Source organism: Streptomyces sp. NPDC054783, assembly GCF_053611725.1.
This window is the reverse complement of record NZ_JBSHAY010000006.1, coordinates 285,250-341,823: the sequence shown is the minus strand read 5'-3', so window position 1 is coordinate 341,823 and position 56,574 is coordinate 285,250. Positions and strand designations below refer to the sequence as shown.

At 71.5% G+C, this 56,574-nt stretch carries 51 protein-coding genes (2 of these 51 cut by a window edge); 29 read left to right on the top strand and 22 right to left on the bottom strand.

Features of this window, described 5'->3' with window-relative positions; translation table 11 throughout:
* Window positions 1-2,641, bottom strand: partial view of a SpoIIE family protein phosphatase gene (locus ACWGJ5_RS14640; protein ID WP_453310084.1) — the 5' portion only. 119 nt of this gene lie to the left of the window's left edge; the window shows 2,641 of its 2,760 coding nt (coding positions 1-2,641); it begins with the start codon at window positions 2,639-2,641; its stop codon lies off the left edge, out of view.
* Window positions 2,642-3,052: 411 nt separating this feature from the next.
* Here ACWGJ5_RS14640 and ACWGJ5_RS14635 point away from each other — a divergent pair, with 411 nt between their 5' ends.
* From ACWGJ5_RS14635 to ACWGJ5_RS14590, 10 genes are all read left to right on the top strand, one after another.
* Window positions 3,053-8,512, top strand: coding sequence for a HAMP domain-containing protein (locus ACWGJ5_RS14635; protein ID WP_453310083.1), 5,460 nt, complete (start codon window positions 3,053-3,055; stop codon window positions 8,510-8,512).
* A 299-nt stretch (window positions 8,513-8,811) separates the two neighbouring features.
* Window positions 8,812-9,492, top strand: a complete 681-nt coding sequence (locus ACWGJ5_RS14630) for a response regulator (protein WP_069778400.1) — start codon at window positions 8,812-8,814, stop codon at window positions 9,490-9,492.
* Between the two features lie 124 nt (window positions 9,493-9,616).
* Entirely contained in the window at window positions 9,617-12,346 is a 2,730-nt protein-coding gene (locus ACWGJ5_RS14625; protein ID WP_453310082.1) for a DNA translocase FtsK, read from the top strand.
* Between the two features lie 277 nt (window positions 12,347-12,623).
* Entirely contained in the window at window positions 12,624-13,469 is an 846-nt protein-coding gene (locus tag ACWGJ5_RS14620; protein WP_453310081.1) for a RodZ domain-containing protein, read from the top strand.
* Between the two features lie 95 nt (window positions 13,470-13,564).
* Window positions 13,565-15,037: a 30S ribosomal protein S12 methylthiotransferase RimO gene (gene rimO, locus ACWGJ5_RS14615; RefSeq protein ID WP_453310080.1), complete on the top strand. Its 1,473-nt coding sequence runs from the start codon at window positions 13,565-13,567 to the stop codon at window positions 15,035-15,037.
* Complete coding sequence (gene pgsA / locus ACWGJ5_RS14610; RefSeq protein WP_453310079.1) at window positions 15,034-15,792, top strand: CDP-diacylglycerol--glycerol-3-phosphate 3-phosphatidyltransferase; 759 nt, start codon at window positions 15,034-15,036, stop codon at window positions 15,790-15,792. Before rimO ends, pgsA begins: the two co-directional genes overlap by 4 nt.
* Window positions 15,789-16,334 carry a CinA family protein gene (locus tag ACWGJ5_RS14605; protein WP_228616815.1) on the top strand — a complete coding sequence of 182 codons (546 nt, stop codon included), beginning with the start codon at window positions 15,789-15,791 and terminating at the stop codon, window positions 16,332-16,334. The genes pgsA and ACWGJ5_RS14605 overlap by 4 nt, the downstream gene beginning before the upstream one ends.
* 109 nt (window positions 16,335-16,443) lie before the next feature.
* Window positions 16,444-16,818 (top strand): helix-turn-helix domain-containing protein, encoded by a 375-nt coding sequence (locus tag ACWGJ5_RS14600; RefSeq protein WP_030178264.1) that lies wholly within the window; start codon window positions 16,444-16,446, stop codon window positions 16,816-16,818.
* Between the two features lie 193 nt (window positions 16,819-17,011).
* A complete protein-coding gene (locus ACWGJ5_RS14595; protein ID WP_453310091.1) occupies window positions 17,012-17,482 on the top strand; it encodes a Dps family protein in 471 nt (156 codons plus the stop codon).
* A 137-nt stretch (window positions 17,483-17,619) separates the two neighbouring features.
* Window positions 17,620-17,898: a hypothetical protein gene (locus ACWGJ5_RS14590; protein WP_453310078.1), complete on the top strand. Its 279-nt coding sequence runs from the start codon at window positions 17,620-17,622 to the stop codon at window positions 17,896-17,898.
* Here the strand turns inward: ACWGJ5_RS14590 and ACWGJ5_RS14585 are convergent.
* From ACWGJ5_RS14585 to ACWGJ5_RS14575, 3 genes are all read right to left on the bottom strand, one after another.
* Window positions 17,846-18,610 (bottom strand): SDR family NAD(P)-dependent oxidoreductase, encoded by a 765-nt coding sequence (locus ACWGJ5_RS14585; RefSeq protein ID WP_453310077.1) that lies wholly within the window; start codon window positions 18,608-18,610, stop codon window positions 17,846-17,848. The genes ACWGJ5_RS14590 and ACWGJ5_RS14585 overlap by 53 nt on opposite strands.
* A 375-nt stretch (window positions 18,611-18,985) precedes the next feature.
* Window positions 18,986-19,831 (bottom strand): Fpg/Nei family DNA glycosylase, encoded by an 846-nt coding sequence (locus tag ACWGJ5_RS14580; RefSeq protein ID WP_453310076.1) that lies wholly within the window; start codon window positions 19,829-19,831, stop codon window positions 18,986-18,988.
* Window positions 19,832-19,981: 150 nt separating this feature from the next.
* A complete protein-coding gene (locus ACWGJ5_RS14575) occupies window positions 19,982-24,973 on the bottom strand; it encodes an ATP-dependent helicase (protein ID WP_453310075.1) in 4,992 nt (1,663 codons plus the stop codon).
* A 406-nt stretch (window positions 24,974-25,379) separates the two neighbouring features.
* Here ACWGJ5_RS14575 and ACWGJ5_RS14570 point away from each other — a divergent pair, with 406 nt between their 5' ends.
* The 3 genes from ACWGJ5_RS14570 to ACWGJ5_RS14560 are packed head-to-tail and all read left to right on the top strand — an operon-like array spanning window position 25,380 to window position 27,348.
* Window positions 25,380-26,243 (top strand): AraC family transcriptional regulator, encoded by an 864-nt coding sequence (locus tag ACWGJ5_RS14570; protein ID WP_453310074.1) that lies wholly within the window; start codon window positions 25,380-25,382, stop codon window positions 26,241-26,243.
* Between the two features lie 23 nt (window positions 26,244-26,266).
* On the top strand, window positions 26,267-27,043 hold the full coding sequence (locus ACWGJ5_RS14565) for an AzlC family ABC transporter permease (protein ID WP_453310073.1): 777 nt from the start codon (window positions 26,267-26,269) through the stop codon (window positions 27,041-27,043).
* Window positions 27,040-27,348, top strand: coding sequence for an AzlD domain-containing protein (locus tag ACWGJ5_RS14560; protein WP_453310072.1), 309 nt, complete (start codon window positions 27,040-27,042; stop codon window positions 27,346-27,348). The genes ACWGJ5_RS14565 and ACWGJ5_RS14560 overlap by 4 nt, the downstream gene beginning before the upstream one ends.
* 119 nt (window positions 27,349-27,467) lie before the next feature.
* On the opposite strand, the gene ACWGJ5_RS14555 is transcribed toward ACWGJ5_RS14560, so the two are convergent.
* Entirely contained in the window at window positions 27,468-28,412 is a 945-nt protein-coding gene (locus ACWGJ5_RS14555; protein WP_453310071.1) for a hypothetical protein, read from the bottom strand.
* A gap of 80 nt (window positions 28,413-28,492) precedes the next feature.
* Here ACWGJ5_RS14555 and ACWGJ5_RS14550 point away from each other — a divergent pair, with 80 nt between their 5' ends.
* A complete protein-coding gene (locus tag ACWGJ5_RS14550) occupies window positions 28,493-28,687 on the top strand; it encodes a DUF3046 domain-containing protein (protein WP_453310070.1) in 195 nt (64 codons plus the stop codon).
* Between the two features lie 115 nt (window positions 28,688-28,802).
* Window positions 28,803-30,050, top strand: coding sequence for an AI-2E family transporter (locus ACWGJ5_RS14545; protein ID WP_453310069.1), 1,248 nt, complete (start codon window positions 28,803-28,805; stop codon window positions 30,048-30,050).
* A 106-nt stretch (window positions 30,051-30,156) separates the two neighbouring features.
* Here ACWGJ5_RS14545 and ACWGJ5_RS14540 read toward each other — a convergent pair whose 3' ends face one another.
* A complete protein-coding gene (locus ACWGJ5_RS14540; protein ID WP_453310068.1) occupies window positions 30,157-30,903 on the bottom strand; it encodes a hypothetical protein in 747 nt (248 codons plus the stop codon).
* 312 nt (window positions 30,904-31,215) lie between these two features.
* Here ACWGJ5_RS14540 and recA point away from each other — a divergent pair, with 312 nt between their 5' ends.
* Both recA and recX read left to right on the top strand, forming a co-directional pair.
* Entirely contained in the window at window positions 31,216-32,343 is a 1,128-nt protein-coding gene (gene recA, locus ACWGJ5_RS14535; RefSeq protein WP_453310067.1) for a recombinase RecA, read from the top strand.
* A 2-nt stretch (window positions 32,344-32,345) separates the two neighbouring features.
* Window positions 32,346-33,218, top strand: coding sequence for a recombination regulator RecX (recX, locus tag ACWGJ5_RS14530; protein WP_453310066.1), 873 nt, complete (start codon window positions 32,346-32,348; stop codon window positions 33,216-33,218).
* Between the two features lie 176 nt (window positions 33,219-33,394).
* Here the strand turns inward: recX and ACWGJ5_RS14525 are convergent, their stop codons facing one another.
* The 8 genes from ACWGJ5_RS14525 to ACWGJ5_RS14490 form a co-directional block, all read right to left on the bottom strand.
* The gene (locus ACWGJ5_RS14525) at window positions 33,395-33,808 is read right to left on the bottom strand and encodes a rhodanese-like domain-containing protein (RefSeq protein ID WP_453310065.1); all 414 of its coding nucleotides are present in this window, start codon (window positions 33,806-33,808) and stop codon (window positions 33,395-33,397) included.
* The gene (locus ACWGJ5_RS14520; protein ID WP_453310064.1) at window positions 33,805-34,338 is read right to left on the bottom strand and encodes a cysteine dioxygenase; all 534 of its coding nucleotides are present in this window, start codon (window positions 34,336-34,338) and stop codon (window positions 33,805-33,807) included. The genes ACWGJ5_RS14525 and ACWGJ5_RS14520 overlap by 4 nt, the downstream gene beginning before the upstream one ends.
* A gap of 79 nt (window positions 34,339-34,417) precedes the next feature.
* A complete protein-coding gene (locus ACWGJ5_RS14515) occupies window positions 34,418-34,504 on the bottom strand; it encodes a putative leader peptide (protein ID WP_313960178.1) in 87 nt (28 codons plus the stop codon).
* 76 nt (window positions 34,505-34,580) lie between these two features.
* The gene (locus tag ACWGJ5_RS14510) at window positions 34,581-36,188 is read right to left on the bottom strand and encodes an FAD-dependent monooxygenase (protein ID WP_453310063.1); all 1,608 of its coding nucleotides are present in this window, start codon (window positions 36,186-36,188) and stop codon (window positions 34,581-34,583) included.
* A gap of 177 nt (window positions 36,189-36,365) precedes the next feature.
* Complete coding sequence (locus tag ACWGJ5_RS14505; RefSeq protein WP_453310062.1) at window positions 36,366-37,256, bottom strand: amino acid ABC transporter permease; 891 nt, start codon at window positions 37,254-37,256, stop codon at window positions 36,366-36,368.
* A complete protein-coding gene (locus ACWGJ5_RS14500; protein WP_453310061.1) occupies window positions 37,253-37,918 on the bottom strand; it encodes an amino acid ABC transporter permease in 666 nt (221 codons plus the stop codon). The genes ACWGJ5_RS14505 and ACWGJ5_RS14500 overlap by 4 nt, the downstream gene beginning before the upstream one ends.
* A 78-nt stretch (window positions 37,919-37,996) precedes the next feature.
* Window positions 37,997-38,833, bottom strand: a complete 837-nt coding sequence (locus ACWGJ5_RS14495) for a glutamate ABC transporter substrate-binding protein (RefSeq protein WP_453310060.1) — start codon at window positions 38,831-38,833, stop codon at window positions 37,997-37,999.
* Window positions 38,834-38,911: 78 nt separating this feature from the next.
* The gene (locus ACWGJ5_RS14490; protein ID WP_453310059.1) at window positions 38,912-39,688 is read right to left on the bottom strand and encodes an amino acid ABC transporter ATP-binding protein; all 777 of its coding nucleotides are present in this window, start codon (window positions 39,686-39,688) and stop codon (window positions 38,912-38,914) included.
* A 288-nt stretch (window positions 39,689-39,976) separates the two neighbouring features.
* Here ACWGJ5_RS14490 and ACWGJ5_RS14485 point away from each other — a divergent pair, with 288 nt between their 5' ends.
* Together ACWGJ5_RS14485 and ACWGJ5_RS14480 are read left to right on the top strand one after the other, a co-directional pair.
* Complete coding sequence (locus tag ACWGJ5_RS14485) at window positions 39,977-40,663, top strand: response regulator transcription factor (RefSeq protein ID WP_453310058.1); 687 nt, start codon at window positions 39,977-39,979, stop codon at window positions 40,661-40,663.
* Window positions 40,664-40,672: 9 nt separating this feature from the next.
* Window positions 40,673-42,076 (top strand): ATP-binding protein, encoded by a 1,404-nt coding sequence (locus ACWGJ5_RS14480; RefSeq protein WP_453310057.1) that lies wholly within the window; start codon window positions 40,673-40,675, stop codon window positions 42,074-42,076.
* Window positions 42,077-42,270: 194 nt separating this feature from the next.
* On the opposite strand, the gene ACWGJ5_RS14475 is transcribed toward ACWGJ5_RS14480, so the two are convergent.
* On the bottom strand, window positions 42,271-43,269 hold the full coding sequence (locus ACWGJ5_RS14475; protein ID WP_453310056.1) for a TAXI family TRAP transporter solute-binding subunit: 999 nt from the start codon (window positions 43,267-43,269) through the stop codon (window positions 42,271-42,273).
* Window positions 43,270-43,376: 107 nt separating this feature from the next.
* Here ACWGJ5_RS14475 and ACWGJ5_RS14470 point away from each other — a divergent pair, with 107 nt between their 5' ends.
* On the top strand, window positions 43,377-43,805 hold the full coding sequence (locus ACWGJ5_RS14470; RefSeq protein WP_453310055.1) for a pyrophosphohydrolase domain-containing protein: 429 nt from the start codon (window positions 43,377-43,379) through the stop codon (window positions 43,803-43,805).
* On the opposite strand, the gene ACWGJ5_RS14465 is transcribed toward ACWGJ5_RS14470, so the two are convergent.
* The 3 genes from ACWGJ5_RS14465 to ACWGJ5_RS14455 form a co-directional block, all read right to left on the bottom strand.
* Complete coding sequence (locus ACWGJ5_RS14465; protein ID WP_453310054.1) at window positions 43,802-45,220, bottom strand: hypothetical protein; 1,419 nt, start codon at window positions 45,218-45,220, stop codon at window positions 43,802-43,804. The genes ACWGJ5_RS14470 and ACWGJ5_RS14465 overlap by 4 nt on opposite strands.
* Before the next feature lie 229 nt (window positions 45,221-45,449).
* Window positions 45,450-45,893: a MarR family winged helix-turn-helix transcriptional regulator gene (locus ACWGJ5_RS14460; RefSeq protein ID WP_453310053.1), complete on the bottom strand. Its 444-nt coding sequence runs from the start codon at window positions 45,891-45,893 to the stop codon at window positions 45,450-45,452.
* Between the two features lie 44 nt (window positions 45,894-45,937).
* Entirely contained in the window at window positions 45,938-46,297 is a 360-nt protein-coding gene (locus ACWGJ5_RS14455; protein ID WP_453310052.1) for a DUF6204 family protein, read from the bottom strand.
* Between the two features lie 156 nt (window positions 46,298-46,453).
* Between ACWGJ5_RS14455 and ACWGJ5_RS14450 the strand changes: the two genes are divergently transcribed.
* On the top strand, window positions 46,454-47,785 hold the full coding sequence (locus tag ACWGJ5_RS14450) for a cytochrome P450 (RefSeq protein WP_453310051.1): 1,332 nt from the start codon (window positions 46,454-46,456) through the stop codon (window positions 47,783-47,785).
* 162 nt (window positions 47,786-47,947) lie between these two features.
* Window positions 47,948-48,697: a PP2C family protein-serine/threonine phosphatase gene (locus ACWGJ5_RS14445; protein WP_453310050.1), complete on the top strand. Its 750-nt coding sequence runs from the start codon at window positions 47,948-47,950 to the stop codon at window positions 48,695-48,697.
* 20 nt (window positions 48,698-48,717) lie between these two features.
* On the opposite strand, the gene ACWGJ5_RS14440 is transcribed toward ACWGJ5_RS14445, so the two are convergent.
* Window positions 48,718-49,380: a protein-L-isoaspartate O-methyltransferase family protein gene (locus tag ACWGJ5_RS14440; RefSeq protein WP_453310049.1), complete on the bottom strand. Its 663-nt coding sequence runs from the start codon at window positions 49,378-49,380 to the stop codon at window positions 48,718-48,720.
* A gap of 46 nt (window positions 49,381-49,426) precedes the next feature.
* Here ACWGJ5_RS14440 and ACWGJ5_RS14435 point away from each other — a divergent pair, with 46 nt between their 5' ends.
* Window positions 49,427-49,717 (top strand): hypothetical protein, encoded by a 291-nt coding sequence (locus ACWGJ5_RS14435; protein WP_453310048.1) that lies wholly within the window; start codon window positions 49,427-49,429, stop codon window positions 49,715-49,717.
* 110 nt (window positions 49,718-49,827) lie between these two features.
* Here the strand turns inward: ACWGJ5_RS14435 and ACWGJ5_RS14430 are convergent, their stop codons facing one another.
* Window positions 49,828-50,253, bottom strand: a complete 426-nt coding sequence (locus ACWGJ5_RS14430; protein WP_453310047.1) for an SRPBCC family protein — start codon at window positions 50,251-50,253, stop codon at window positions 49,828-49,830.
* A gap of 112 nt (window positions 50,254-50,365) precedes the next feature.
* Between ACWGJ5_RS14430 and miaB the strand changes: the two genes are divergently transcribed.
* From miaB to ACWGJ5_RS14415, 3 genes are read left to right on the top strand one after another with little or no spacing between them, the layout of a single operon-like run.
* Window positions 50,366-51,895, top strand: a complete 1,530-nt coding sequence (gene miaB / locus ACWGJ5_RS14425; protein WP_453310046.1) for a tRNA (N6-isopentenyl adenosine(37)-C2)-methylthiotransferase MiaB — start codon at window positions 50,366-50,368, stop codon at window positions 51,893-51,895.
* Window positions 51,896-51,953: 58 nt separating this feature from the next.
* On the top strand, window positions 51,954-52,241 hold the full coding sequence (locus ACWGJ5_RS14420; protein ID WP_228616753.1) for a hypothetical protein: 288 nt from the start codon (window positions 51,954-51,956) through the stop codon (window positions 52,239-52,241).
* Window positions 52,242-52,267: 26 nt separating this feature from the next.
* A complete protein-coding gene (locus ACWGJ5_RS14415; protein WP_453310045.1) occupies window positions 52,268-52,981 on the top strand; it encodes a class III extradiol dioxygenase subunit B-like domain-containing protein in 714 nt (237 codons plus the stop codon).
* A 185-nt stretch (window positions 52,982-53,166) separates the two neighbouring features.
* Here the strand turns inward: ACWGJ5_RS14415 and ACWGJ5_RS14410 are convergent, their stop codons facing one another.
* The gene (locus ACWGJ5_RS14410; RefSeq protein WP_351612491.1) at window positions 53,167-53,451 is read right to left on the bottom strand and encodes an antitoxin; all 285 of its coding nucleotides are present in this window, start codon (window positions 53,449-53,451) and stop codon (window positions 53,167-53,169) included.
* A gap of 24 nt (window positions 53,452-53,475) precedes the next feature.
* Window positions 53,476-53,769 carry a hypothetical protein gene (locus tag ACWGJ5_RS14405; protein WP_453310044.1) on the bottom strand — a complete coding sequence of 98 codons (294 nt, stop codon included), beginning with the start codon at window positions 53,767-53,769 and terminating at the stop codon, window positions 53,476-53,478.
* A 182-nt stretch (window positions 53,770-53,951) separates the two neighbouring features.
* On the opposite strand from ACWGJ5_RS14405, the gene miaA reads away from it, so the two are divergent.
* The 3 genes from miaA to dapF all read left to right on the top strand — a co-directional run.
* Window positions 53,952-54,890, top strand: a complete 939-nt coding sequence (gene miaA / locus ACWGJ5_RS14400) for a tRNA (adenosine(37)-N6)-dimethylallyltransferase MiaA (protein ID WP_453310043.1) — start codon at window positions 53,952-53,954, stop codon at window positions 54,888-54,890.
* A gap of 107 nt (window positions 54,891-54,997) precedes the next feature.
* Complete coding sequence (locus tag ACWGJ5_RS14395; protein ID WP_453310090.1) at window positions 54,998-55,660, top strand: hypothetical protein; 663 nt, start codon at window positions 54,998-55,000, stop codon at window positions 55,658-55,660.
* A 127-nt stretch (window positions 55,661-55,787) separates the two neighbouring features.
* A protein-coding gene (dapF, locus tag ACWGJ5_RS14390) for a diaminopimelate epimerase (RefSeq protein ID WP_453310042.1) crosses the window boundary here: on the top strand, window positions 55,788-56,574 show its 5' portion. It continues 89 nt past the right edge of the window; 787 of the gene's 876 nt are visible here — the first part of the coding sequence; its start codon is at window positions 55,788-55,790; the stop codon falls past the right edge of the window.

Genomic DNA, 56,574 nt, shown 5'->3' with positions numbered 1-56,574 from the left:
TCAGACCCGTGCAGGTGGTGAGGACGTCGGCGAGGCCGTCGTCGCCCAGCATGCGCGAGCCCTCACGGCGTTCCGTGACGCCGTCCGTGACGCAGAGCAGCACGTCACCGGGATCGAGGGTGACGGTCTCCTCGTGCAGCTCCAGGTCCTCGATCACGCCCAGCAGCGGCTGCGGCTCGGCGGCCGGCGTCACCGTGCCGTCCTGGCGCAGGCGCAGCGGAAGCGGATGGCCGGCGCAGACCACCTTGAGCTCGGCGCTGCCGTCCTCCTGCGGGCGCATCTCGCCGTAGAGCAGGGTCAGGAAGCGGCTGCGGTCGCCCTCGTCGAGGATCGCGGAGTTCAGACGCTGCAGGACCGCCGGTCCGGACAGGCCCTCGCGGGCCAGCAGACGCAGGGCGTGCCGGGCCAGGCCGGTGACCGCCGCCGCGTTCGGGCCCGTACCGCAGACGTCGCCGATGGCGAAGCCGTAGGCGCCGTTGCCGATCGGGAAGAGGTCGTAGAAGTCGCCGCCGACCTCGTTTCCCTCGCCGGCGGCGCGGTAGATGACCTCGACCTCGACGCCGTCGATGTTCGGGGTGCCGGGCGGGAGCAGGCTGCGCTGGAGGGCCTGGCTGATGGCCGTGCGCTCCGAGTAGAGGCGGGCGTTGTCCAGGGCGAGCGCGGCTCGGCGGGACAGGTCCTCGGCCAGTTCGAGGATTTCCTGGCGGAAGTGTTCGTCGGTGGGCTTGCCCAGGACGAGCATGCCGATGACGCGGTTGCGGGCCACGAGGGGCAGGACGACCGTCTCGCCGCCGACCGCGGAGGCCGTGGCGAGGGTCGGGCCGATGCCCGAGGAGATCTGGCGCGTGGGCCCGCCGGACAGGCCGAGGCTGCGCATGGAGCTGCGCAGGGCTGCCTGGTGCGCCACCTCGCCCGGGGTCGTCCAGACCCGGGCGCCGGGGGTCGGTACCGGGTCCGGCGGCGGGACCTTCGACAGCAGTGCCTTGATGCCGTCGATGAGTTCCTCGTCCTCGTGCAGGACGTACGACAGATACGGCTCGGAGGCCTGGTCGGCGATCGTATAGACGGCGCACCAGGTGGCCAGCGTGGGGACCGTCATCTGGGCCATCAGGGCCAGCGTCTGGTCGCGGTCCAGGGTGCCCGCCAGCAGGTCGGAGGCCTCGACCAGGAAGCTCAGGGAGCCGCGGCGCAGCCGCTCCAGCTCGCCGAGGCGGGCCGACTCGACGGCCAGGGCGATCCGGTCGGCGGCGAACTGCAGGCGCAGCGCCTCCTCGTTGGAGTACCGGCCCGGCGCCTCGGCCGCGACGCCGAGGGAGCCGGTGAGGCGGCCCTCGACCTTCAGCGGGACGGTGACGACCGAGCGCATGCCGGTGCCGGACAGCAGGGGTACGGCGCCGGGGACGGCGGTGAGGTCGTCGTGGACGGCGGGCATGCGTGCGGAGCCGTAGCGGCCGGGGCCGGCCTCGACCGGCACGCGCGCGAAGCGCTGGCGGGCGGAGGGCAGGCCGGTGGAGGCGCGGACCTCCAGCTCGGTCTCGTCGTCGGTGGCCAGCAGCAGGAACGCGGAGTCGCCGTCGAGCATGTCGCGGGCGCGCTCCACCGTGCGCTGCAGGAGGCCGTCGAGGTCGTCCGGGGCGGGGGAGCCGATGAAGACCTCGAAGGGGTCGGCGCCCTGGCCGTCGGAGGACTGGCTCTGGTCGCCGGCCGGGACGCGCGGCGGGGTCTGGAGTACGGCGCGCTCGTGCTCGCGGACCAGGAGACAGACGGTGGAGGGTTCGCCGCCGGTGTCGCGGACCCTGAGATGCGAGGCGTAGACCGACGCGACCCGGCCGTCGGCGCCGCGGATGCCGTAGCTGCCCTCCCAGCGGGAGAGCTGCAGGGCCTCGGCCACGCCGGTGCTGGTGCCCGGGGTGTGCGGCCAGGCCGCCAGCTCGGTGAGGGGCCTGCCCATGGCCTCGGCGGCCGGATAGCCGAACAGTTCTTCGGCGTCCTCGTTCCAGGAGGTGATGGCGCCCTTGCGGTCGACCTGGATGACGGCGACGCGGACCCGGCCGTCGGCCAGCGGGAGCAGGTCGGCGGGGAGGGACGGGCCGGCGGTGCGGGTGCCGACCGGGCGTTCGGGGAGGTTGAGCTGGAACCAGACGTTCTTGTGGGTGGGCGTGTAGTCGACGCCCCAGCGGGTGGCCAGGGCCGCGCACAGCTGCAGGCCGCGGCCGCCCTCGCGGTCGGGGCTGCCCATGGTGGCCGCGGCGTTCTGGAGGGGGACCTCGCGCTCGGGGTAGCGGTCGGAGACCTCGATGCGCACGCCGTCCTCGGCGCGCAGGCACAGGACCTCCGCGTGCGTGCCCGCGTGGACGACCGCGTTGGTCACCAGCTCGCTGGTGAGGACCACGGCGTCGTCGACGATGTCGGCGAAGCCCCAGCCCTGGAGGGTGTCGCGGACGAAGGACCGGGCGGTCGCGACCGATCGCCCGACGGGCTCGAAGGTGGCGGCCGCGCGCGCGGTGATCACAGAACTCCTCGGCCTGTTGTCGACGGGCAGGGCTGCCTGGCCGGCCGGCTCGCTGCGCTGCTGAGGCAACAGCTCGCCTGCCGGCTGTGGCTCCGGGGGCTGTCCCCCGGGGATGACTCCGGTGGTCATGGTCTGCGGCCGCCCCTCCGATGCCCGCTCGTTCTCGTGCCACCGCCCAGGCCGGTCGCACCGGTGCGGCTGGACAGCCGCATGCAAGGTTACTTACCTTCGCCGTCCGAGCGGATGCCGGTCGCCGGTGTTTACCCCCCGAGGGGTGTGCGGACGATGTGCGAAGCTGCCGAACTGTTATGGCCTGGTTGGGCCGGGGTGAAACACTGGGCAAGCTTCTGATGAAGGTCGGGTCAGCCTGCGTGTGTTCCGTGTACGGCGGGCAGCAGCCTCTGGTGTGGCCGGATCTCGTCTGGCAGAAATACGCAGCAGTAACCGGTACGCGGAAGTATCCGGTATGCCGATGACGGGCATGCCGGGCCGAAGCGGTCGAGCACAGCAGTAACGGTCTACCCCTCCGGGAGGGACACAGTGGAGTCTGGCGCGGCGACGCGTGGCACGAAGACGCGCGCGAAAGGCGGACCGTCCCTGGGCAAGCGCGGCGACACCACCGCCGTGGACACGGCTGCCCTGAACCGGCTGCTGGCGGCTCTCGTCTCGATGCGCGACGGGAACTTCCGCAAGCGGCTCACGGTCTCCGGTGACGGCGTGATGTCGGAGATCGCGGCCGTCTTCAACGAGGTGGCCGACCGGAACCTGCATCTGACCGGTGAGCTGTCCCGGGTGCGGCGCATGGTCGGTCGTGAGGGAAAACTCACCGAGCGGCTGGAGACGGGGGCCTGTGAGGGCTCCTGGGCGTCCGCGATCGACGCCTCCAACGCGCTCGTCGACGACCTGGTGTGGCCGGTGTCGGAGGTCGGCCGGGTGCTCACGGCGGTCGCCGAGGGTGATCTGTCGCCCCGGATGGAGCTGCGCACGCAGGCCCTGGACGGCGGCACCGGGCATCCGCTGCGGGGCGAGTTCCTGAAGGTCGGCCGTACCGTCAACAACCTGGTCGACCAGCTGTCGACGTTCACGGACGAGGTCACGCGCGTGGCCAGCGAGGTCGGCACCGAGGGCAAGCTCGGAGGCCAGGCCCGGGTGCGCGGTATGTCGGGTTCATGGAAGGACCTGACCGAGTCCGTCAACACCATGGCGCGGCAGCTGACCGCCCAGGTGCGCGACATCGCGCTGGTGACGACGGCCGTGGCCCGGGGTGACCTGTCACGCAAGGTGACCGTGCAGGTCGCCGGCGAGATGCTGGAGCTGAAGAACACCGTCAACACGATGGTGGAGCAGCTGTCGTCCTTCTCCGTCGAGGTGACCCGGGTCGCCCGTGAGGTGGGCACCGAGGGCATCCTGGGCGGTCAGGCGCAGGTGCCGGGCGTGGCCGGCGTGTGGAAGGAGCTCACCGACTCCGTCAACACGATGGCGGGCAACCTGACCGCTCAGGTGCGCGGGATCTCACAGGTCACGACGGCGGTCGCCAGCGGTGACCTGTCGCAGAAGGTGACGGTTCCGGCGCGGGGCGAGGTGGCGCAGCTCGCCGAGACGATCAACCAGATGACCGAGACGCTGCGGATCTTCGCGGACGAGGTCACGCGCGTGGCGAACGAGGTCGGCGCGGAGGGCCGGCTGGGCGGCCAGGCGAACGTGCCGGGCGCCGCCGGTACGTGGAAGGACCTGACGGACTCCGTCAACACGGTCTTCCGGAATCTGACCATCCAGGTGCGGGACATCGCGACCGTGACGACCGCCGTGGCCAACGGTGACCTGTCGCAGAAGGTCACGGTCGACGTGGCCGGCGAGATGCTGGAGCTGAAGAACACCGTCAACGGCATGGTGGACCAGCTGTCGGCGTTCGGCGCCGAGGTGACGCGGGTCGCGCGGGAGATCGGTGTCGAGGGCGAGCTGGGCGGTCAGGCGCAGGTGCCCGGTGCGGCCGGTGCGTGGAAGGACTTGACCGACTCCGTCAACACCGCGTTCCGCAACCTGACCGGGCAGGTGCGCAACATCGCCCAGGTGACCACGGCGGTGGCCAACGGTGACCTGTCCCAGAAGGTCACGGTCGACGTCTCCGGCGAGATGCTGAAGCTGAAGAACACCGTGAACACGATGGTGGACCAGCTGTCGAGCTTCGCCGACCAGGTCACGCGGATGGCCCGGGACGTGGGTACGGAGGGCCGGCTGGGCGGTCAGGCCCGGGTGGACGGCGTGTCGGGCACCTGGAAGGAGCTGACGGACTCCGTCAACTTCATGGCCGGCAACCTGACGTCCCAGGTGCGGCAGATCGCCCAGGTGACGACGGCGGTGGCACGCGGCGACCTGTCGCAGAAGATCGACGTTGACGCGCGCGGCGAGATTCTTGAGCTGAAGAACACGATCAACACGATGGTTGATCAGCTGTCCGCCTTCGCCGACCAGGTGACCCGGGTGGCGCGTGACGTGGGTACGGAAGGGCGGCTCGGCGGCCAGGCGCAGGTGCCCGGTGTGGCCGGTGTGTGGCGGGACCTGACCGACTCCGTGAACGGCATGGCCGGCAACCTGACGGCCCAGGTGCGCAACATCGCGCAGGTCGCCACCGCAGTGGCCCGCGGTGACCTCTCCCAGAAGATCACCGTGGACGCGCGGGGCGAGATCCTGGAGCTGAAGAACACCCTGAACACGATGGTGGACCAGCTGTCGTCGTTCGCCCAGGAGGTCACGCGTGTGGCGCGTGAGGTGGGTACGGAGGGCATGCTCGGCGGTCAGGCCGAGGTGCAGGGTGTCTCCGGCACCTGGAAGGACCTCACGCAGTCGGTGAACTTCATGGCGAACAACCTGACGATCCAGGTGCGCAACATCGCCGAGGTCACGACCGCGGTTGCCAAGGGTGACCTGTCGAAGAAGATCACTGTTGACGCCAAGGGCGAGATCCTTGAGCTCGTCACGACGGTCAACACCATGGTTGATCAGCTGTCCAGCTTCGCCGAGCAGGTGACCCGGGTGGCCCGTGAGGTGGGTACCGAGGGCATCCTGGGCGGTCAGGCCCATGTGCCGGGCGTCACCGGTATCTGGAAGGACCTCAGTAACAACGTCAACCTGATGGCCAACAACCTGACCATGCAGGTGCGGAACATCTCCCAGGTCGCGGCGGCCGTCGCCAACGGCGACCTGACGCGCCAGGTGACGATCGAGGCGCGCGGCGAGGTCGCCCAGCTCGCCGACACCATCAACATCATGGTCAAGACGCTGAGTTCGTTCGCCGACCAGGTCACCAAGGTGGCCCGTGAGGTGGGCACGGACGGCATCCTGGGCGGCCAGGCGCACGTACCGGGTGTGGCCGGCACCTGGAAGGACCTCACCGAGTCCGTGAACCAGATGGCGTCCAACCTGACCGGTCAGGTGCGGAACATCGCCATGGTCACCACGGCCATCGCCAAGGGTGACCTGACGAAGAAGATCGACATTGACGCGCGCGGCGAGATCCTCGAGCTGAAGACGACGATCAACACGATGGTCGACCAGCTGTCCAGCTTCGCCGAGGAGGTCACGCGCGTGGCCCGCGAGGTGGGCACGGAAGGACAGCTCGGCGGCCAGGCACGCGTGCGTGACGTCGACGGCACCTGGCGGGACCTCACCGAGTCGGTGAACGAGATGGCCGGGAACCTGACCCGGCAGGTGCGTGCCATCGCGCGCGTGGCGACCGCGGTGACCCGTGGCGACCTGAACCTGAAGATCGACGTCGACGCGTCCGGCGAGATCCAGGAACTGCAGGACTACATCAACAAGATGATCGCCAACCTGCGTGACACCACGATCGCCAACAAGGAGCAGGACTGGCTCAAGGGCAACCTGGCCCGTATCTCCGGTCTGATGCAGGGCCGCCGGGACCTGGAGGACGTGGCCTCGCTGATCATGAGCGAGCTGACGCCGGTGGTGTCCGCGCAGCACGGCGCGTTCTTCGTGGCGATGCCGCTCATGGAGGGCAAGGACGCCGCCGACGGCGAGGACAACTACGAGCTGCGGATGCTGGGCTCGTACGGCTACTCGATGGGCTCCATGCCGACGTCGTTCCGGCCCGGTGAGGCGCTGGTCGGCACGGCCGCCGAGGAGAAGCGCACGATCCTGGTGGAGAACGCGCCGAGCGGCTATCTGAGGATCTCCTCCGGCCTCGGCGAGGCCCCGCCGGCGCAGGTGATCGTGCTGCCGGTGCTGTTCGAGGGCAACGTCCTCGGCGTGATCGAGCTGGCCTCCTTCACGCCGTTCACGCAGATCCAGAAGGACTTCCTCAACCAGCTCGCCGAGATGATCGCGACGAGCGTCAACACCATCTCGGTCAACACCAAGACCGAGCTGCTGCTGAAGCAGTCGCAGGAGCTGACCGAGCAACTGAGGGAGCGGTCGGCCGAGTTGGAGAACCGGCAGAAGGCGCTGCAGGCCTCCAACGCCGAACTGGAGGAGAAGGCGGAGCTGCTGGCCCGGCAGAACCGCGACATCGAGGTGAAGAACACCGAGATCGAGGAGGCCCGGCAGGTCCTGGAGGAGCGTGCCGAGCAGCTCGCGGTGTCGATGCGCTACAAGAGCGAGTTCCTCGCCAACATGTCGCACGAGCTGCGTACGCCGCTCAACTCGCTGCTGATTCTGGCCAAGTTGCTCGCCGACAACGCCGAGGGCAACCTCTCGCCCAAACAGGTGGAGTTCGCCGAGACCATCCACGGCGCCGGTTCCGACCTGCTTCAGCTGATCAACGACATCCTCGACCTGTCGAAGGTCGAGGCGGGCAAGATGGACGTCTCCCCGACGCGTATCGCGCTCGTACAGCTCGTGGACTACGTGGAGGCCACCTTCCGCCCGCTGACCGCGGAGAAGGGCCTGGATCTGTCCGTACGGGTCTCCCCGGAGCTGCCCGCGACCCTGCACACCGACGAGCAGCGGCTGCTGCAGGTGCTGCGCAACCTGCTGTCGAACGCGGTGAAGTTCACCGACTCCGGGTCGGTGGAGCTGGTCATCCGGCCGACCGGCGCGGACGTGCCGATGGGCATCCGGGAGCAACTGCTGGAGGCCGGCTCGCTGACCGATCCGGACGCGCCGCTGATCGCGTTCTCGGTGACGGACACCGGCATCGGCATCGCGGCCAGCAAGATGCGGGTGATCTTCGAGGCGTTCAAACAGGCGGACGGCACGACCAGCCGCAAGTACGGCGGCACCGGCCTCGGCCTGTCGATCTCCCGGGAGATCGCGCAGCTGCTCGGCGGTGAGATCCACGCGCAGAGCGAACCGGGCCGCGGCTCGACGTTCACGCTGTACCTGCCGCTGCACCCGAGCGAACTGCCGCCGCAGGGCTACCAGCAGTCCGTGGCCCCGCTGGAGGCGGGGGAGCTGCTGGCCTCCGAGGCCGAGCGGTCCTCGGAGCTGTCCGCCGTGGAGATCGAGACCCCGGCCGAGGTGAAGTCGTACCGCGAGACGCAGAACGGCCCGGCGGCGCTCTTCCGGCGCCGGCGCCGGGGTCTGCCGCAGGGCGAGCAGCGGCCGGAGCACTGGGCGGCGATGCCCGAGCAGGAGAGCACGCCGCACTCCGCGCGCGGTGTGCGGTTCGGCGGCGAGAAGGTGCTGATCGTCGACGACGACATCCGCAACGTGTTCGCCCTGACCAGTGTCCTGGAGCAGCACGGTCTCTCGGTGCTGTACGCCGAGAACGGCCGCGAGGGCATCGAGGTGCTGGAGCAGCACGACGACGTGGCGGTCGTGCTGATGGACATCATGATGCCGGAGATGGACGGGTACGCCACGACCACGGCGATCCGCAGGATGCCGCAGTTCGCCGGGCTGCCGATCATCGCACTGACCGCCAAGGCGATGAAGGGCGACCGGGAGAAGGCGATCCAGTCCGGTGCCTCCGACTACGTGACCAAGCCGGTCGACCCGGATCATCTGCTGGCCGTGATGCAGCAGTGGATGGGTGGAAAGTGACGAGATCCGGCCGCCCGGATGTGAACACACCGGGAACCCTTGGCGTGGGTCGGGAGTTGCCCACTTGAGGTGATGGCGAACGTTCGACTTAAGGTGGCGTGCGAACGTATGGGAATGCCGGATTCCGGGAACCATCCCGGCCCCCGCCGCGTTTCCGGTACGTGCACAGTGACATCGCGGTGACAGGGTGTGGCGACAGGCGGGGTGCGGCTACGATGACCGGCACAAGGACGGGCGGCGAAACGGAGTCGTCCCCTGGGGCGGCGCCCGGTGTACCGCCGGGGCGAGGAGGGCGGGCCATGGTGCAGAAGGCCAAGATCCTCCTGGTCGATGACCGGCCGGAGAATCTGCTGGCGCTGGAGGCGATCCTCTCGGCGCTCGATCAGACGCTGGTGCGGGCATCGTCCGGGGAGGAAGCGCTCAAGGCACTGCTCACGGACGATTTCGCGGTCATTCTGCTCGACGTCCAGATGCCGGGCATGGACGGGTTCGAGACCGCCGCGCACATCAAGCGGCGCGAGCGGACCCGGGACATCCCGATCATCTTCCTCACGGCGATCAACCACGGCCCGCACCACACCTTCCGGGGCTATGCGGCGGGCGCGGTCGACTACATCTCCAAGCCCTTCGACCCGTGGGTGCTGCGCGCGAAGGTCTCGGTGTTCGTCGAGCTGTACATGAAGAACTGCCAGCTGCGGGAGCAGGCGGCGCTGCTGCGGCTGCAGTTGGAGGGCGGCGGCAAGGGCGCGGTCGGCGGCAAGGAGTCCGCCGGGCTGCTCGCGGAGCTGTCCGCGCGGCTCGCGGCCGTCGAGGAGCAGGCCGAGGCGCTGTCCAAGCAGCTGGACGACGATTCGGCGGACGCGGCCGCGGTGGCCACGGCGGCCCATCTGGAGCGCAAACTCACCGGGTTGCGGCGCGCCCTCGACGCCCTGGAGCCGGGTGCCGGCCCCGGCGGCTCGTCGGTGCCGGCGCAGAACTGACGTACCCCCGGGCGGCGGTTGCCGATGAGCGTGCGTCAGTTCCGGTCTCCGTCAAGGGCGACACGAACGGGTGAAGCTGTGGGCACACGTGTCCGCTGTCGTCTCCCCCGGTAATCTCACACCCATGGCCTCACGTCCCTCCGCAGCCAAGAAGCAGCCCGCGAAGAAGGCGGCTGCTCCCGCGAAGGCTCCGGCGAAGAAGGCCGCAGCGAAGAAGGCGCCCGCCAAGAAGGCCCCGGCCAGAAAGGCGGCGCCGCCGAAGCCGGCGCCCAGTCCCACCGGGGGCGTGTACCGGCTCGCGCGCGCCCTCTGGCTGGGCCTCGCGCACGCCGTCGGCGCCGTCTTCCGCGGCATAGGGCAGGGCGCGAGGAACCTCGATCCGGCCCACCGCAAGGACGGCATCGCGCTGCTGCTGTTCGGCATCGCGCTGATCGTCGCCGCCGGTACCTGGGCCGACCTGAAGGGTCCCGTCGGCGACCTCGTGGAGATCCTCGTCACGGGCGCCTTCGGCCGGCTCGACCTGCTGGTGCCGATACTGCTCGCGGTGATCGCCGTACGGTTCATCCGGCACCCGGAGCAGCCCGAGGCCAACGGGCGGATCGTGATCGGCCTGTCCGCGCTCGTCATCGGCGTGCTCGGGCAGGTCCACATCGCGTGCGGCTCGCCCGCGCGCAGCGACGGCATGCAGGCCATAAGGGACGCCGGCGGCCTCATCGGCTGGGCGGCGGCCACCCCGCTGACGTACAGCATGAGCGACGCGCTCGCCGTACCGCTGCTGGTGCTGCTGACGATCTTCGGGCTGCTCGTGGTCACCGCCACGCCGGTCAACGCCGTCCCGCAGCGGCTGCGGGCGCTCGGCGTCCGCCTGGGCGTGCTGCACGACCACGAGGCGGAGGAGTACACCGAGGACGACGAGCGCTACGACGACCAGTGGCGCGAGGCGCTGCCCGCGCGCCCCCGCAAGCGCTCATCCGCTCCCCGGACGTACGACCCCGAAAGCGCCGAGGAGGAGGCCCTCTCGCAGCGCCGTGGCCGCCCCAGGCGCTCCGCGGTGCCCCAGCCGGATCCGCAGCGCCGGATGGACGCCGTGGACGTCGCGGCGGCCGCGGCCGCCGCGCTCGACGGCGCGGTGCTGCACGGCATGCCGCCCTCCCCGCTGGTGGCCGACCTCACCCAGGGCGTCAGCGTCGGCGACCGCGAGGAGACCACGCCGGTGCCCACGCCGGCGCCGGCCCCCGAGCCCGCCCCGGCGCCGGTCCCGGCCGCCCGCCCCAAGCAGGAGAAGCTCAAGGCGGGGGTCGTCCCCGACCTGACCAAGCAGGCCCCCGAGGAGCCGCGCGACCTGCCGCCGCGCGCGGAGCAGCTCCAGCTCTCCGGGGACATCACCTACTCGCTGCCGTCGCTGGACATGCTCACCCGCGGCGGGCCCGGCAAGGCGCGCAGCGAGGCGAACGACGCGGTCGTCGCCTCGCTCACCCAGGTCTTCACCGAGTTCAAGGTCGACGCCGCCGTCACCGGCTTCACCCGCGGCCCGACGGTCACCCGTTACGAGGTCGAGCTCGGCCCCGCCGTGAAGGTCGAGCGGATCACCGCGCTCACCAAGAACATCGCGTACGCCGTGGCCAGCCCGGACGTGCGGATCATCAGCCCGATCCCCGGCAAGTCCGCGGTCGGCATCGAGATCCCGAACACCGACCGTGAGATGGTCAACCTCGGCGACGTACTGCGCCTCGCGGAGTCCGCCGAGGACGACGACCCGATGCTGGTCGCCTTCGGCAAGGACGTCGAGGGCGGCTACGTGATGCACTCGCTGGCGAAGATGCCGCACATGCTGGTCGCCGGTGCGACCGGCTCCGGCAAGTCGTCCTGCATCAACTGCCTGATCACCTCGGTCATGATGCGGGCGACCCCGGAGGACGTCCGGTTGATCCTGGTCGACCCCAAGCGCGTCGAGCTGACCGCCTACGAGGGCATCCCGCACCTGATCACGCCGATCATCACCAACCCCAAGCGGGCCGCCGAGGCCCTCCAGTGGGTCGTACGCGAGATGGACCTGCGCTACGACGACCTCGCGGCGTACGGCTACCGGCACATCGACGACTTCAACCAGGCCGTCCGCGACGGCAAGGTCAAGCCGCCCGAGGGCAGCGAGCGCGAGCTGCAGCCGTACCCGTACCTGCTGGTGATCGTGGACGAGCTGGCCGACCTGATGATGGTCGCCCCCCGGGACGTCGAGGACTCGATCGTGCGCATCACCCAGCTCGCGCGCGCGGCCGGCATCCACCTGGTGCTCGCCACCCAGCGCCCGTCGGTCGACGTGGTCACCGGCCTGATCAAGGCCAACGTGCCCTCCCGGCTGGCCTTCGCCACCTCCTCGCTCGCCGACTCCCGGGTCATCCTGGACCAGCCCGGCGCCGAGAAGCTGATCGGCAAGGGCGACGGCCTGTTCCTGCCGATGGGCGCGAACAAGCCGACCCGTATGCAGGGGGCGTTCGTCACCGAGGCCGAGGTCGCGGCCGTCGTGCAGCACTGCAAGGACCAGATGGCCCCGGTCTTCCGGGAAGACGTCACGGTCGGCACCAAGCAGAAGAAGGAGATCGACGAGGACATCGGCGACGACCTGGACCTGCTGTGCCAGGCGGCCGAGCTGGTCGTCTCCACCCAGTTCGGGTCGACCTCCATGCTCCAGCGCAAGTTGCGCGTCGGCTTCGCCAAGGCCGGGCGGCTCATGGACCTCATGGAGTCCCGCAACATCGTGGGCCCGAGCGAGGGATCCAAGGCACGTGACGTTCTTGTGAAGCCTGAAGAGCTGGACGGCGTGCTCGCCATGATTCGCGGGGAGTCTGAGGAGTAGGGCGAAGGGCCGTCCGGCGGACGCCGGTCACGCCGGGCGGCGGTGCGTCGTGATCCACCCGTTAGAGAACGGCGAGCAACCGTTTCCCTTCGTCGTACGTCCAGTTGAGCGAAAGGACAGATAGGCATCCCACCATGGGGTACCTGCCTGTCGAATCATAGGAATGTCCGGCCATTCCTATGGTGGCAAAGTCCGACCGCCCGGTTGCCCCACCCTTTCGTACCCCCCCTAGACTGAGCTTCCAGCACAGGTGGCTACACGCTCGAAAGGCGCCCCCGTGTCCCTCGGCAACTCCCCTGAAGACGAGCGTCCGTTCCAAGACGAGTCCCAGGAACCCCGTGTCTCCGTGGGCCGCGCCCTGCAGCAGGCGCGGATCGCGGCCGGGCTCACCGTGGACGACGTCAGCACCGCCACTCGTGTCCGTATCGCCATCGTCCACGCCATCGAGGCGGACGACTTCGCGCCCTGTGGCGGCGATGTGTACGCCCGCGGGCACATCCGCACGCTGGCCAGGGCCGTCCACCTCGACCCCGCACCCCTGATCGTCCAGTACGACGCCGAGCACGGCGGCCGTCCCGCTCCCACGCCGGCAGCGCCTCTGTTCGAGGCCGAGCGGATCCGGCCCGAGCGGCGCGGGCCCAACTGGACCGCCGCCATGGTCGCCGCGATCGTCGTGGTGATCGGCTTCGTGGGCTTCACCGCGGTCAAGGGCGGTGGCTCCGGAAACGATGCGAAGTCGCAGGTCGCCGGGGGCGGCGGTACCCCCGCCGCGAGCAAGTCCGCCTCGCCGAGGCCGACGAAGGACAAGCCCGCGGCGCCGAGCCCCGCGCCCTCCGACAGCGCCATCGCCGCCGCGCCCCAGGACAAGGTGACCGTCCAGGTCAGTGCGCCCAACGGACGCAGCTGGATCTCGGCCAAGGACCACAACGGCCGGATGCTCTTCGACGGGCTGCTGAACAAGGGCGAGTCCAAGACCTTCCAGGACAGCTCGAAGATCAACCTGATCCTCGGTGACGCCGGCGCCATCGAGCTCTACGTCAACGGCAAGAAGATCGACGACAACTTCCAGCCGGGCCAGGTACAGCGCCTCACCTACACGAAGGGCGACCCCGTCGCGGGGTAGGCCGTTCCCGGGGCGGAACGGATGTGACGGGGTCGGCCAAGATCGGCCAACCCCGTCGACGTGGGCTGTCAGTGAGACGAAGTACTCTTGAGCCCATGCCTGAACGCCGTACCGTCGCACTCGTCACACTCGGCTGCGCCCGTAACGAGGTGGACTCGGAGGAGCTCGCAGGCCGCTTGGAGGCGGACGGCTGGCAACTCGTCGAGGACGCCGCGGACGCAGACGTCGCCGTGGTCAACACCTGTGGCTTCGTCGAGGCCGCGAAGAAGGACTCCGTCGACGCCCTCCTCGAGGCCAACGACCTCAAGGACCATGGCAGAACCCAGGCCGTCGTGGCGGTGGGCTGCATGGCCGAGCGGTACGGCAAGGAGCTGGCCGAGGCGCTGCCCGAGGCCGACGGCGTACTCGGCTTCGACGACTACGCGGACATCTCCGACCGCCTGCAGACCATCCTGTCCGGCGGCATCCATGCCTCCCACACCCCGCGCGACCGCCGCAAGCTGCTCCCGATCAGCCCGGCAGAGCGGCAGGAGTCGGCCGCGTCCGTCGCCCTGCCCGGGCACGGCCCCGCCGACCTCCCGGAGGGCGTCGCGCCCGCCTCCGGCCCCCGTGCGCCCATGCGCCGCCGCCTCGACGGCTCCCCGGTCGCCTCGGTGAAGCTCGCCTCCGGCTGCGACCGGCGCTGCTCCTTCTGCGCCATCCCGTCCTTCCGGGGCTCCTTCATCTCCCGCCGCCCCAGCGACGTGCTGAACGAGACGCGGTGGCTGGCCGAGCAGGGCGTGAAGGAGATCATGCTGGTCTCCGAGAACAACACCTCCTACGGCAAGGACCTGGGCGACATCCGCCTGCTGGAGTCCCTGCTGCCCGAGCTGGCCGAGGTCGACGGCATCGAGCGGGTGCGGGTCAGCTACCTGCAGCCGGCCGAGATGCGCCCCGGCCTGATCGACGTACTGACCTCCACCCCGAAGGTCGTCCCGTACTTCGACCTGTCCTTCCAGCACTCCGCGCCCGGCGTGCTGCGCGCCATGCGCCGCTTCGGCGACACCGACCGCTTCCTGGAGCTGCTCGACACCATCCGCTCCAAGGCGCCCGAGGCCGGTGTGCGCTCCAACTTCATCGTCGGATTCCCCGGCGAGAGCGAGGCGGACCTGGCCGAGCTGGAGCGCTTCCTGAACGGCGCCCGCCTGGACGCCATCGGTGTCTTCGGCTACTCCGACGAGGAGGGCACGGAGGCGGCGACCTACGAGAACAAGCTCGACGAGGACGTCGTGGCCGAGCGCCTGGTGCGGGTGTCCCGGCTGGCCGAGGAACTCGTCTCGCAGCGCGCCGAGGAGCGCGTCGGTGACACCGTGCGCGTCCTGGTCGAGTCCGTCGACGAGGAAGAGGGCGTGTACGGCCGTGCCGCGCACCAGGCGCCCGAGACCGACGGCCAGGTCCTGCTCACGAGCGGCGCCGGCCTGAGCGTCGGACGTATCGTCGAGGCGAAGGTGGTCGGTACGGAGGGTGTCGACCTGGTGGCCGAGCCGCTGACCGGCTCGCTCGCGTGTAGTGAGGAGGCGGGCAGATGACCGGAGTCCCGGCATCCGCCGCGGGTGGCTCCTCCGGCGCGCACGGCGCCCGGGGTTCCGCCGCCGCTGCCGACGGCGCTCGGTCCGAGGTCTCCGGTTCTGCTCCAGGTCCCGACAGCGGCGGCAAGGCCCCGCGTGGCGGGAAGATCGCGGCCGCGGCCGTCAACCAGGCGAGCGTCTGGAACGTGGCCAATCTGCTGACCATGCTCCGGCTCGTCCTGGTGCCCGGCTTCGTGGCGCTGATGCTGGCGGACGGTGGCTACGACCCGGCCTGGCGCTCGCTGGCCTGGGCGGCCTTCGCCATCGCCATGATCACCGACCTGTTCGACGGGCATCTGGCGCGGACCTACAACCTGGTCACCGACTTCGGGAAGATCGCCGACCCCATCGCCGACAAGGCGATCATGGGGGCGGCGCTGATCTGTCTGTCGGCCCTGGGCGATCTGCCGTGGTGGGTGACGGCCGTGATCCTCGGCCGGGAACTCGGCATCACGCTGCTGCGTTTTCTTGTCATTCGCTATGGCGTGATCCCGGCCAGCCGTGGAGGCAAGCTGAAGACCCTCACCCAGGGGGTGGCGGTCGGGATGTATGTCCTGGCGCTGACGGGATGGCTGGCCACGCTGAGGTTCTGGGTGATGGCCGTGGCGGTCGTCCTCACCGTCGTCACCGGACTCGACTACGTAAGACAAGCCATTGTGCTGCGCAGGCGGGGAATCGCCGAGCGCGCGGCGGCGTTGGAGGAGAAGGAAGCGTGAGCTCGCAGGCCACCGAACTGGTGCGACTACTGACCGTGAGGGGCGAGACCCTCGCTGTCGCCGAGTCGCTCACGGGTGGTCTGGTGGCGGCGGAGATCACCTCGGTCCCCGGAGCGTCCAAGGTGTTCCGGGGCTCGGTCACCGCCTACGCCACCGAGCTGAAGCACGAGCTGCTCGGCGTCGACGCCGCCCTGCTCGCGCAGCGAGGAGCGGTGGATCCGCAGGTCGCGGGCGACATGGCGGCCGGCGTACGGAAGGCCCTGGGGGCCGACTGGGGCGTCGCGACCACCGGAGTCGCCGGCCCCGAACCACAGGACGGCAAGCCCGTCGGGACGGTCTTCGTGGCCGTCGACGGGCCGCTCACCGACCGCCCCGGTTGTGCCGGTGGCGGAAAAGTGGAGGCCCTGCGGTTGAACGGCAGCCGTGCGGAAATTCGTATGGAGAGTGTACGGAGCGTACTCGCAGTGCTCCTTGAGCAGCTTGCGGGCGAACAGACCGGTAATGAGCGGGCACAGGATACGGAACGGAACGGGGGGTTTTGATGTTTGCAGCCCTGAGTGAACACGACATCGCTCCCCGCACGGCCGCAGCGCGAGGCGGTACGGTGGGGCGAGAAGGATGCGGCTACGCGGTCCGAGGAGGGAGCCACCGATGATTCTGCTCCGTCGCCTGCTGGGTGACGTGCTGCGTCGGCAGCGCCAACGCCAGGGCCGTACTCTGCGCGAAGTCTCCTCGTCCGCCCGAGTCTCACTCGGCTATCTCTCCGAGGTGGAGCGGGGGCAGAAGGAGGCTTCCTCCGAGCTGCTCTCCGCCATCTGCGACGCGCTGGACGTACGGATGTCGGAACTCATGCGAGAAGTGAGCGATGAGCTGGCGCTCGCCGAACTGGCCCAGTCCGCCGCGGCCACCGAGCCCGTGCCCACGCCGGTCCGTCCGATGCTGGGTTCCGTCTCGGTGACCGGTGTGCCACCGGAACGGGTGACCATCAAGGCGCCCGCCGAGGCAGTGGACGTGGTCGCCGCGTGACGTACGCGTGCGCGGCTTAGCAAACGTGTGAAGCCCCGGCCGGGCTTCTCGGATGAACCCGAGAAGCCCGGACGGGGCTTTCGTTTTGCCGATCGTATGTGCGATATGCGTCACTTTTGTGCCCATTTGCCGGGCTCGGTCGGTGCGGTCATGGTGGAGGGACGTGACGGCGCCGAAGTACCGGAGGAAGCGGATGTACGTCGTGAAGAGCCCGTTGGCCGACGCGGACCTGAAGACCGTGTCCGAGGCGCTGCAGGGTGCCCTCGTCGACCTGGTGGACCTCTCCCTGGTCGCCAAGCAGATCCACTGGAACATCGTCGGACCCCGTTTCCGCTCCATCCACCTCCAGCTCGACGAGGTCGTCGCCTCCGCGCGCACCCACTCCGACACCGTGGCCGAGCGGGCCTCGGCCCTGGGCGTACCGCCGGACGGGCGCGCCGCCACCGTGGCCTCCGGCAGCGGCATCGGCACCATGTCGGCGGGCTGGATCAAGGACGGGGACGCGGTCGGGGCGATGGTGGAAGCGCTCGGCGCGGTGATCACCCGGATGCGGGAGCGGGTGGCGGCGACGGGGGAACCGGATCCGGTGACCCAGGACATCTTCATCGGGATCACGGCGGATCTGGAGAAGCACCACTGGATGTTCCAGGCCGAGAACGCGTGAGCGGTTCGGCCGGTGGCGGCTGCCGGTGCCCCTTCGGTGGAGGTGCCGGACTCGTCTTCGTGCACCGGTGAGCCCGAGATGCGCCTCCCGTGCGGTTCGGGCGGTGGTCTAGCGTCCCGCAGGAGGTGGTGGCGGCCATGGTGGGACGGATAGCGAGCTGGACGGTCGGGCTGGGGCTCGGAGCCCTGTGGTGGTGGGCCGTGCTGCGGATCACCCTGGGGCAGGGCGCGGGCGTGCTGGAAGGCGCCGTCGCAGCCGGCGGCTGGGGGCTCGGCCTGCTGCCCGTGCACTGCGTCCCCGAGGGGCAGGCCGTGGGGGCCGTGCCGAAGGGGCGCTGGGCGGCCGCCTGGCGGGCGGGGGACGCTACCAGGGCATCGCGACGCCCCCGTTCGGGCGAAGTATCTGGCCCGTGGTGAACGCCGAGGCGTCCGACGCCAGGTACAACACCGCGTGAGCGACGTCGTCCGGCTCGCCGACCCGGCCCAGCGGCGCCATCCGGGCCATCACGCCCTCGGTGTGCGCCTGCGCCTCGCGGTCGTGGCGGTAGGTCATCGGGGTGCGGATCCAGCCCGGCGCGATCGCGTTGACCCGGATGCCGTGCCGGCCGACCTCGGTGGCCAGCGTCTTGGTCAGCTGGACCACGGCCGCCTTCGCCACGCCGTAGCAGAGCAGCCCGGGCCCGCCGGTGTCGACCGCGCCGGAGGCCATGGTGACGATGCTGCCCCGCGTGTCACGGGCCAGCATCGAGCGGGCCGCCTCCTGGCAGGCGTACAGCACGCCCTTGAAGTTGACGTTCAGCACCCGGTCGAGATCCTCGTCGCGGGTCTCCAGCACGGGGCTGCTGTGCATGATCCCGGCGATCGCCGCCATCACGTCCAGGCGCTCGCAGGACTGGACGGCCTCGGCGAGCCGGGCCCGGTCGGTGACGTCCAGGACATGGGTACGGGCCGTGCCGCCGCGTTTCTCGATCAGCTCCGCCGTGCCCTGCAGGCCGTCCGGGTCCCGGTCGGCGCAGTGCACCGTCGCCCCCGCCTCGGCGAGCAGCACGGCGGAGGCCCGGCCGATACCGCCGGCGGCTCCGGTGACGAATGCGGTGCGTCCGGTGAGGTCGTACGCCGTGAGGGGCATGTAGCGACGGTACGAGCGTTTCTGACGGATCGTCAATTCCGGTGCGAGGACTGGCTCGGCGTGCGCGCATCGGCCGGGGTCGCGGGTGTCTCCGGGGTGCGGACCGGGTGTCGCCGGGGCGTCGGACGGGGTGACGACCGGGGCGCGGGGTGGCTCGGATCTCGGTCGCTTTGGTGTCGTCGGCTCTGGCGCCGTCGGCTCGAGTGTCGGCGGGCTCGGGTGTGGGAGGGCTCGGGTATCGGGTGGCTCGGGGCATCGGGCGGCTTGCGGTACAGGAGGGCTCGGGGTACTGGAGGGTGAGCGTCGGAGGCTTGGGTGCGCCTGACCGGGGTTGGGCGGGGGCGTGGATGTGGCGCGTGAGTGCGGGGCGGGGCGTCAAGTGGTGCGGCGGGGCCGGCGGTCTCGGCGGTGTTGCGGTGAGCCGGGGCCCGGGGCGGGGCCCGGCTGGCAGGTGGGGCACCAGTAGGTGGGGCGTTCCCGGGAGCCGTCGCCCTGGTCGGCCACGCGGACCGGGGTGTGGCAGCGCAGGCAGGGGCGGGGCGCGCGGCCGTAGACGAACAGGTCGTGCCGGTGCAGGCCCGTGGTCTGGCGGACCGGGCGGTCGCGATTCGCCTCCAGGAGTCTCTTGGCGAGCGCGGGCAGCTTCTCGGTGCGCTCCGCGGGCAGTGCGCCGACCGGCAGCCACGGGGTGACGCCCAGCAGGAAGCACAGCTCGCTCTTGTAGATGTTGCCGATGCCGGCGAGGTTGCGCTGGTCGAGCAGGGCCTCGCCGAGCGGGCGGGCGGGGTCGGCGAGGATGTTGGTGAGGGCGCGCTCGGGGTCCCAGTCCGGGCCGAGCAGGTCCGGGCCCAGGTGGCCGACGACCCGCTCCTCCTCGCTCGTGCGCAGCAACTCCAGGACCTGGAGCCGGTAGCCCACGGCCGTGCGGTCGGCGGTGCCGAGGATCGCCCGGATCTGGTGTGCCGGGCCGCCCCGCCAGCGCTCGCCGGTGCCGTACACCTTCCAGGTGCCCTCCATCCGCAGATGCGTGTGGAGGGTCAGGCCGCCCTCGAACCGGGTGAGCAGGTGTTTGCCGCGCGGGACCGTGCTGAGCACCGTACGACCCGTGAGGTCGACCGTGGCGTACTTCGGCACCCGGAAGTCGCTGCGGGTCAGCGCCTTGCCCGCGAGGGCCTCGTGCAGCCGCCTCGCAGCCTGCCAGACCGTGTCACCTTCGGGCATGGGTCAAGGGTGCCACGGGCAGCGCGTCAAGCGGCGGGGGACCTTGTCGATGTGCGGCTCCGCCGCGTGGGGCTGACCAGCCACGATGGTGCCGCAGGCAGACGACGGCGCATCGCGGCAGGTGCCCACATCGAGGCACTTGGCGGAGCGTCACGCTCTCAGCCGCAGGCCGCGCGGCGTGGCCACGAAGCCCGCTGCTTCGAGCAGGGTGCCTATGGGTGAGGTCAGGGCTTGGGCGCCGTTGATCCGCTCGACGGTGACCGTGCCGAGGGAGCCCGCGCGGGCCGCCGCGGCCAGGGCCTCCGCGGCCGTACGGAGACGGGCGTCGTCCGGGGCCGCGGTGTCCGGGCCGGCGGGCCAGGCCAGCAGGGTCTTGCCGCCGCGCTCCATGTACAGCGTCAGCTCGCCCTCCACCAGGACGACCAGCGAGCCCGCCTTGCGGCCCGGCTTGTGCCCGGCACCGGTCGGTGGCTCGGGCCAGGACAGTGCAGCGCCGTACGCGTTGGCGGGATCGGCCGCGGCGAGGACCACGGCACGCGGGTCGGGTGGGGTCGTGCCTGTACGACCGCTGCCGTACCCCCTGTGCACCGGTGAGCCGTAGGCGCCGGCCCCGCCTCCTCGGGGGCCGCCGTAGCCGGGGGAGGCGAAGGGGTCGGCGAGGTCGCGGGGCGAGACGTAGTCACCGGGGGCGGGCCGGGGGTCTGCCGGCGGCCAGGTGAAGTCGCCGTCGAGGCCGGGGTGGGTGAAGCCGCCGTCCGCCCCGTCGAAGGTGCCGGGGAGGGGGTGTTCGTGGGGCGCGCCGTCGCTGCCGCCGAACTCGTTCGGAAACGCCGGTGCGGCAAAGCCGTTCGAGGAACTCGGGAAGCCGTTCCCCGGAGCCGAGGCGGTCAGGCTCTCGCCGCGCTCGCGCGCGTTGGACACCGCGCGGAGCCGGTCCACCGCACCGTCCATGGCGAACTGGGCCGCGCCCAGGCCCTCGACCACATAGCCGCGCCGTGCCTGGCCACTCTCCTCGAAGGCGGACAGCACGCGGTACACCGCCGAGAAGCCGCCCTCGACCCCCTCCGCGGCGACCGCCCCCCGGGTGACCACGCCGTGCCGGTCCAGCAGGGTGCGGGCCAGCGCGTGCGCGCGCACGGTGGCCTCCGGCTCGGCCGCCGGGAGCAGGGACCAGCGGCCGGCGACCGTCGGCGGGCCCGTACGGGACGCGGTGCGTGCGGCCGCCGTCAGGGAGCCGTAGCGCCCGCGCGGGACGGCACGCTTGGCGCGGTGGGCGGTCGAACCCGCCGTACGGCCCGAGCCCAGCAGGGAGCGCATCGGCGCGAGGGTGTCGTTGGTCAGCCGGCCCGACCAGGCCAGGTCCCAGAGCGCGTCGGCCAGTTGGGGGTCGGTGACGTCGGGGTGGGTGGTGGCACGGACCTGATCGCCGATCTGGCGGAAGAACAAGCCATAGCCACCTGAGAGCGCGCCCAGGACGGACTGGTGCAGCGCGGTCAGCTCCAGCGGGTGGGGCGGCGGGAGCAGCAGCGGGGCCGCGTCCGCCAGATACAGGGAGACCCAGCCGTCCTTGCCGGGCAGAGCGCCCGCGCCGGCCCACACCACTTCGCCGGCCGCAGTCAGCTCGTCGAGCATCGAGGGTGTGTAGTTCGCCACGCGGGAGGGCAGGACCAGCTTCTCCAGGGCGGAGGCGGGCACCGAGGCGCCCTGCAACTGCTCGACGGCGCGCACCAGTCCGTCGATGCCGCGCAGACCGTGCCCTTTGCCGATGTGCTGCCACTGGGGCAGGAACTGGGCGAGCGCGGCCGGAGTCACGGGCTCCAGCTCATGGCGCAGGGCCGCCAGGGAGCGGCGGCGCAGGCGGCGCAGTACGGCCGCGTCACACCACTCCTGGCCGATGCCCGCCGGGTGGAACTCGCCCTGCACGACCCGGCCGTTCGCGGCGAGCCGCTGCAGGGCGCCCTCGGTGACCGCCACGCCCAGGCCGAAGCGGGCCGCCGCCGTGGCCGACGTGAACGGGCCGTGCGTGCGGGCGTACCGGGCGAGGAGATCGCCCAGCGGGTCCTTGACCGGCTCGGTGAAGGCCTCGGGCACGCCGACCGGCAGTGCCGTGCCGAGTGCGTCGCGTAGCCGGCCCGCGTCCTCGACCGCCGCCCAGTGGTCGGCGCCGGCGATGCGGACCTTGATGGCCCTGCGCGCGCCGGCCAGCTCGCGCGCCCACTGCGGATCCGCACCCCTCGCCACCAGCTCGGCGTCGGTGAGCGGGCCGAGCAGCCGCAGCACATCGGCCACGCCCTCCACGTCCTTCACCCGCCGGTCGTCGGTGAGCCACTGCAGCTCGCGCTCCAGCTCGGTCAGCACCTCGGCGTCGAGCAGTTCGCGCAGCTCCGCCTGGCCCAGCAGCTCGGCCAGCAGCCGGGAGTCCAGGGACAGCGCGGCGGCGCGACGCTCGGCCAGCGGGGAGTCGCCCTCGTACAGGAACTGGGCGACGTACCCGAACAGCAGGGAGCGGGCGAACGGGGACGGCTCCGGGGTGGTGACCTCGACCAGGCGGACCTTGCGGGACTCGATGTCGCCCATCAGCTCGACGAGTCCGGGGACGTCGAAGACGTCCTGGAGGCACTCGCGGACGGCCTCCAGGACGATCGGGAAGGAGCCGAACTCGCTGGCCACCTGGAGCAGTTGGGCCGCACGCTGGCGCTGCTGCCACAGCGGGGTGCGCTTGCCGGGGTTGCGGCGCGGCAGCAGCAGCGCGCGGGCGGCGCACTCGCGGAACCGGGAGGCGAACAGGGCGGAGCCGCCGACCTGGTCGGTGACGATCTGATCGACATCGCCCTTGTCGAAGCCGACGTCCGCCGCGCCGACGGGCGCCTGGTCGCTGTCGTACTCCGTGCCGGCCTTCATGGGCTCCTGGTCGAGCAGGTCCAGGCCCATCAGGTCGGCGTCGGGCAGGCGCAGCACGATGCCGTCGTCGGCGTGCATGACCTGCGCGTCCATGCCGTACCGCTCGGACAGGCGGGCGCCGAGCGCGAGGGCCCAGGGGGCGTGCACCTGGGCGCCGAAGGGGGAGTGGACGACGACCCGCCAGTCGCCGAGCTCGTCGCGGAAGCGCTCCACGACGATCGTGCGGTCGTCCGGGACATGGCCGCAGGCCTCGCGCTGCTCGTCCAGATACGACAGCACGTTGTCCGCCGCCCAGGCGTCGAGGCCCGCCGCCAGCAGCCGCAGCCGGGCGTCGTCCCTGGACAGCGCGCCGACCTCACGCAGGAACGCGCCCACCGCGCGGCCCAGTTCGAGCGGGCGGCCCAGCTGGTCGCCCTTCCAGAAGGGCAGCCGGCCCGGCACGCCGGGCGCGGGGGAGACCAGGACCCGGTCGCGCGTGATGTCCTCGATGCGCCATGAACTCGTGCCCAGTGTGAAGACGTCGCCCACACGGGACTCGTAGACCATCTCCTCGTCCAGCTCGCCGACCCGGCCGCCGCCCTTCTTGGGGTCGGCACCGGCGAGGAAGACGCCGAAGAGGCCCCGGTCGGGGATCGTGCCGCCGGAGGTCACGGCGAGGCGCTGGGCGCCCGGGCGGCCGGTGATCTCGCCGGTCACGCGGTCCCAGACCACGCGCGGGCGGAGCTCTGCGAAGGCGTCGGACGGATAGCGGCCCGCGAGCATGTCGAGGACCGCCGTGAACGCCGACTCGGGCAGCGATGCGAAAGGTGCCGCACGGCGGACCATGGCGAGCAGGTCGTCGAACTGCCAGGTGTCCAGCGCCGTCATCGCGACCAACTGCTGTGCGAGCACGTCGAGCGGGTTGGCGGGCACCTTCAGGGACTCGATCGAGCCCGAGCGCATCCGCTCGGTGACCACCGCGGCCTGGACGAGGTCTCCACGGTACTTGGGGAAGACGACACCGGTGGAGACGGCGCCCACCTGGTGCCCCGCGCGGCCGACGCGCTGCAGCCCGGAGGCGACCGACGGCGGGGACTCGACCTGCACGACCAGGTCGACAGCGCCCATGTCGATGCCGAGCTCCAGGCTGGACGTGGCGACCACGGCGGGCAACCGGCCCGCCTTCAGGTCCTCCTCGACCAGGGCGCGCTGCTCCTTGGAGACCGAGCCGTGGTGCGCCCGGGCGATCACCGGTGGCGCGCCCTGTGCCGCGCCCGAGCCGCCCATCAGCTGGGCCGGGGCGTGGTGTTCGTCCAGGGTCTCGCCGGTCGCCCGCTCGTAGGCGATCTCGTTGAGCCGGTTGCACAGCCGCTCGGCGAGGCGCCGGGAGTTGGCGAACACGATGGTGGAGCGGTGGGACTGGACCAGGTCGGCGATCCGCTCCTCCACATGCGGCCAGATCGACGGCCGCTCCGCGCCCTCGGCCGCGTCCGCCGCCGGGGAGCCGCCCAGCTCGCCCATGTCCTCGACCGGGACGACCACGGACAGGTCGAACTCCTTGCCGGACTCCGGCTGGACGATCTCGACCTTGCGGCGCGGCGAGAGGTACCGGGCCACCTCGTCCACCGGGCGGACGGTCGCCGACAGGCCGATCCGGCGGGCCGGCTTCGGCAGTAGTTCGTCCAGCCGCTCCAGGGAGAGCGCGAGATGGGCGCCGCGCTTGGTGCCCGCGACCGCGTGCACCTCGTCCAGGATCACGGTCTCCACGCCCGTGAGCGCATCGCGCGTGGCCGAGGTCAGCATCAGGAACAGCGACTCGGGGGTGGTGATCAGGATGTCCGGCGGGCGGGTGGACAGGGCGCGCCGCTCGGCCGCCGGGGTGTCGCCGGAGCGGATGCCGACCCTGACCTCGGGCTCGGGCAGGCCCAGACGCACGGACTCCTGGCGGATGCCGGTCAGCGGACTGCGGAGGTTGCGCTCGACGTCGACCGCCAGGGCCTTCAGCGGGGACACGTAGAGCACCCGGCAGCGTTTCCTGGGGTCGGCCGGGGGCGGGGCCGAGGCCAGCTGGTCCAGGGCGGCGAGGAACGCGGCCAGCGTCTTGCCCGAGCCGGTCGGGGCCACCACCAGCACGTCCGAGCCCGCACCGATGGCCCGCCACGCGCCGGCCTGGGCCGCGGTGGGCGCGGAGAACGCCCCCGTGAACCAGCCGCGGGTCGCGGGGGAGAAGCCGTCGAGGGCTCGGTGTGCGGAGCTGACCATGGGTCCATCCTGCACCCGGCCACTGACAATCGCGCTGACCTGGTCAAACGCCTTGCGGCGGGGGCGGGCTGCAGCCGGGCGCGGGGAGTGAGGTGATGGCCGCTGTGGGTGGTGGTGTTTGTGGGGCATGAGCGGTGGACGTGGGCGGTGGTGCGAATACGAGCGGTGGTGGTGTGGGGCGTGAGCGGTGCTGGCTGCGGGAGGGGTGCGGGGAGCCGACGGTGGTGGCTGCGGTCGTGTGGCGGCGAGCGGGCCGAGGGTGGGGACGGGCCGAGAGCGGGCACGGGCCGAGAGTGGGCGCGGGCCGAGGCTGGGCGTCGGGCGGTGGGCGGAGAATGGGCGTATGGCGGGTGCGGCTCGGCGAGGCGAGGAACGGACGGCTGAGGGGACGGATGGGCGTCGGCCGGTGGAGCGTGCGCGGCACTGGCGGTACGACGACCTGCCGGGCGTGGACCTGCTGCGGGCCCGGTACATCCACAAGACCTTCGTCCGGCACACGCACGAGCACTTCGTGATCGCGGCCATAGCCGACGGCGTCGAGGTCTTCCACCACCGCGGCTCCGACGTGTCCGCGGGCGCGGGAGCCCTCGCTCTGGTCAACCCGGACACCGCGCACACCGGCCGCGCCGGCGTCCCCGAGGGCTGGCGGTACGGCGCGGTCTACCCCTCACCCGAGGTGGTCGCCGCGATCGCGGCCGAGACCACCACCATCCGGGGCACACCGGGCTTCGTCAGCCCCGTCCTCGACGACCCCTACACCGTCCGCCTGGTCCACCAGGTGCTGCGCGCCGCCGAGGAGGGCAACGCGCTGGCTGCCGACACCCTGCTGCGGGTCGCCGTGACCAGGCTGCTGCGGCTGAACGGCGGCCCTCTGCCGCAGCGGCCGGTCCGCACGGCCGGAGCCGGTGTCGCGGCACGCGCGCGTGCGGTTTTGGACGAGCGGATGGCCGAGCCGCCGACCCTGGAACGCCTGGCCGGCGACCTCGGCACCAGCTCGTTCGCGCTGCTGCGGGCGTTCCGTGAGGCCTACGGCATGCCGCCGCACGCCTGGCTGACCGACGCCCGGGTGCGCCGCGCGCGACTCCTGCTGGATGCGGGGTCACCTCCAGCCGAGGCGGCGGTGGCCGTCGGCTTCACCGACCAGCCGCACCTCAACCGGCACTTCACCCGGATCGTCGGCGTGCCCCCGGGGGCCTACCAGCGTGAGCGCAGGAACGCGGGAGAGCCGCGGAACGTGCGCGGGCGCAAGAACGTACAAGACCCGGGGTGAGGGCCGTACGTACCGTCCGGGGCGTGGCACAGCAGACAGCAATCGCGCACATGACCGCCGACGGTACGGACAAACCTGACCGGGCCGTCGTACGGGACGCCCTCGGGGTCGGCGTCGCCGTGGGCCTGTCCGGATTCGCCTTCGGGGTGACCTCGGCCGGCAGTGGGCTCGGCCTGCTCCAGAGCTGCGCGCTCAGCCTCCTGGTCTTCACCGGCGCCTCCCAGTTCGCCCTGGTCGGAGCGCTCGCCGCCGGAGGCAGTCCGTTCACGGCGGCCGCCGGCGCCTTCTTCCTCGGCGTGCGCAACGCCTTCTACGGGCTGCGGCTGTCGCAGCTGCTCGCCCTCCCGCGCGCGGTACGGCCGTTCGCCGCCCAGTGGGTGATCGACGAAACCACGGCGGTCACCCTGGCCCAGCCGACCCGGCGCGCCCGGCGGATCGGCTTCACCGTCACCGGGCTCACGCTGTATGCGCTCTGGAACCTCACCACGCTGCTCGGCGCGCTCGGCGCCAAGGCCATCGGCGACACGCGCACGTGGGGCCTGGACGCGGCCGGACCCGCCGTGTTCCTGGCGCTGCTCGCGCCGATGCTGAGGACGACCACCGAGCGCGCGGTCGCGGGCCTGGCGGTCCTGCTGGGCCTCGGTCTGCTGCCCGTCCTGCCGGCCGGCGTCCCGGTCCTGGTGGCGGCCCTGGCGGCACCGGTCGCCCTCGTCGCCGAGGGCCGTCGAAGGCCGCGCGGCCCGCAGGGCGAGCCAGAGACCGGATCGGACGGCGGCGCCGTGGCGGAGGGAGACCGGTGAACACCTGGATCGCGATCGGCTTGACCGCCGTCGGCTGCTATGCCGTCAAGCTCGCCGGGCTGCTGGTGCCCGCGGGCGCCATGGAGCGGCCGTTCGTACGGCGGCTCGCCGCCCTGCTGCCCGTCGCCCTCCTCGCCGCGCTCACGGCTCAGCAGACGTTCGCCGACGGGCACGGGCTAGTGCTGGACGCACGGGTCGCGGGGCTCGGCGCGGCCGCTGTGGCGCTGGTACTGCGCGCACCGTTCCTGCTGGTCGTCGCGGCGGCCGTGGTGGTGACGGCGGGTGTACGGGCTCTCGGCGGGTGACGCGTCACCGGCGCAGACCGGCACGGCTGCAGACCGGCACGGCTCAGGCGCCGGTTCCGCGCGCGTACCGGTCGGTTTCTTGGCCGCGCGGGATGCGATCACCCGCCGTACGCCATGGCTCAGCCCACGAAACGGCCGTACGCCCGCAGGGTGCGCAGTGCCTCGATCGTCACCAGGGGACGTGCCTCCAGTGCTGGCGCCGGTGCCCACCGGCGCCAGCGGATCGGCCAGCCGCCGTCGTCCTGCTGCTCGGCGGCCAGGTGGTCCAGGGAACATGCCATCTCGTCGTCCGTGAACCACGCGCGCGCGAGTGACTCCGGCGTCCTGGCGAAGTCGTGCGGGAAGTGGTGCTCGCCCGGGGCGTAGCCGGACGCGACCGGGTACGCATCGAGCCGGTCCGGCTCCAGGGCCGCGAGCCGCTGCTCCCGCACCAGGCGGCCGAGCCGGTCCGCGGCGGCCTCCGCGCGCGAGCGGTCGGGAGCGGAGTCGAGGAAGGCCACGGCGGCCTCCACCTCGTACGGGTGGGACTTCTCCAGGGACTCCACGGCCTGCCAGCAGAAGTCGGTGGCCCGGAACAGCCAGGCGTGCCACACCTCGTTGCGGTGGAGCAGCCCCACCACCGGTCCTGTGGCGAGCAGTTCGCTGGGAGGGTCGTCGACGACCGGGACGAACGGTGCCACCGGATACCCGCGCTGGCTGGGATGGATCGCCGGCAGTGCGCCGTCCGCGGTGGAGACCGAGGTCAGATAGCGGCACACGCGCTCGACCCGCTGCCCGCCGCAGCGCCCGATGGCATCCAGGACGCCAAGCGCGTGCGCGGTGTGCAGGGGCTGGCTCACGGGGCCGCGCAGGTCGGGCTCCAGCGCGTGCCCGTACCCGCCGTCGTCATTGCGGTAGGCGTCCAGCGCCGCTTCCACCGCGTCCGGGGTGCCGTGCAGGAAGTGGTACGCGAAGAGGCGCTGCTCCAGCACGCGCGCGGTGAACCATACGAACTGCTCGGCGCGGAAGAGCGGGGAGCGCGCCGGGGGCGTGGAGGGGAGTGGGGAAACTCCTGTGTCGGCCATGCGTCAGACCGTAGGACGGAAAGCGGTCTCGGCAAGCGGTCCCGGCCGGGGCCCACCCCCAGGGGCGGGATACTGGAGTCATGCGGTTGACGGTCTTCTGGCAGCGGATGGCGGAACACTTCGGTCCGGGGTACGCCGACACCTTCGCGCGCGATCACGTCATGTCGGAGCTGGGCGGGCGCACGGTGTACGAGGCGCTGCACGACGGCTGGGACGCGAAGGACGTGTGGCGCGTGGTCTGCACGGTCATGGACGTGCCGGGCGAGCGGCACTGACGCGCTGCCCGAAACATCTAGATTCGTCCGTGAGGAGATCGGCTGTACGGCACCGATCGGTCACGAAGATCGCAGGTGGGCGCGGGTTGTCGGTGGCATGGGCGAGACTTGGCCCGTGGCACCCACTGACGAGGACAACAGGCCGCTGACCCGGGACGCGGCACCGACCGGCACGACACCGTCCGAGCGGCCCACGGCCTCCGACACCGTCGCCGCGGGCGGCCGCATGCCGCGGTGGCTGCCGCGCGCCATGGTGCTCGCGCTCGCGCTGATCGCCGCGTTCCAGCTCGGCAGCTGGGCCTTCCACCAGCTGACCGGGCTGTTGATCAACGTATTGATCGCGTTCTTCCTGGCCCTCGCGATCGAGCCCGCGGTGAGCCGGATGGCCGCCCGCGGTGTGCGCCGGGGGATGGCCACCTTCCTGGTCTTCTTCGGATTGACGGTCGCCGTCGCCGGGTTCGTCACCCTGCTCGGCTCCATGCTGGCCGGCCAGATCATCAAGATGGTCGAGGGCTTCCCCAACTACCTTGACTCGCTCATCAACTGGATCAATGAGAGCTTCCACACCGAGCTCCGGCGCGTGGACGTCCAGGAGGGCCTGCTCCACTCCGACTGGCTGCGCAAGTACGCGCAGAACAGCGCCGCCGGTGTCCTCGACGTCTCCGCGCAGGTGCTCGGCGGGCTGTTCCAACTGCTGACGGTGGGGCTGTTCTCCTTCTACTTCGCGGCCGACGGCCCCCGGCTGCGCCGCGCCCTGTGCTCCGTCCTGCCGCCCGCACGCCAGGCGGAGGTGCTGCGCGCCTGGGAGATCGCCGTCGACAAGACCGGCGGCTATCTCTACTCGCGCGGCCTCATGGCGCTCATCTCCGGCGTCGCCCACTACATCCTGCTCCAGGCCCTCGGTGTGCCGTACGCGCCTGTGCTCGGCGTCTGGGTGGGCCTGGTCTCCCAGTTCATCCCGACCATCGGCACCTACCTCGCCGGTGCGCTGCCGATGCTGATCGCGTTCACCGTCGACCCCTGGTACGCGGTGTGGGTGCTGGTCTTCGTGGTGGTCTACCAGCAGTTCGAGAACTACATGCTCCAGCCCAAGCTGACCGCCAGGACGGTCGACATCCACCCCGCGGTCGCCTTCGGCTCGGTCATCGCCGGCACCGCGCTGCTGGGCGCCGTCGGCGCGCTGATCGCCATCCCGGCGGTGGCCACCCTGCAGGCATTCCTCGGAGCGTATGTGAAGCGGTACGCCGTCACGGACGACCCCAGGGTGCACGGGCACCGCGGCCGGGGCCCGGGCGGTCCCGGAGGGCTGGCACGCATATTCCGGCCGCGGGCCGGCCAGCCCGAGCCGGAGGAGTCGTCGTAGACCGGTGCGCCTCGGAGGCGGGCGCCGCAGGCCGGTGACGGGAGAGAAGAGCTGGTGGGCCGGTGGCAGGAGAAGACCGTGGTGGGCCGGTGCCGCCTCGGTCCTGTCATCGGTACGTGAGCACTGCCCACACTCCCGCTGCGGCGACGGCCGTCGTGTAACAGCCGACCGCCGTGGCCACGATCCGCCGGCGTGTCCCTTCGCCCCAGTGCGAGCGGGAGAGCAGCCAGGCCAGCGCGGGCAGGACGAGGACGGCGTGCAGACTCACGCCGTGCAGGGGCTTGAGCGGGGCCGTCGAGTGGTAGGCGGCCTCCTGGTGACCGGTCCGGGTCAGTACGACCCCGCGCGCGATCATCGCGGCCCCGGAGGCCAGCGCCACCAGCAGGATCGCGAACCCGGAACGCACGGCGAGCGGCATGCCGGCCGGGCCTGTCGGCCGGTGCCGGAAGGACGCGACGGCGAACACCGTGAGCAGGGCGACCAGGACACCGCCGCCCACCGCGAGCGTCATGGACACCGCCGTGTCGAAGGGGGACTCCATGTTCAGGTGCGAGGGCACCCGGCGCCACGCCTGGAGGGTGATCCCGCCGACCTCCACCACGCAGTCGGCGGCGAAGACGAGCAGCAGGGACGAGCGCAGCCGGGGGCCGACGCGCAGATACGACGTGACCCAGGTGATCGCGATCAGCGTCAGCCCGAAGGAGAGCCCGAAGGTGACGGGCTTGCGCCAGGAGACGGGTCCGAACCACGGGCCCCCGTCGACCGCGAACACCCCCAGGTGCACGAGACCGGACAGGACGAGGAGCAGCCCGGTCGCATGACAGAGGCGGTCGACGGCGCGCGGATTCTTCATGGGCCAAGGCTCGCGGGAGCGGCCCGCCCGGTCGTCGTCCGTCCGAAGACACCCGCCGTACGCCGCCGGCAGTAGCGGCGCCGGGTGTTGAGGCACAGGTCCCGGGCGCCGTGTGGTGCGCTTGACACCAAAATCGAACATCCATTCTCATGGAGGCTCAGGCGAGGCTTCGTGCAGTGGATTTCGTCCCGTTCTGCGGGAAGAAGTCCCATGGTTATCCACAGGCTGGACCTGCGTCGGGGCGCATTGTCAGTGGCAGGCGTTAGCGTCTTTGACGTGAAGCGATCGACTCAAGCAAACCGGGTGGAACCCATGGCAGGAACCGACCGCGAGAAGGCGCTCGACGCCGCGCTCGCGCAGATTGAACGGCAATTCGGCAAGGGCGCGGTCATGCGCATGGGCGAGCGGTCGAGGGAGCCCATCGAGGTCATCCCGACCGGGTCGACCGCGCTCGACGTCGCCCTCGGCGTCGGTGGCCTGCCGCGCGGCCGTGTCGTCGAGATCTACGGCCCGGAGTCCTCGGGTAAGACGACCCTGACCCTGCACGCCGTGGCCAACGCCCAGAAGGCCGGCGGCCAGGTCGCCTTCGTGGACGCGGAGCACGCCCTCGACCCCGAGTACGCGCGCAAGCTCGGCGTCGACATCGACAACCTGATCCTCTCCCAGCCCGACAACGGCGAGCAGGCCCTGGAGATCGTGGACATGCTCGTCCGCTCCGGCGCTCTCGACCTCATCGTCATCGACTCCGTCGCCGCGCTCGTCCCGCGCGCGGAGATCGAGGGCGAGATGGGCGACAGCCACGTCGGTCTCCAGGCCCGGCTGATGAGCCAGGCCCTGCGGAAGATCACCAGCGCGCTCAACCAGTCGAAGACCACCGCGATCTTCATCAACCAGCTCCGCGAGAAGATCGGCGTGATGTTCGGCTCCCCGGAGACCACGACCGGTGGACGCGCGCTGAAGTTCTACGCCTCGGTGCGTATCGACATCCGCCGCATCGAGACCCTGAAGGACGGCACGGAGGCGGTCGGCAACCGCACCCGCTGCAAGGTCGTGAAGAACAAGGTCGCCCCGCCCTTCAAGCAGGCCGAGTTCGACATCCTCTACGGCCAGGGCATCAGCCGCGAGGGCGGCCTGATCGACATGGGCGTGGAGCACGGCTTCGTCCGCAAGGCCGGCGCCTGGTACACGTACGAGGGCGACCAGCTCGGCCAGGGCAAGGAGAACGCGCGCAACTTCCTCAAGGACAACCCCGACCTGGCCAACGAGATCGAGAAGAAGATCAAGGAGAAGCTGGGCGTCGGCGTCCGGCCGGAGGAGCCCGCCACCGAGCCCGGCGCGGACGCTGCGGTCGCCACCGCTGCCGCCGACGACGCCAAGACGGTGCCCGCCCCGGCAGCCGCCAAGGCCACCAAGCCCAAGGCCGCCGCAGCCAAGAGCTGACCGTGACACGACGAACCGACTGGGCCGAGTACGAGTACGTCACCCCCGGTGCCCCACGGGGGAGGGGCACCGGGGGCCACCCGGCCTCCGCCCCGGGCGGTGGCGACGGATACCCGGACGACGGTTACCAGGGTCACGACGGGCACGACGAGTACCACGGCACCGGTGAATACGGGGATGCCGGCGCTGCCCACCCGGGCGACACGGGCGACGAGCCGTACGGGGATGGTTCGCCCGGCCGCGGCTCCCGCGGTGGCGTCGGCCCGCGGGGCGGCCGGGGGCGCGGCCGGCGGCGGCGCGGCTTCGGGGACGCGCCCGGTGAGGAGGACGAAGGCCCCTCTGCCTCGTCGAGGGCCGAGCGGGGGGAGTCTTCAGGGGACCCGGCTGAGCGGGCACGGGCGATCTGCCTGCGCCTGCTCACCGGGACCCCGCGCACCCGCAAGCAACTCGCGGACGCCCTGCGCAAGCGGGAGATCCCCGAGGACGTCGCCGAGGAGGTGCTGTCGCGGTTCGAGGAGGTCGGGCTGATCGACGACAGCGCGTTCGCGGACGCCTGGGTGGAGTCCCGGCACCACGGCCGGGGACTCGCGCGCCGGGCACTCGCCCAGGAGCTGCGCACCAAGGGGGTCGACTCGGCGCTGATCGACGAGGCCGTCTCCCAGCTCGACTCCGAGCAGGAGGAGACGACGGCCCGCGAACTCGTGGCCCGTAAGCTGCGCGCCACCCGTGGCCTCGACCGTGACAAACGGCTCCGCCGCCTCGCCGGCATGCTCGCCCGCAAGGGCTACCCCGAGGGCATGGCCCTCCGCGTAGTCCGTCAGGCCCTGGAGGAAGAGGGCGAGGACACGGAGTTCCTCGGCGAAGGGGACTACTGAGTCCGGCGAAGGGGACGTCCGAGTCTTCGGCGCGCAGGGCGGGGAGGTCGCCGGGTGCTTCCAACCTTCCGCGTCCGCAGCGGAGTTGACGCTCGCCGACGACGCCGGGCGACCACAGCGCTCAGCTCGCCACGCGCGGGCGAGTACGCACCCCAGACTTCCCGGGGCGTTCCTGGTCAGGGCGACGCCGGCTCCACCGGGAGGCCCTCCGTCCGCCAGGCTTGGAAGCCACCGACCAGGTCCGTCGTCCGGTGCAGCCCGAGCTGGTGGAGGGAGGCGGCGGCGAGGCTGGAGGCGTAGCCCTCGTTGCAGATCACCACGACGCGCAGGTCGTGGCCGGTGGCCTCGGGGACGCGGTGGCTGCCCTGGGGATCGAGGCGCCACTCCAGTTCGTTGCGCTCGATGACGAGAGCGCCGGGGATCAGCCCGTCGCGCTCGCGCAAGGCCGCGTACCGGATGTCGACCAGCAGCGCCTCACCCGTCCGCGCAGCCTCGTGCGCCTCCCGTGCCTCGATGCGCCGGTAGCCCGCGCGCACCCGCTCCAACAACTCGTCGATACCGACCGGTGATTGACCGTTGGTGCCGCTCACTGCCAGTCCTCCGGGCGTTCGACCTGCTCCAGGCGCAGGACCTGACCGCTGCGACCGTATCGACGGATGCGCGGCAGGGGCGGGTAGTAGGCATGCACGGAGATCGCGTGCTGGATGCGGGACTCGTTGAAGACCTCGTGGACATGGTGGCGGCCGAAGGCACGGCCCTCGCCTGCGGGCAGCCGTCGTTCGCGGTCCACGCCCTCGCTGAGTTCCAGGGTCTTCCAGCCGTCGGTCGGCAGCCGGGCGGCGAGCGAGTTCTCCTTGAGTACGCCCGAGGCGGTGAGGAACGCGCCGACCGAGTCGGCGTGGTCGTGCCAGCCGGTGCCGGTGCCGGGCGGCCAGCCGATCAGCCATGCCTCGCTGCCGCCCGGACCTTTCAGCCGCACCCAGGTGCGGCCCTCCGGGTCGAGTGGAAGGGAGCCGATCAGCTCGGCGTCGGCGGCCGTACGCCGTGCGAAGTCGAGGAGGTCCGCCTGGGTGGGCGCCGAGCCGACGGCAGGGGACACGGAAGCAGAGGTGACAGACACGTACACCGTCCTGAAGCCTGAAGAGGGTTCGCGGAACGGGCGCACACCGTGGCGCCCGGAAAGGAAGGAGGATGCGAATTCAGCAGGACGGGCGACACACGCAGCCCGCGTAGCGGACGAGGTCCATGTGGACCCTCCGCCACAGGCGCACGCAGGTGTCGGTCATGGTCCGGAGTACAACATGCCGGTGTACTCCGGTCAACTCACCGTCACCATGTGGACAGAGGGTGACTGCCCTCGGGTCAGCGGACCCCGGAGGCCGCCTGCGCCTCCTCCTTGGCCGGGCCGCCCACCGCCGCCTCCGCCGCCGCGTAGAGGTCGGCCGGACGGACGCCGCTCAGCGCGGTGACCAGGTGGCCGTCGGGGCGTACGAGCAGCACGCTGTGCGCGGGTGCGCCTGGGTAACTCTCGGCGACCAGCAGCTCGGCGGGGTACGGCAGGGCGGTCACGGCCGCCGCGAGCCGGGGCATCACTCCGGCCGAGACCCAGTGCTTGCGGTCCCACACTCCCGTGCCGGGCGCGATCAGTACGACGAGGAGGGCACCGCGGCCGAGCCGATCGCGCAGTTGCACGAAGGAACCATCCTCCGCGGTGACCCGTACGTCGGTGACGGGTGCGCCGCGCGGGGTGTCGACCGGGATCTCGCCCTCCAGATGCCGGGGCGGCGCGAGCGGCGACTCGGCGTACGCCGCCGGCGCGCTCAGTGGCCCGCGCCCAAGGTGGCCTTCCGCGAGCAGCGTGTCGTGGCCCCGCGCCGCACCGGGCATGATCTGGCGCAGCCCGCCGGAGCCGCGCAGCATCGGCAGCACCTGGTCGGCCGCGCGCAGCCGGCCCGCGACCACCGCGCGCCGCTCGGCCTGGTAACTGTCCAGCAGCGCCTCACGCGGGCCGTGGTGCCAGGCCGTGGCCAGCTTCCAGGCAAGGTTGTCGGCGTCCCTGAGCCCCTCGTCCAGCCCCTGGGTGCCGAGCGCGCCCAGCAGATGGGCCGCGTCCCCGGCGAGGAAGACCCGGCCGACGCGCCACCGGCGGGCCAGCCGGTGGTGCACCGTGTGCACACCGGTGTCGAGCAGGTCGTACACCGGTGTGGGGCCGTCCGCCCAGCCCGCGAGCGTCTCGCGGATCCGGGCCACCAGGATCTCGGGCGTGACCAGGTCCTTGCCGGGGGGCAGCAGCCAGTCCAGGCGCCACACGCCGTCCGGGAGGGGGCGGGCGGCCACCTCCCCGGCCGAGGGCCCGGACTGCCGCCACGGTGGCGTCCGATGGAGCAACGCCCGGCCCTCCCACGGAAGTTCCACGCGCAGCGCGGCCACCGCGTGCCGCTCCACCGCCGTACGGCCCGGGAAGCGGATGTCCTGGAGTTTGCGCACCGTGGAGCGCGGTCCGTCGCAGCCGACCAGGTAACTGCCGCGCCACCAGGTGCTGTTCGCGCCCCGGGTGTGCGCGGTGACGCCGGAACGCTCCTGCTCGATGGAGTCCAGACGGCTGTCCACCGCCACCTTCACCAGCGGCTCGTCGGTGATGGCCGTGCGCAGGGCGCCCGTGAGGATGTGCTGGGCGATGTGCAGCGGCGCGGCGGGGTCCGCCTCCTCGAAGGTGCACTCGCTCATCACCTGCTTGCGCCTGAGAGACCGCCATCCGGCCCAGCGCGTGCCCTGCTCACCGAGCGCCACCCCGGCCAGCCGCTCCAGCAGGGCGGCCGTGTCCTCGCGCAGTACGACGGTGCGCGCCGGGCGGGGTTCGTCCTTGCCGGGGCCCTCGTCCAGGACGACGGACGGCACCTCCTGGCGGGCCAGCGCCAGGGCGAGCGTGAGCCCGACCGGCCCCGCTCCGACGATGATCACCGGGTCCATGACGCGGCGCCCCCTGCCCGTGACGATGCCCTGACGGAGACAAGTGAACAGGAAGGGGGAGCGGGGTGCACGATCACACAACGTATGCAACCCATTGGCAGAGTTTGCGTCAAGCGAACGGAGGCAGTGGCGATCACGCCACTGCCTCCGGGGGATGCTTTCGGCTCTGACCGGGTGTCAGGCGGCGGTTCCCGTTCCCGCGTGGCCCGCGATACCCACGGTGTCCTCGACCGTGAGCACCGCCCCGGTCGACTTCTTGCCGCGTCGCAGCCGGCCCTCCAGCCAGCTCGCGAACGAGGTCAGGGAGAAGTTGATGACCACGAAGATCACGGCCACCACCGTCAGCGAGGCGATCATGTTGCCGTAGTAGCCGGCCATCGTGTTGGCCGAGGCCATCAGTTCGGGGAAGGTGAGGACCGCGCCGCCGAGGGCGGTGTCCTTCACGATGACCACCAACTGGCTGACGATGGCCGGGAGCATGGCGGTGACCGACTGCGGCAGCAGGATGAGCCGCATCATCTGCCCCTTGCGCAGGCCGATCGCCAGGGCCGCCTCGGACTGTCCCTTCGGCAGGGCGAGGATGCCCGCGCGGACGATCTCCGCGAGCACCGACGCGTTGTACAGCACCAGTCCGGTGACGACCGCGTAGAACGGACGGTCGTCCGAACTGACGTCGGTGTACTGGGCGAAGAGCGCGAGCCCGAAGATCATCAGGACCAGGACGGGGATCGCGCGGAAGAACTCGATCACGATCGTGGCCGGGACGCGCACCCACAGGTGGTCCGAGAGCCGGGCGATACCGAGGACGGCACCGAGCGGAAGCGCGACGACCATCGCCAGGGCCGCCGCTTCCAGGGTCTTCTGCAGACCGGGCCAGATGTACGTCGTGTACGCCTCGGTGCCGCTGAAGAAGGGCTTCCACAGTGCCCAGGCCAGCTGTCCCTTGTCGTCGAACGACTTGTACACCCACCATGCGGCGGCCGCGAGGGCGATCAGGAAGACCGCCGTGTACAGGACGTTGCGCCGCTTGGCGCGGGGTCCCTGGACGTCGTACAGGACCGAGCTCATCGCTTCACCGCCACCTTCTTGCCCACCCAGCCGAGGATCAGACCGGTCGGCAGGGTCAGGCACACGAACCCGAAGGCGATGACCGCGGAGATCGCCAGCAGCTCCGCCTCGTTCTCGATCATCTTCTTCATCAGGAAGGCCGCCTCCGCCACGCCGATCGCGGCCGCGACCGTCGTGTTCTTCGTCAGCGCGATCAGTACGTTGGTCAGCGGACCGACGGCCGCGCGGAGGGCCTGCGGCAGCACGACCAGCCGCAGCACCTGGGGAAAACTCAGGCCGATGGCCCGCGCCGCCTCCGCCTGTCCGACCGGCACCGTGTTGATGCCGGCCCGGATCGCCTCGCACACGAAGGCCGCGGTGTAGACGATCAGACCGAGCACGGCCAGCCGGAAGTTGATCGTGTCGAAGTCTTTTGCACCGAGGCTGACGCCCAGATTCTGGTTCAGGCCGAGGGAGGAGAAGAGGATGATCACCGTGAGTGGGATGTTCCGCACGATGTTCACGTAGGCGGTGCCGAAACCGCGCATCAGCGGTACCGGGCCCACCCGCATGGCGGCCAGCAGAGTGCCCCAGACCAGGGAGCCCACGGCCGACAGCAGCGTGAGCTGCACCGTCGTCCAGAAGGCGCCCAGCACGTCGTACTTGTCAAGAAAGTCGAACACGATCTCCCGCGCTTCCGCGTGTAGGGATGCCCCGGTGCGCCGCCGTGTTCAGAGGCGGCACACCGGCGGGGCGTTGCCTCAGCTCTTGATGTCGCCGATCTTCGGGGCGGGCTCGTTCTTGTAGCCGGCCGGTCCGAAGTTCTTCTTCACGGCCGTCTCCCACGAGCCGTCGGAGACCATGTCTTCAAGGGCCTTGTTGATCTTGGCCTTGAGGTCGCTGCCCTTCTTGACGCCGATGCCGTAGTTCTCGTTGGTCATCTTGAAGCCGCCGAGCTTGAACTTGCCCTTGAACTGGGCCTGGGCGGCGTAGCCCGCGAGGATCGAGTCGTCCGTGGTGAGGGCGTCGATGGCGCCGCTCTGCAGACCCCCCAGACAGGCCGAGTAGGTCGGGTACGTCTGGAGGTTCGCCTTGGGAGCCAGCCTGTCGTGGAGGTTCTGGGCCGAGGTCGAGCCGGTCACCGAGCACAGCTTCTTGCCGTTCAGGTCCGCCGGAGACTTGATCTTCGTGTCGTTCGCGCGCAGCAGCACGTCCTGGTGGGCCAGCAGGTACGGGCCGGCGAAGTCGACCTTCTGCTGACGCTCGGGGGTGATCGAGTAGGTGGCGGCGATGAAGTCGACGTCACCGCGCTGCAGCATGGTCTCGCGATCGGCGCTCTTCGACTCCTTCCACTCGATCTGGTCGGCGCTGTAGCCGAGCTTCTTGGCGACATAGGTGGCCACGTCGACGTCGAAGCCCGCGTAGCCCTGCGGGGTCTTCTGGCCGAGGCCCGGCTGGTCGAACTTGATGCCGATGGCGATCTTCTTGCCACCGCCGGAGGAGCCGTTGTCGTCCTTCTTGCCGCCGCCGCACGCGGTGGCGGACAGGGCGAGGGCGAGTACGGCGGCCGAGGCGGCGGTGACCTTGCGGAGCTTCATGGTGAACATCCTTTGAAGTGGTGCGGAACGAGGTCCGTTGGAAAAGGCGACCCAGGGGCGCGGGGCGGGGCGGCGCCGTCAGTGGTGCAGGATCTTGGACAGGAAGTCCTTGGCCCGGTCGCTGCGCGGGTTGCTGAAGAACTGGTCGGGCGCAGCCTCTTCGACGATCCGGCCGTCGGCCATGAAGACCACGCGGTTCGCAGCCGATCGTGCGAAGCCCATCTCATGGGTGACGACGACCATCGTCATGCCTTCACGGGCGAGCTGCTGCATGACCTCGAGGACCTCGTTGATCATCTCGGGGTCGAGGGCGGAGGTCGGCTCGTCGAAGAGCATGACCTTCGGGCCCATCGCCAGTGCCCGCGCGATGGCGACGCGCTGCTGCTGGCCGCCGGACAGCTGGGCGGGATACTTGTCGGCCTGGGTGCCCACGCCGACCCGGTCGAGCAGGGACCGGGCCTTCTCCTCGGCCTGCTTCCTGTCCGCCTTGCGGACCTTGAGCTGCCCCAGCATCACGTTCTCGAGCACGGTCTTGTGCGCGAAGAGGTTGAAGGACTGGAAGACCATCCCGACGTCCGCCCGCAGCCGGGCAAGCTGCTTGCCCTCCTGGGGCAGGGGCTTGCCGTCGATGGCGATGGTGCCCGAGTCGATCGCCTCCAGGCGGTTGATGGTGCGGCAGAGGGTCGACTTTCCGGACCCGGAGGGCCCGATGACCACGACGACCTCGCCGCGGGCGATCGTCAGGTCGATGTCCTGGAGCACATGCAACGCGCCGAAGTGCTTGTTGACGCTCTTCAGGACGACCAGTTCGTCGGACGTGACCACGTCTTCCTTGGTCACCGATACATTGGTCATCGCTCTCGGGCTCCGTCCTCCTCGGTTTCGGAGGACAGTAGTGAGCGGCTGTGACCTGCGTCATCACATCTGAGGGAGATCTGAGCATCACGATCCGATAGCAATCGGACACGCGTGGTAGCACCTGCCGCCCAGTGCGTATCGGCCGGATAACGGAAGCGACGGGCAACCGGAACCCTCTTGACGCCGTCCTTATCCATCGGCGTGACTGCCATGGTGCACGCGCGCGTGACATACAGGACGCGCGAGAACCCAGACCGTACGACCGCTGAACCGGAGGGGGCCGGGATGAGACTGCTGCTCGTCGAGGACGACAACCACGTCGCCGCGGCCCTGTCCGCCGTACTCGCGCGACACGGTTTCGACGTCACCCACGCACGCAGCGGCGAGGAGGCCCTGCAGGCGCTCGTCCCCGAGGGCAACGGTTTCGGCGTGGTCCTGCTCGACCTGGGCCTGCCCGACCAGGACGGCTACGAGGTCTGCGGCAAGATCCGCAAACGCACCAGCACACCGGTGATCATGGTGACGGCCCGCTCCGACGTCCGCTCCCGCATCCACGGGCTCAACCTGGGTGCCGACGACTACGTGGTGAAGCCCTACGACACCGGGGAACTGCTCGCCCGTATCCACGCCGTCAGCCGGCGCACCGTTCACGAGGACCCGGCGACCGGCGGCGAGGGCGCCCTGCACCTCGGTCCCGTACGCATCGAACTACCCACCCGGCAGGTCACCGTGAACGGTTCGGTTGTCCAACTGACCCGCAAGGAGTTCGACCTGCTCGCCCTGCTCGCGCAGCGCCCCGGAGTGGTCTTCCGGCGGGAGCAGATCATCAGCGAGGTCTGGCGCACCAGCTGGGAGGGCACCGGCCGCACCCTGGAGGTGCACGTCGCCTCCCTGCGCGCCAAACTGCGCATGCCCGCACTGATCGAGACCGTACGCGGCGTCGGCTACCGGCTCGTCGCCCCGGCCGCCTAGCGGGGACGGGTGCGCGCACGTCTGCTGCCGCTGCTCATCATCCTGATGGCGGCCGTCCTCCTCGCCCTCGGGCTTCCGCTCGCCATCAGCCTGGCCGCCGCGCAGCAGCAGAAGGTCGTCGTCGACCGCATCGACGACACGGCACGCTTCGCGGCGCTCGCCCAGTTCGTCACCGACGGGCCCAGAGGATCGCGCCGCACCAGCACCGACGAGCGCCTGGAGGCCCTGCGCAGCGAACTCGGCAGCTACTACGGCGTCTACGGCATCCGCGCGGGCGTCTTCTACCGCAACGGCTCGGCGATGGTCAACGCCCCCGACGACTGGTTCGTACCGCGGACGGGGGAGGTGCGGGCGGCGTTCGAGGAGGCGCTGCTCAGCCGGCGCAGCCATGACCCGCGGCAGGTGTGGCCCTGGCAGCGCAGCCGGCTGATCGTGGCCTCCCCGGTGATCCGGGACGGCGACGTCGTGGCGGTCGTGGTCACCGACTCGCCCACCGGGCAGATGCGGTCGCGGACCCTGCGTGGCTGGCTGATCATCGGGGCCGGCGAGATCGCGGCGATGCTGCTGGCCGTCGGCGCGGCGCTGCGGCTGACCGGCTGGGTGCTCAGACCGGTACGGGTCCTCGACGCCACCACCCACGACATCGCCACCGGACGGCTGAAGTCGCGGGTCGCGGTCGGCGGCGGACCGCCGGAACTCAGACGGCTCGCCCGTTCGTTCAACGAGATGGCGGACAACGTCGAGGACGTGCTGGAGCAGCAGCGCGCCTTCGTCGCGGACGCCTCGCACCAACTGCGCAACCCGCTCGCGGCGCTGCTGCTGCGTATCGAACTGCTCGCCCTCGAACTCCCCGAGGACAACGAGGAGATCGCCTCGGTCCGCACCGAGGGCAAGCGTCTCGCACAGGTCCTGGACGACCTGCTGGACCTGGCGCTGGCCGAGCACGCCGAGGCGGACCTGAGACTGACCGACATCGGCGCCCTCACCGAGGAGCGGATCGCCGCCTGGTCTCCGGCCGCCGAGACCAAGGGGGTCCGGCTGACCGGGGAGTGCCCGCCCACGACCGCCTGGGCGGACCCGATCACCCTGTCCAGCGCGCTGGACGCGCTGATCGACAACGCCGTGAAGTTCACCCCCGAGGGCGGCACGGTGGAGGTCGCCGTCGCCGCCGACGGCGACAGGTCCACGGTCGTCGTCACCGACACCGGGCCCGGCCTCACCGACGAGGAACTCGCGCGCGTGGGCGACCGGTTCTGGCGCAGCGGCCGCCACCAGAACATCAAGGGCTCGGGCCTCGGCCTGTCCATCGTGCACACGTTGCTCACGGCGGGCGGAGGCTCGATCGACTACGCCCACCATGAGCCGCGGGGACTGCGCGTGACGGTGACGGTGCCCAGGCACGCGGAGCCGTGACCGGGGGCCGGGGCTGAGCCGGGGCTCGGGCACGGGGTACGGCTCGGCGGCGAGACTCGCGGGGTACGGCTCGGCGGCGGGACTCGCGGGGAACGGCCACCGGGCCCCACTGTCCTTGCCCTGCGCGGCCCGCTCGGCAGGGCGCGCTTGGCGTGGCCCGCCCGGCAGGGGTGACGGGACGCCGTCCGCCCCCGCTACGGCTTCATCGAGACGTAGTACCGGCGCGCACCCTCCTGGAGGGGCAGCGGATCGGTGTAGATGGCGGTGCGCAGATCGACCAGTTGGGCGGAGTGGACATGGGCGCCGATGTCGTCGCGGCTCTTGATGACCGTGCGGGTCACCCATTCGGTGAGCCTGGGGTCCATGTCCGCGCGGGTCATCAGGAGGTTGGACACGGCGATCGTCGGGACCTCGTTGCCCTGCTGTACGGCCGGGTAGGCCGACTCGGGGATGTTGGTGGCCCGGTAGTGGCGCGCCTCCTTGCCCTGGTCGTGCAGCTTGGCGACCAGGTCGCTCTCGATCGGCACGAACTTGAAGGCCGACTTCTGGGCCAGCGCGACAAGTCCCTTGGTGGGCAGGCCGCCCGACCAGAAGAAGGCGTCGATCCTGCGCTGCTCCAGCCGGTCGGGCCCGGTGTCGATGCCGTCCGCGACGGGGGTGATGTCCTTGTGGGGGTCGATGCCGGCGGCCTTGAGCACCCGGTCGGCGATCAGCCGTACCCCGGAGTCGGGCAGCCCGGTCGCCACCCGCTTGTGCCGCAGGTCCGCCACGTTTTTGATGTCCGAGTCACTGCGCACGACGAGCTGGACGTAGTCGTCGTAGAGCCGGGCCACCCCGCGCAGCCGCCCGGCGCCGCTGCCGTGCCGCAGCTCGTACGCCTCCACCGCGTCCGCCGCCGCGATGGTGAAGTCGGCCTTGCCGGTCGCCACCCGCTGCACGTTCTCCTGCGAGCCGGCGCTGTTCAGCAGCTTCACCTTCAGGTTGGGCATGTCCTTGGCGAACTCGGCGCGCAGCCGCTCGCCGTACTCCTGGTAGACCCCACGGGGCGTGCCTGTGCTGAAGACGATCGTCCCGCTCGGCGGCTTCTCGCCCAGTGGCAGCAGCCACCACAGCAGCAGCCCGAGCACCACGGCACCGGCGGCCGCGGCCGGCAGCACCCGGCGCCTGCTGATACGGGGGAACATCGTGGACATGCGGCGATCCTGCCAGGCCGGGCGGGACGCTGAACAGGGCCGGGGTCACTCCGTGGTCCGGAGGCGGACGGAGGGCTCTGTCAGTGGTGGCCGTTAGAGTCGTCGGCATGAGTACTTCGCCCGCCGGCCTCGTCCGAGAGTTCCACCTCGCCTTCGGCCTGGACGCCCGCACCACGCCGACCGAGGTGGCCCCCGAACTGGCCGCGCACCGTGGGGAACTGCTCGCCGAGGAGGCCGCGGAAGTCGCCGAGGTCGCGGTCGACGGCCCGCTGGACAAGCTCGCGCACGAACTGGCGGACGTGGTCTACGTGGCGTACGGCACGGCGCTGGTCCACGGCATCGACCTCGACCACGTGATCGCCGAGATCCACCGGGCCAACATGAGCAAGCTCGGCCCGGACGGACAGGTCGCCCGCCGGGCCGACGGCAAGGTCCTCAAGGGGGAGCACTACCGGGCGCCGGACGTGTCGTCCGTACTGCGCCGCCAGGGCTGGATACCGGCGGCGCAGGACAGTTCTGCGCAGGCGGGCGCCTAGAAGGTGCCGCCCGCCAGCTTCCACTCGCGGTTCAGGGCGCCCAGCGGAATGCTCCGCTGGATGACCGGTGTGCCGAAGACGGACAGCTGGAGCCGCAGGGTCCCGGACAGGTCGACCCCGCCGTACACGCCCCAGGCGCCCTCGGCCTTCGCCCCGCCGCCGTCGGAGGAGGCCGTGACCGTGCCGGAGGCCTCGCCGCGCAGATACGGAGCCAGGTCGGCGGTGACACCGACGGCGCCGTAGAGGCCGACCGAGGCCTCGGCCCCGAGCGCCGTCTTCACGGTCCCGGCGGTGGTGACGGAGGCGCGCACGGGCGTGCTCTTCATGTCCGACGAGCTGACCGGCGTCCAGCCCTTGGACAGACCGAAGGTGCCGCCCGCCTTGAAGTCGCCCCTGAGGTTCTGCTCGACGTCGACGGTGACCCGCCCGTCCCCGCTGATCTGGACGTAAGCGGTCAGGTCGAGGTTGACGACGACGGGGACGGGGCCGACCTGGAGGACGGGGTCGGCGTGCAGCTTGGCGAACGGGATCCGCAGCGGGGTGCCGGTGGTCGCGGCGGCGCGGCCCTTGACCGCCCAGCCGGAGGTCCAGTCGCCGGACACGCCGAGGTAGGCGGAGCCGGGCGGGGCGTCGCTACCGGAGCCGCCGTAGGCGAAGTCGACCTGCGGGGCGACCTGGACGAAGCCGTTCACCGAGGCGGCGGCGGAGACCGGCGTGTGCTGGGCCGTCGGGATGTCGGCGCTCACGTCGAGCCGGAGACTGCCGAGCGGCACCGTGGCCCCCTTCGGGCCGGCGTGCGCGTGACCGGTCTTCGCCCAGGACACCTTCACACCGGGCAGCAGCTTGTCGACGGTGAAGGACGAGGGGTCGACCGGTACGGCGCCCTTCGCCGTCTCGTCGCCGAGCAGCGCGTTGAGGGTGGACGGTTCCGTCTGCACCTCGGTGCCGCCGTCCGTCCGGCCGATCACCTTGGTGACCTTGGCGAGCAGCCCGTCCGGCGCCCCGGGCGCGGGCGCACTGGCGATCACATCGCCGACGGCGGCCTTGTACGGGGCACCGGAGGGGGTGGGGGAGGCCGCAGGGGAGGCGGGAGCTGAACTCCCGTGCCTGACGGGCTTGTCGGCGAGGACGGCCCGCCGGGTGTGGCTGTCGTACGAGCCGATGGCGAGTGCCGTCCTGTGTGCCCGCTGCCCGGAGCCGGCCGGCCCGGCCGTGGCGGTCGCGGCGGTCGCGGGCGCGGCGGCGACGGCGAGCGAGCGGTCCGTGCCGTCGGCGGGCCCGTCGGCGGCCTCGACCTGCCGGCCGTGCCCGGCGGTCGCCGACGGGCCGGCCTGCGAGGCGGGCGAGGAACAGGCCGCGGCGAGGAAGAGGGTGGTCACGGCGAAGGCGGGCAGCAGGGCACGTCTGTGCCGCATGCGTCTGCGCATGGTCGGTCCTGGGTGAAGTGGGGGGTGGCAGAGAGGTACTGGGCGAACGGGCTACTTGACGGTAGAACCGGCCGGTAACTCGTGAACGAGCCATGAGCATGCCATGTCTTTATGTAGGGCCCCCACACAATCCGGCCACATCTCAAGGTGACCTGCGCCACGGCGAGTTCGCGTCACGGCGGGGCTCAAAACCGGTGATGCGGAGCCTCTCCCGGGCTCAGGGGTCGGCCAGGCCGGTGCCGCCGAGGCGGGTCAAGAGGGATGACAGCTGTGTGATGTCCTCGGCGTTCAGCGCGGGGGCGGCGAAGACCTCGGTGGCGGTCTCCTCGGCCGTCGCGAGCATCTCCTTCAGCCGTCGTCGGCCCGTCCCGGTCAGCGACGCGTAGGCCACGCGCGCGTCCCGCGCATCCGCTTCGCGGGTCACCAGCCCGATCCGCTCCAGTGGCGCGAGCCCGCGCGTGACCCCGGAGGCCGTCAGGCCCAGCGCCTCGGCGAGGTCGACCCGCCGCATGCGGCCGCCGGGCGCCCGGCTCAGCCGCAGCAGCAGGGTGAAGTCGGCGAGGCTCACGCCGTGCAGCGCGCTCAGCCGGGAGTCGAAGCGCCGTACGAGCGCTGCCTGGGCCCGCAGCAGTCGCAGCGCCGCGTCCAGGGCGTCACTCATGGCCGCTCACTCCCACTCATTGCCCACTCCTTGAGTACTCAAGTTTATGCCCCGCTCGAACGAGCCGCCCGTCGCTGCCGCTTGCCCATCGGCGCCTGGGAGAGATCCTCGGCGGTGGAGCGGAGGTTCTTGAAGCCGTAGCCGCGCTCGGCCAGCCAGGCCTTCGCCGCCTCCTCGGCCCGTTCGGTCGCCTCAAGAATGTCCTCCTCTTCCTCCCCGGTGTCGGAGAAACGGAAGACGAAGGCCGGCCGGGCGGCGATGTCGTAGGTGAGGCTGCCCTCGGGGGTGAACGCGGCGCGCAGTACGTCGTGTTCGGCGGCGTCGGCCAGCAGTTCGGTCCGCTGGGCGTCGGTGAGGCCGTCGAAGGCGCCGCGGACGGTGATCCGGAACGTGCGAGTGCTCATTCCGCGACCTTAGGCGTGGCGGGCCCCGGTCTCCACCGGGTTTCCGAACGCGCCCAGGCCCTGGATGGGGTGTCACCAACTGTGCCTGGTCCCGTACAGTCCGTGCTCCAGCGATCCTTGCGACCCACGTCCGGCGATCGACCAGGAGAAGAGATCATGGACATCGAAGCCGGTCCCGGCTCCCTTACGCGCGTTCCGGGAACGGGGCGGCCGGTGCCCGAGGTCGAGCCCGCACTCGTCGAGGGGTGGCGTTCGGCGGGCGGCGAGCTGGTGGAGCTGCTGTCTCAGGTGCGCGTGCGCTGCGGTGGCGTCGCCGCCTTCCGGCTCGGGCCGGCCCGCACCGTTCTCGTCACCGACCCGCAGGCGGTCCAGCACGTGCTCGCCCGGCACCCCGAGCGGTACGTCAAACGCTCCCACCGCGCCCGGCTGCTGATCGGCGACGGTGTCCTCGCCGCCACCGGTGCGGCATGGAAGCGGCAACGACGCCTGCTGCAGGCCCAGTTCACCGGCACTGGCATGCGCCGTTACCAACAGCGGATCAACGAGGCCGCCCGGACCACCGCCGGGCGCTGGGCAGGGTACGCGCGTACCGGACAGACCCTGGACGTCGTGCGCGAGATGCGCCGCTTCGCCCTGGACGCCATCTGGCGCTCTCTCACCGGGCACGCCCTCGACGACCGTACCGAGCGCGAACTGGCGGCCGTGACCGCCGTGGCGGCCGCCCTTCCGACGCTGCCCGCGGATGTCACCGGCGCCCAGGACGCCGTCGCCGCCGATCTCGCCCGGATCGACGCCGTCGCCTGGCACGCCATCGACACCGCCCGCGCCGGGGCGGCCGGCCCCGACGGCCCGGGCCTGCTGCACGTCCTGATCGACGCCGCCGACGAGCACCCCGAGTACACCGACCGGCTCATCCGCGACGAGTTGGTCACGCTGCTCTCGGCCGGGCACGAGACCACTGCCACCACCCTGACCTGGCTCTACCTGCTCCTCGACCGGTACCCCGCCGCCCGTGAACAAGCTCTGGCCGCGGGCGGCGAGGGCTCGGCGCAGCGCCGCCAGGCCGTCCAGGCCCTGGTCCACGAGACGCTACGGCTGTATCCGGCCGCCTGGATCCTGCCCCGCCACGCCATCGAGGACGACACCCTCGCCGGTTACACGGTAGAGGCCGGCACCGACATCCTGGTCTGCCCCTACCTCACGCACCGCGACCCCGAACTCTGGCCGGACCCCGAACGGTTCGACCCCCGGCGCTTCACCGTCCCGGACGGCCGGCCCGCCCACCCGGGCGCCTACCTCCCCTTCGGGATCGGTCCCCGCGCCTGTCTCGGTGTCCAGTTCGCGCTCCGGGAATCGACCGTCCTCCTCGAACACCTGCTGCCGGTCCACACGCTGTCCTTCCACTCCACGCCCACCAGGGCGGACTACGGCTTCACCGTCCGTCCCGACGGCCCCGTCACGGCGTCCTTGGCACCGCCGCTCACCTGACCTGACCCGCACCTGACCTGAACCGGCCGGGCGGCGGTCCGGCCGCCCAGGGCGCGCAAGCGCTTCGACACAGCCCGGCTCGTCCGGTGAGCGCCTACCCTGGAGCCGCGGGCAGCGAGCCGGCCGACTGCCGTGGCCCGTCCGGGAAGGCGGTGGCGTTCCATGCGGTACGTGGCTGTGAGCGCGCTGAGCCATCCCGGGCTGCTCCGCGAACGCAACGAGGACAGCCTCGTGGTCGGGCCGTGGACCCTGTGCGCCACGGTGACGGAGAGTCCGCAGACCCTGGTCTTCCCGATCGGCACGCCTCTCGTCGTCGCCGTCGCCGACGGGCTCGGCGGGCATCCCGGCGGCGACCTGGCCAGCGCGCTGGTCGCCCGCCGGATCGCGTCCGCCGGCCCCACCCTGGGCAGCGAGGACACCCTCCGCGTTGCCCTGAACGCCTGCAACCGCGCCGTGTACACGGCCGCCGGCGGCGAGGAGGAGACCGAGCTGGCCGCCATGGGCACCACCGTCGCCGGTATCGTCGTGCAGCCCGGCTCGCTGCTGGTGTTCAACGTGGGCGACAGCCGGGTCTACGCCGCTTCCCGCGACGGGCTGCGCCAGGTGAGCGTCGACGACAGCCCCCCGCTCGAACCCGGGCAGCACACCACGTCCATCGTCACCCAGTGCCTGGGCGGCAGCCCCTCGTACCGCGCCGTTCACCCCCATGTGACGACCGAATCCCTGTCTCCCGGCGCCCGCTACCTCATCTGCACCGACGGTCTGACCGATCCGCTGCCCGCGGATGTGCTGGACGACGTGATGCGGGAGCACGACGACGGCCGTGCTGCCTTCGAGCTGTGGAAGGCGGCGATCGCCGCGGGCGGTCCCGACAACATCACGCTGGCGGTCGTACGCGTCGCCGACGAATAGCTCAAGGCCGAGGGAACACCTCAACGCACCCCCGGCTCGTCCGGCGGGAAGCCGTACCGCCCCTGCAACCGGACGAAGTAGGCCGAGGTCAGCACCCGCAACCGCACCAGCCCCGATGCGGTGCGCTCGAAGCACACCACCTGCTCGTGTCCGCCCGGCCCGATCGGCTGCACCAGGCGGCCACCCGGGCGCACCTGTGCGGCCAGCGGCGCGGGCACCTCCGGGAACGCGGCCGACACGAGGACGGCGTCGTACGGGGCCCGGTCCGGCACACCGCCGCTGCCGTCGCCGATGCGCAGCTCCACGTTCCGCACGCCCTGGCGGGCGAGATTCACGCGCGCCTGGCGGGCTATGTCCGGCCGCATCTCGATGCTGACCACGTCCGCGGCCAGCCGGGCGAGCAGAGCGGTCTGGAAGCCCAGACCCGTACCGACCTCCAGGACGTGCTCGCACCCGTCCAGACCGAGACCCTCGATCATCATCGCCGACAGCGAGGGCTGCGTGGTGACCTGTCCCTGCCCGATGGCAACGGGTACGTCCCGGTAGGCGGCAGCCAGCTGATCGGCCGGGACGAATCCCGCCCGGGGCGTCGCCCGCACGGCCGCGAGCAGCCGCTCGTCCCCGACCCCGGCGGCCGTGAGGGCCCGCACGAGATCGTCCGGTTCTCCGGTTACGGCGTTCACGGCCTGGTTCACCCCACCACGCGGTCACGGCGCCTACGGTGGAGGCATGAGCGAGATCGTCGTCTACGAACTCGACAGGCCGGGCGCGGCCGGCTCTCCCGCCGGCTCCTCCACAAGACCGACGGGTGGCGCGGAACGGCGCGTCCGCAAGGTGCACGCGGCACCGGTGGCGCCGGGGTCGCACACGGCCACGGGACCGCGGACCCTCTGCGGCAAGGACACCTTCGCCATGGCAACGGCCGACTGGAAGCCCTCCGACGAGCCGGGAGCCTCCTGGTACCCCCCGGAGCACGCCTCCCTGGTCTGCCCGGACTGTGATGCCGTGATGGAGACCTGACGGGCGTACCGGACCGGCGCACCGGCTGCCCGGCGGTGCCGCCCCGTGTCCACCGCCTTCGCGCCGCTCTCAGCAGGTGACTCGCCCGCGTTCGACTCGGCCACGAGGACTCACCCGCGCTCGACGTACTCCTTGAAGTGCTCCAGATCGCTGCGGACGAGCCGTTCGATCGCGTTGGTCTGGGCGAAACCCCTGGGCCCGCCGAAGGTGTCGCGGACCGTGCCGGGGTCGTACTCCAGCCGTGCCTGGATCCGGGTGTGGTTCTTGTCGATCGGCTGGACCGAGAAGGAACCAGTCAGCTCGGGAGCGCTCGTGGTGAGCCACTCCATCACGTGCTCACCGCGGTCCGTCACCTCGGCCTCGACCTCGCGGGCCGGCCCACCCGTTTCGACCTCCAGATGCGCTCGGCCCCCGGCCTCCGTACGGGCGCCCCGCACTCCTTGCACGAAACGCGGATAGTTCTCCACCCGGTGCAGGGTCTCCCAGGCCCTGTCGACCGGAACGTCGACGTCGACGTGCAGCTCGAGGGTGCTCATGGCTCACCTCCACGTGCGGCTCATGACGCATGGCCGCCTGCTTACAGTGTGCGCCCGGCAGGACGGGGGCGGGCCGGGACAGGGCTCCTCCGACAGCGCCTACCCTTGACGCATGACCAGCAGCAGCGACCGGAGCCCCGCAGTGGACGTTCAAGCACCAAAGACGTACGAAGTGCGCACCTACGGGTGCCAGATGAACGTCCACGATTCCGAGCGGTTGGCCGGCCTGCTCGAAGACGCCGGGTACGTGCGGGCCCCCGAGGGGGCGGACGGGGACGCGGACGTGGTCGTGTTCAACACCTGCGCCGTGCGGGAGAACGCCGACAACCGGCTGTACGGCAACCTCGGCCGGCTCGCACCGAAGAAGGCCTCGCGGCCCGGCATGCAGATCGCGGTCGGCGGCTGCCTCGCGCAGAAGGACCGCGACACCATCGTCAAGAAGGCGCCCTGGGTGGACGTCGTCTTCGGCACGCACAACATCGGCAAGCTGCCCGTCCTGCTGGAGCGCGCCCGCGTGCAGGAGGAGGCGCAGGTCGAGATCGCCGAGTCGCTGGAGGCCTTCCCGTCCACCCTGCCGACCCGGCGCGAGAGCGCCTACGCGGCCTGGGTGTCGATCTCCGTCGGGTGCAACAACACCTGCACCTTCTGCATCGTCCCGGCCCTGCGCGGCAAGGAGAAGGACCGCCGGCCCGGCGACATCCTCGCCGAGGTGGAGGCGCTGGTCGCCGAGGGTGTCTCCGAGATCACGCTGCTCGGCCAGAACGTCAACGCCTACGGCTCCGACATCGGCGACCGCGAGGCCTTCAGCAAGCTGCTGCGCGCCTGCGGGAACATCGAGGGCCTGGAGCGGGTCCGCTTCACCTCCCCGCACCCCCGTGACTTCACCGACGACGTCATCGCCGCCATGGCCGAGACCCCGAACGTGATGCCGCAGCTGCACATGCCGCTGCAGTCCGGCTCGGACACCGTCCTGAAGGCGATGCGCCGCTCCTACCGGCAGGAGCGGTACCTCGGGATCATCGAGAAGGTGCGGGCCGCCATCCCGCACGCCGCGATCACCACCGACATCATCGTGGGCTTCCCCGGCGAGACCGAGGAGGACTTCGAGCAGACCCTGCACGTGGTCCGTGAGGCCCGGTTTGCGCAGGCCTTCACCTTCCAGTACTCCAAGCGCCCGGGCACTCCGGCCGCGACCATGGACGACCAGATCCCCAAGGAGGTCGTCCAGGCCCGCTACGAGCGGCTGGTCGCCCTGCAGGAGGAGATCTCCTGGGAGGAGAACAAGAAGCAGGTCGGCCGCACGCTCGAGCTGATGGTCGCCGAGGGTGAGGGGCGCAAGGACGGCGCCACGCACCGCCTCTCCGGCCGCGCCTCCGACAACCGGCTGGTCCACTTCACCAAGCCGGAGCAGGAGGTCCGCCCGGGTGACGTGGTCACCGTCGAGGTGACGTACGCCGCCCCGCACCACCTCCTCGCAGAGGGCCCCGTCCTCTCCGTGCGCCGCACGCGCGCGGGCGACGCCTGGGAGAAGCGCAACGCCGCCGAGGCCGCCAAACCGGCCGGCGTCATGCTCGGCCTGCCGAAGATCGGGGTGCCGGAGCCGCTGCCGGCCGCCGCGGCGAGCGGCTGCGGCTGCGACTGACCGGGCCCGGCCCGACTGTTTGTCGGCAATCCGGACGCGGGGGACGGGGGACGAGCCGATGCCTCGATGGGCGCTGCTGCTGGACAAGCCGCCCGGTGAGGGGCCGTACCGCAGGCAGTACGAGCTGATGGCCACGATCGACGGCACGCGCGAGGAGGCCGAGGCCCGGTTCGCGGAGCTGGTACGCCTCTACCAGCCCAGGCATCCGCGGTATCCGGTGCGCATGCGCCGGTACCGCACCGCGGACGGCTGGATGCTGGTCGGGGACGGCTCGTCCGGTGGGGTGTACACGTACCACTTCCTGTTCACCGAGCTGGAGTGGGACTCGGGTCCGATCACCTACTGACCGCCCGGCGGCGTAACCTGCCGATCATGCTTGTCGCCGCCGCAGTCTGTCCCTGCCCGCCAGTGCTCGTGCCCGAGGTGGCCGCCGGCGCCGCTCCCGAGCTGGACGCCGCGCGCTCGGCCTGCTCCGACGCGCTCGGGGTGCTCGCCGCCGCCCGGCCGGACCTCCTGGTGGTCGTCGGGCCCGCCGAGCAGAGCGGGCGCGGATCGTTTCCGCAGGGCGCGCCGGGGTCCTTCCGCGGGTTCGGGGTCGACGTGGAGGTACGCCTGGGACCCGCCGGGGACACCGTCTCCGAGCGCGAGCTGCCGCCGTCTCTGGCCGTCGGCGCCTGGCTGCTGGAGCGGACCGACTGGGCGGATGCCCCGATCGAGGGACTCGGGGTCGGGGAACCGCTCGCGCCCGAGCGGTGTGCCGAAGCCGGCAGGGAGATCGGCGCAAAGGCCCGGCGGGTGGCGCTGCTGGTGATGGGAGACGCCAGCGCGTGCCGCACGGTCAAGGCGCCGGGCTACCTGGACGAGCGGGCGGCACCCTTCGACGCGGAGGTCGCGCGTGCGCTGGGCGCGGCGGACCTGGCGGCCGTCCAGGCGCTGGACGCCGGGCTGGCAGCCGAGCTGAAGGCCTCCGGCCGGGCCCCCTGGCAGGTCCTGGCCGGCGCAGCGGAGGGCGCGAACCTCAGCGGCGCACTGCTGTACGAGGACGCGCCGTACGGCGTGGGGTACGTGGTGGCCGCCTGGTCCTAGCGCGGCGGACTCCAGCGCGCGGGCGCGCGCGGGCCCACGTAGGCGCACGCGGGCCTGCGCAAGCCCACGTCGGCGCACGCGGAAACGGCGGACGGCCGGGAGCCGGTGTGCTCCACGACCGTCCGCCGATCCGCTTGCCGTGCGCCCGTGTGCCGAACCGTTCGGACGCATGCCGTTCAGGAGGCTCAGGATGCCGGTGGCGGGCCCTCCGGACGGGTGGGGGGCGTCGGATCTCCGGTGGTCCTGGCCGGGCCGGGACCCTCCTTGTGGGCGAGGCGGTCCATCGCCTCCTTGGCCTTGCCGGTCCCCGCCTGGATCCTGTCGCTGTACTTGTGCTTGGTCCGCTCGTCCACGGCCTTCGCGGCCTTGTCGAGACCGTGCTGCACCTTGTCCCCGTGCTGCCGCGCGAGGTCCGACACCTTGTCCCTGGCCGGGCCGAGCTTGGCCTTCATGTTGTCCAACAGCCCCATGGTCCACCTTCCCTCGCGGGCCAGTTACCTGCGGGCGCCCTCGCCGGTCTCGGCGTCGGCGGCCTCCTCGGCGGACTGCTGCTTGGGGATGCCGGAGCCCTCGGACGCGTCGTCCGCGGCGGCGTCGGACCGCTCCGCCACGTCTTCGCTCCCGTCACCGGCCGAACCCTTCGCCTCCGTCGCACCGGCCGCCTTCGCCTCCGCCGACCCTGCTTCCGCCGCCTCGGCCCCCTCCGGCTCCGCGCCGGTCTGCGCCTCGGCGGCCGACGCCTCCGAAGTCGCCTTCGACCTGCCGAGGAGTCGTGCAAAAACGCCCATATCCACTCCATACGGTACTCGTGCGGGCGAATTCCCGCGTTACCCGGTGCGTACGGTTGCGCCGCCCGGGTCACCGCCTCCGGTGATCCGGATGGCGGTATCCGCCACGGGCAACGACCTGGCACCACGCCCGTCACGTAACTCGTTCGAGGCACCGCCAGGAGGTTTGCGAGACTGGTGCGGTGAGTAGTGCACCCTCCACCCCCCGCGTCATCGCCGTCGTCGGCCCCACCGCGGCCGGAAAGTCCGATCTCGGCGTCTTCCTGGCCCAGCAGCTCGGCGGGGAGGTCGTCAACGCGGACTCCATGCAGCTGTACCGAGGGATGGACATCGGCACCGCCAAGCTGACGCCCGAGGAGCGCGGCGGCATTCCGCACCACCTGCTGGACATCTGGGACGTGACGGTCACCGCCTCCGTCGCCGAGTACCAGAAGCTGGCCCGCGCCCGGATCGACGCACTGCTCGCCGAGGGCCGCTGGCCGATCCTGGTCGGCGGCTCCGGCCTGTACGTCCGCGGGGCCGTCGACAACCTGGAGTTCCCCGGCACCGACCCCGAGGTCCGGGCCCGCCTGGAGGAGGAGCTGGCGCTGCGCGGCTCCGGCGCGCTGCACGCCCGGCTGGCCGCCGCCGACCCGGAGGCCGCCCGCGCGATCCTGCCGAGCAACGGCCGCCGTATCGTCCGGGCGCTCGAAGTGATCGAGATCACCGGCCGGCCCTTCACCGCGAACCTGCCGGGCCACGACTCCGTGTACGACACCGTCCAGATCGGCGTGGACGTGGCCCGACCGGAACTGGACGACCGGATCGCGCGCCGTGTCGACCGGATGTGGGAGGCGGGCCTCGTGGACGAGGTGCGCGCACTGGAGGCGGAGGGGTTGCGCGAGGGGCGCACGGCGTCGCGTGCGCTGGGTTACCAGCAGGTGCTCGCGGCGCTCGCCGGTGAGTGCACCGAAGCGGAAGCGCGGGCCGAGACCGTCCGTGCGACCAAGCGCTTCGCGCGCCGTCAGGATTCGTGGTTCAGGCGCGATCCCCGGGTGCACTGGTTGAGTGGGGCCGTGGCCGACCGCGGGGAACTTCCGCACCTGGCCGTGGCGTTGGTCGAACGACCGGTCACAGCCTGATCACGTCATGGCATCGGGATGCGCCGCCGGTCATCGAGGCCTCCGGCGCCGTGCCATCATCGAGCTTCGATCGACCAAGCGGAGCCTAGTTGGGAGGGCGCGTGGCGATGGAGGCCGGCCCTCGCGACACCGCACAAAGTGCCGAACACGTCACCACCGCCGGTGACGAACCGGACCCGCGTGGCGACCGTCTGACCGACGACTGCCTGGGTGAGGACCGGCTGACCGAAGGCCGCCTGGACCGTCTGGCCGACCCCCTGCTGCCCGAGAGCCGTCACCCCGAGGACCGGCCGGCGGAGGACCGCCTCATCGACGACCGGCTCGTTGCGGACCGCCTCACCGACGACGGGCTGACCGACGACGGCCTCGACGAGACGCCGGACGGCGTGACCGACGACGGGCCGGAGCCCGAGGAGATGTACCCGGGCGGTCCGGAGGTCGAGGTCGAGCTGCGCCCGCAGCGCAGGCTGCGCCTCTGGCAGCTCGCTCCCATCGTGGGACTGTCCGCCGTCGGCTCCCTGATGTTCGCCTTCCCGCTCGCCTTCGACTTCGGCGACAGCGGCGCCGTCATCGCCATGCTCGGCCTGCTGATCTGCTCCTGCGCCGCCGGCTGGGGCATGATGGCCGCCCGCCGCGTGGGCTACACCTGGCCCGGCCTGCCGGCCCGCGGCTCGGGCCGCCGCCCGGACTGGCGGGTCGTACTCGGATACGTGCTCCTGGTGGCCGTGGTCGCGGTCCTCGCGGTCTGGCGCGTGGCAAGGCTCCGCTGAAGCGCCCTCTGAAAGGGGCGCGGGAAACCGCGACCAGCCGCAGACGGCCGGCACTCACCCGCCGCCCGGCCCCCCGCCTCCCACCGGCCGAACCCGGCGCAGCGCTCCTGTCCCTTACGATCGAGGAATGAGCACGCGCACGCGGATCCCCTTCCTCAAGGGTCACGGCACCGAGAACGACTTCGTGATCGTCCCGGACCCGGAGAACGCCCTCGACCTGAGCCCGGCCGCCGTCGCCGCCCTGTGCGACCGCCGGGCCGGCATCGGCGGCGACGGGGTGCTGCACGTCGTGCGCTCCGCCGCGCACCCCGAGGCCACATCGATGGCGGCCGAGGCCGAGTGGTTCATGGACTACCGCAACGGCGACGGCTCGGTCGCCGAGATGTGCGGCAACGGAGTCCGTGTGTTCGCGCGCTACCTCCAGCACGCCGGACATGTGGGCGAGGGCGACCTCGCGATCGCCACACGCGCGGGCGTGAAGACCGTCCACATCGCCAAGGACGGTGACATCACCGTCGGCATGGGCCGCGCCCGCCTGCCGGAGGGCGAGGTCACGGTGAGCGTCGGCGAGCACAGCTGGCCCGCCCGCAACGTGAACATGGGCAACCCGCACGCGGTCGCCTTCGTCGACGACCTCGCGCAGGCCGGCAACCTGTACGACCCGCCGCCGTTCAGCCCGGCCGCCGCCTACCCCGACGGGGTCAACGTCGAGTTCGTCGTCGACCGAGGCCCCCGTCACGTCGCCATGCGCGTGCACGAGCGCGGCTCCGGCGAGACCCGCTCGTGCGGCACGGGCGCGTGCGCCGTCGCCGTGGCCGCCGCCCGGCGCGACGGCGCCGAGCCGGCCGTCACCGGAACCCCGGCCACGTACACCGTCGACCTGCCCGGCGGGCGTCTGGTCATCACCGAGCGGC

Coding starts and splice junctions, on each gene's coding strand:
- ACWGJ5_RS14630 (WP_069778400.1), top strand. CDS start 8,812: ATGGTGCAGAAGGCCAAGATCCTCCTGGTCGATGACCGGCCGGAGAAT.
- ACWGJ5_RS14625 (WP_453310082.1), top strand. CDS start 9,617: ATGGCCTCACGTCCCTCCGCAGCCAAGAAGCAGCCCGCGAAGAAGGCG.
- rimO (WP_453310080.1), top strand. CDS start 13,565: ATGCCTGAACGCCGTACCGTCGCACTCGTCACACTCGGCTGCGCCCGT.
- pgsA (WP_453310079.1), top strand. CDS start 15,034: ATGACCGGAGTCCCGGCATCCGCCGCGGGTGGCTCCTCCGGCGCGCAC.
- ACWGJ5_RS14600 (WP_030178264.1), top strand. CDS start 16,444: ATGATTCTGCTCCGTCGCCTGCTGGGTGACGTGCTGCGTCGGCAGCGC.
- ACWGJ5_RS14595 (WP_453310091.1), top strand. CDS start 17,012: ATGTACGTCGTGAAGAGCCCGTTGGCCGACGCGGACCTGAAGACCGTG.
- ACWGJ5_RS14590 (WP_453310078.1), top strand. CDS start 17,620: ATGGTGGGACGGATAGCGAGCTGGACGGTCGGGCTGGGGCTCGGAGCC.
- ACWGJ5_RS14585 (WP_453310077.1), bottom strand. CDS start 18,610: ATGCCCCTCACGGCGTACGACCTCACCGGACGCACCGCATTCGTCACC.
- ACWGJ5_RS14580 (WP_453310076.1), bottom strand. CDS start 19,831: ATGCCCGAAGGTGACACGGTCTGGCAGGCTGCGAGGCGGCTGCACGAG.
- ACWGJ5_RS14575 (WP_453310075.1), bottom strand. CDS start 24,973: ATGGTCAGCTCCGCACACCGAGCCCTCGACGGCTTCTCCCCCGCGACC.
- ACWGJ5_RS14555 (WP_453310071.1), bottom strand. CDS start 28,412: ATGGCCGACACAGGAGTTTCCCCACTCCCCTCCACGCCCCCGGCGCGC.
- ACWGJ5_RS14550 (WP_453310070.1), top strand. CDS start 28,493: ATGCGGTTGACGGTCTTCTGGCAGCGGATGGCGGAACACTTCGGTCCG.
- ACWGJ5_RS14540 (WP_453310068.1), bottom strand. CDS start 30,903: ATGAAGAATCCGCGCGCCGTCGACCGCCTCTGTCATGCGACCGGGCTG.
- recA (WP_453310067.1), top strand. CDS start 31,216: ATGGCAGGAACCGACCGCGAGAAGGCGCTCGACGCCGCGCTCGCGCAG.
- ACWGJ5_RS14515 (WP_313960178.1), bottom strand. CDS start 34,504: ATGACCGACACCTGCGTGCGCCTGTGGCGGAGGGTCCACATGGACCTC.
- ACWGJ5_RS14510 (WP_453310063.1), bottom strand. CDS start 36,188: ATGGACCCGGTGATCATCGTCGGAGCGGGGCCGGTCGGGCTCACGCTC.
- ACWGJ5_RS14505 (WP_453310062.1), bottom strand. CDS start 37,256: ATGAGCTCGGTCCTGTACGACGTCCAGGGACCCCGCGCCAAGCGGCGC.
- ACWGJ5_RS14495 (WP_453310060.1), bottom strand. CDS start 38,833: ATGAAGCTCCGCAAGGTCACCGCCGCCTCGGCCGCCGTACTCGCCCTC.
- ACWGJ5_RS14490 (WP_453310059.1), bottom strand. CDS start 39,688: ATGACCAATGTATCGGTGACCAAGGAAGACGTGGTCACGTCCGACGAA.
- ACWGJ5_RS14485 (WP_453310058.1), top strand. CDS start 39,977: ATGAGACTGCTGCTCGTCGAGGACGACAACCACGTCGCCGCGGCCCTG.
- ACWGJ5_RS14475 (WP_453310056.1), bottom strand. CDS start 43,269: ATGTCCACGATGTTCCCCCGTATCAGCAGGCGCCGGGTGCTGCCGGCC.
- ACWGJ5_RS14470 (WP_453310055.1), top strand. CDS start 43,377: ATGAGTACTTCGCCCGCCGGCCTCGTCCGAGAGTTCCACCTCGCCTTC.
- ACWGJ5_RS14465 (WP_453310054.1), bottom strand. CDS start 45,220: ATGCGGCACAGACGTGCCCTGCTGCCCGCCTTCGCCGTGACCACCCTC.
- ACWGJ5_RS14460 (WP_453310053.1), bottom strand. CDS start 45,893: ATGAGTGACGCCCTGGACGCGGCGCTGCGACTGCTGCGGGCCCAGGCA.
- ACWGJ5_RS14455 (WP_453310052.1), bottom strand. CDS start 46,297: ATGAGCACTCGCACGTTCCGGATCACCGTCCGCGGCGCCTTCGACGGC.
- ACWGJ5_RS14450 (WP_453310051.1), top strand. CDS start 46,454: ATGGACATCGAAGCCGGTCCCGGCTCCCTTACGCGCGTTCCGGGAACG.
- ACWGJ5_RS14445 (WP_453310050.1), top strand. CDS start 47,948: ATGCGGTACGTGGCTGTGAGCGCGCTGAGCCATCCCGGGCTGCTCCGC.
- ACWGJ5_RS14435 (WP_453310048.1), top strand. CDS start 49,427: ATGAGCGAGATCGTCGTCTACGAACTCGACAGGCCGGGCGCGGCCGGC.
- ACWGJ5_RS14430 (WP_453310047.1), bottom strand. CDS start 50,253: ATGAGCACCCTCGAGCTGCACGTCGACGTCGACGTTCCGGTCGACAGG.
- miaB (WP_453310046.1), top strand. CDS start 50,366: ATGACCAGCAGCAGCGACCGGAGCCCCGCAGTGGACGTTCAAGCACCA.
- ACWGJ5_RS14420 (WP_228616753.1), top strand. CDS start 51,954: ATGCCTCGATGGGCGCTGCTGCTGGACAAGCCGCCCGGTGAGGGGCCG.
- ACWGJ5_RS14415 (WP_453310045.1), top strand. CDS start 52,268: ATGCTTGTCGCCGCCGCAGTCTGTCCCTGCCCGCCAGTGCTCGTGCCC.
- ACWGJ5_RS14410 (WP_351612491.1), bottom strand. CDS start 53,451: ATGGGGCTGTTGGACAACATGAAGGCCAAGCTCGGCCCGGCCAGGGAC.
- ACWGJ5_RS14405 (WP_453310044.1), bottom strand. CDS start 53,769: ATGGGCGTTTTTGCACGACTCCTCGGCAGGTCGAAGGCGACTTCGGAG.
- ACWGJ5_RS14395 (WP_453310090.1), top strand. CDS start 54,998: ATGGAGGCCGGCCCTCGCGACACCGCACAAAGTGCCGAACACGTCACC.